The sequence below is a fragment of the Listeria floridensis FSL S10-1187 genome (assembly GCF_000525875.1).
GTDB classification, from domain to species: domain Bacteria; phylum Bacillota; class Bacilli; order Lactobacillales; family Listeriaceae; genus Listeria; species Listeria floridensis.
The window spans coordinates 1-48,207 of the sequence record NZ_AODF01000030.1; the positions used below are offsets into that span (position 1 = coordinate 1).

Annotated in this window: 40 protein-coding genes, 1 tRNA gene and 9 pseudogenes; 12 read left to right on the forward strand and 38 right to left on the reverse strand. The window is 41.4% G+C overall.

Annotation, left to right across the window (positions count from 1 at the left end):
* Window positions 1–105 precede the first annotated feature (105 nt).
* Window positions 106–1,330: pseudogene (locus tag MFLO_RS17045) on the forward strand (CynX/NimT family MFS transporter).
* Between the two features lie 36 nt (window positions 1,331–1,366).
* Here the strand turns inward: MFLO_RS17045 and MFLO_RS11055 are convergent.
* From MFLO_RS11055 to MFLO_RS11070, 4 genes are all read right to left on the reverse strand, one after another.
* A complete protein-coding gene (locus MFLO_RS11055) occupies window positions 1,367–1,597 on the reverse strand; it encodes a DUF3006 domain-containing protein (protein WP_051993618.1) in 231 nt (76 codons plus the stop codon).
* Window positions 1,598–1,605: 8 nt separating this feature from the next.
* Window positions 1,606–2,754 carry an MBL fold metallo-hydrolase gene (locus tag MFLO_RS11060; protein ID WP_149023035.1) on the reverse strand — a complete coding sequence of 383 codons (1,149 nt, stop codon included), beginning with the start codon at window positions 2,752–2,754 and terminating at the stop codon, window positions 1,606–1,608.
* Window positions 2,755–2,859: 105 nt separating this feature from the next.
* Window positions 2,860–3,162 carry a HesB/YadR/YfhF family protein gene (locus MFLO_RS11065; RefSeq protein WP_036098049.1) on the reverse strand — a complete coding sequence of 101 codons (303 nt, stop codon included), beginning with the start codon at window positions 3,160–3,162 and terminating at the stop codon, window positions 2,860–2,862.
* 186 nt (window positions 3,163–3,348) lie between these two features.
* Window positions 3,349–3,822 (reverse strand): Dps family protein, encoded by a 474-nt coding sequence (locus MFLO_RS11070; protein ID WP_036098050.1) that lies wholly within the window; start codon window positions 3,820–3,822, stop codon window positions 3,349–3,351.
* Between the two features lie 185 nt (window positions 3,823–4,007).
* Between MFLO_RS11070 and MFLO_RS11075 the strand changes: the two genes are divergently transcribed.
* From MFLO_RS11075 to MFLO_RS15430, 3 genes are all read left to right on the forward strand, one after another.
* On the forward strand, window positions 4,008–4,730 hold the full coding sequence (locus MFLO_RS11075; RefSeq protein WP_051993619.1) for an SMI1/KNR4 family protein: 723 nt from the start codon (window positions 4,008–4,010) through the stop codon (window positions 4,728–4,730).
* A 17-nt stretch (window positions 4,731–4,747) separates the two neighbouring features.
* Complete coding sequence (locus MFLO_RS11080) at window positions 4,748–5,218, forward strand: low molecular weight protein-tyrosine-phosphatase (RefSeq protein ID WP_036098052.1); 471 nt, start codon at window positions 4,748–4,750, stop codon at window positions 5,216–5,218.
* Between the two features lie 63 nt (window positions 5,219–5,281).
* Window positions 5,282–5,446, forward strand: a complete 165-nt coding sequence (locus MFLO_RS15430) for a lmo0937 family membrane protein (RefSeq protein WP_149023034.1) — start codon at window positions 5,282–5,284, stop codon at window positions 5,444–5,446.
* 45 nt (window positions 5,447–5,491) lie between these two features.
* Here MFLO_RS15430 and nfsA read toward each other — a convergent pair whose 3' ends face one another.
* From nfsA to MFLO_RS11100, 4 genes are all read right to left on the reverse strand, one after another.
* Window positions 5,492–6,229: an oxygen-insensitive NADPH nitroreductase gene (nfsA, locus tag MFLO_RS11085; RefSeq protein ID WP_036098088.1), complete on the reverse strand. Its 738-nt coding sequence runs from the start codon at window positions 6,227–6,229 to the stop codon at window positions 5,492–5,494.
* Window positions 6,230–6,244: 15 nt separating this feature from the next.
* Window positions 6,245–6,754 carry a tRNA (uridine(34)/cytosine(34)/5-carboxymethylaminomethyluridine(34)-2'-O)-methyltransferase TrmL gene (gene trmL, locus MFLO_RS11090; protein WP_036098053.1) on the reverse strand — a complete coding sequence of 170 codons (510 nt, stop codon included), beginning with the start codon at window positions 6,752–6,754 and terminating at the stop codon, window positions 6,245–6,247.
* A 9-nt stretch (window positions 6,755–6,763) separates the two neighbouring features.
* Window positions 6,764–7,900 carry a tRNA epoxyqueuosine(34) reductase QueG gene (gene queG / locus MFLO_RS11095; RefSeq protein WP_036098055.1) on the reverse strand — a complete coding sequence of 379 codons (1,137 nt, stop codon included), beginning with the start codon at window positions 7,898–7,900 and terminating at the stop codon, window positions 6,764–6,766.
* Window positions 7,901–8,005: 105 nt separating this feature from the next.
* Window positions 8,006–8,076: transfer RNA gene (locus MFLO_RS11100), tRNA-Gly, on the reverse strand.
* 229 nt (window positions 8,077–8,305) lie between these two features.
* Between MFLO_RS11100 and MFLO_RS11105 the strand changes: the two are divergent.
* Together MFLO_RS11105 and MFLO_RS11110 are read left to right on the forward strand one after the other, a co-directional pair.
* A pseudogene (locus tag MFLO_RS11105) lies at window positions 8,306–10,467 on the forward strand (glycosyltransferase family 39 protein).
* A gap of 15 nt (window positions 10,468–10,482) precedes the next feature.
* On the forward strand, window positions 10,483–11,460 hold the full coding sequence (locus MFLO_RS11110; RefSeq protein WP_036098056.1) for a glycosyltransferase family 2 protein: 978 nt from the start codon (window positions 10,483–10,485) through the stop codon (window positions 11,458–11,460).
* A 57-nt stretch (window positions 11,461–11,517) separates the two neighbouring features.
* On the opposite strand, the gene MFLO_RS11115 is transcribed toward MFLO_RS11110, so the two are convergent.
* The 4 genes and pseudogenes from MFLO_RS11115 to MFLO_RS11130 form a co-directional block, all read right to left on the reverse strand.
* A complete protein-coding gene (locus tag MFLO_RS11115; RefSeq protein ID WP_036098057.1) occupies window positions 11,518–12,513 on the reverse strand; it encodes a lipoate--protein ligase in 996 nt (331 codons plus the stop codon).
* A 17-nt stretch (window positions 12,514–12,530) separates the two neighbouring features.
* Window positions 12,531–13,263, reverse strand: a pseudogene (locus MFLO_RS11120) (MBL fold metallo-hydrolase).
* A 116-nt stretch (window positions 13,264–13,379) separates the two neighbouring features.
* The gene (locus MFLO_RS11125; protein WP_036098058.1) at window positions 13,380–14,045 is read right to left on the reverse strand and encodes a class A sortase; all 666 of its coding nucleotides are present in this window, start codon (window positions 14,043–14,045) and stop codon (window positions 13,380–13,382) included.
* Window positions 14,046–14,099: 54 nt separating this feature from the next.
* Window positions 14,100–14,711: a DNA-3-methyladenine glycosylase gene (locus MFLO_RS11130; protein WP_036098060.1), complete on the reverse strand. Its 612-nt coding sequence runs from the start codon at window positions 14,709–14,711 to the stop codon at window positions 14,100–14,102.
* 200 nt (window positions 14,712–14,911) lie between these two features.
* On the opposite strand from MFLO_RS11130, the gene ltaS reads away from it, so the two are divergent.
* The 4 genes from ltaS (at window position 14,912) to kdpDN (ending at window position 20,486) form a co-directional block, all read left to right on the forward strand.
* Entirely contained in the window at window positions 14,912–16,903 is a 1,992-nt protein-coding gene (ltaS, locus tag MFLO_RS11135) for a lipoteichoic acid synthase (protein WP_036098061.1), read from the forward strand.
* A gap of 120 nt (window positions 16,904–17,023) precedes the next feature.
* Window positions 17,024–18,265, forward strand: coding sequence for a dicarboxylate/amino acid:cation symporter (locus MFLO_RS11140; protein WP_036098062.1), 1,242 nt, complete (start codon window positions 17,024–17,026; stop codon window positions 18,263–18,265).
* 104 nt (window positions 18,266–18,369) lie between these two features.
* Complete coding sequence (locus MFLO_RS11145; RefSeq protein ID WP_036098063.1) at window positions 18,370–19,119, forward strand: SDR family NAD(P)-dependent oxidoreductase; 750 nt, start codon at window positions 18,370–18,372, stop codon at window positions 19,117–19,119.
* Between the two features lie 161 nt (window positions 19,120–19,280).
* Entirely contained in the window at window positions 19,281–20,486 is a 1,206-nt protein-coding gene (gene kdpDN / locus MFLO_RS11150) for a KdpD-like non-kinase potassium sensor (RefSeq protein ID WP_051993620.1), read from the forward strand.
* Here kdpDN and MFLO_RS11155 read toward each other — a convergent pair.
* From MFLO_RS11155 to MFLO_RS11220, 14 genes and pseudogenes are all read right to left on the reverse strand, one after another.
* Window positions 20,475–21,138 (reverse strand): annotated as a pseudogene (locus MFLO_RS11155) (TetR/AcrR family transcriptional regulator). The gene kdpDN and the pseudogene MFLO_RS11155 sit on opposite strands and share 12 nt — an antisense overlap.
* Window positions 21,139–21,155: 17 nt before the next feature.
* Window positions 21,156–22,283: an ABC transporter permease gene (locus tag MFLO_RS11160; RefSeq protein ID WP_036098064.1), complete on the reverse strand. Its 1,128-nt coding sequence runs from the start codon at window positions 22,281–22,283 to the stop codon at window positions 21,156–21,158.
* On the reverse strand, window positions 22,280–22,993 hold the full coding sequence (locus MFLO_RS11165; RefSeq protein ID WP_173400582.1) for an ABC transporter ATP-binding protein: 714 nt from the start codon (window positions 22,991–22,993) through the stop codon (window positions 22,280–22,282). Before MFLO_RS11165 ends, MFLO_RS11160 begins: the two co-directional genes overlap by 4 nt.
* Window positions 22,994–23,102: 109 nt before the next feature.
* Complete coding sequence (gene coaA / locus MFLO_RS11170) at window positions 23,103–24,023, reverse strand: type I pantothenate kinase (RefSeq protein WP_036098066.1); 921 nt, start codon at window positions 24,021–24,023, stop codon at window positions 23,103–23,105.
* Between the two features lie 90 nt (window positions 24,024–24,113).
* Window positions 24,114–24,953: a TIGR03943 family putative permease subunit gene (locus tag MFLO_RS11175; protein WP_036098067.1), complete on the reverse strand. Its 840-nt coding sequence runs from the start codon at window positions 24,951–24,953 to the stop codon at window positions 24,114–24,116.
* A gap of 17 nt (window positions 24,954–24,970) precedes the next feature.
* A pseudogene (locus MFLO_RS17255) lies at window positions 24,971–26,058 on the reverse strand (permease).
* A 109-nt stretch (window positions 26,059–26,167) separates the two neighbouring features.
* A pseudogene (locus MFLO_RS11190) lies at window positions 26,168–27,386 on the reverse strand (GNAT family N-acetyltransferase).
* A gap of 60 nt (window positions 27,387–27,446) precedes the next feature.
* A pseudogene (gene abc-f / locus MFLO_RS11195) lies at window positions 27,447–29,044 on the reverse strand (ribosomal protection-like ABC-F family protein).
* 283 nt (window positions 29,045–29,327) lie between these two features.
* On the reverse strand, window positions 29,328–30,797 hold the full coding sequence (locus MFLO_RS11200; RefSeq protein WP_051993624.1) for an NAD-dependent succinate-semialdehyde dehydrogenase: 1,470 nt from the start codon (window positions 30,795–30,797) through the stop codon (window positions 29,328–29,330).
* Window positions 30,798–31,444: 647 nt separating this feature from the next.
* Window positions 31,445–32,260 carry a formate/nitrite transporter family protein gene (locus tag MFLO_RS11205; RefSeq protein ID WP_036098069.1) on the reverse strand — a complete coding sequence of 272 codons (816 nt, stop codon included), beginning with the start codon at window positions 32,258–32,260 and terminating at the stop codon, window positions 31,445–31,447.
* 107 nt (window positions 32,261–32,367) lie between these two features.
* Window positions 32,368–32,871, reverse strand: coding sequence for a hypothetical protein (locus MFLO_RS16520; protein WP_051993621.1), 504 nt, complete (start codon window positions 32,869–32,871; stop codon window positions 32,368–32,370).
* Window positions 32,840–33,127 carry a flavodoxin family protein gene (locus MFLO_RS14770; protein WP_051993622.1) on the reverse strand — a complete coding sequence of 96 codons (288 nt, stop codon included), beginning with the start codon at window positions 33,125–33,127 and terminating at the stop codon, window positions 32,840–32,842. The genes MFLO_RS16520 and MFLO_RS14770 overlap by 32 nt, the downstream gene beginning before the upstream one ends.
* A 76-nt stretch (window positions 33,128–33,203) precedes the next feature.
* Complete coding sequence (locus MFLO_RS11215) at window positions 33,204–34,292, reverse strand: DUF1648 domain-containing protein (RefSeq protein WP_036098070.1); 1,089 nt, start codon at window positions 34,290–34,292, stop codon at window positions 33,204–33,206.
* Complete coding sequence (locus MFLO_RS11220) at window positions 34,289–34,690, reverse strand: GntR family transcriptional regulator (protein WP_036098072.1); 402 nt, start codon at window positions 34,688–34,690, stop codon at window positions 34,289–34,291. Before MFLO_RS11220 ends, MFLO_RS11215 begins: the two co-directional genes overlap by 4 nt.
* A 121-nt stretch (window positions 34,691–34,811) precedes the next feature.
* On the opposite strand from MFLO_RS11220, the gene MFLO_RS11225 reads away from it, so the two are divergent.
* Window positions 34,812–36,008, forward strand: a complete 1,197-nt coding sequence (locus MFLO_RS11225; protein ID WP_051993623.1) for an AI-2E family transporter — start codon at window positions 34,812–34,814, stop codon at window positions 36,006–36,008.
* A 63-nt stretch (window positions 36,009–36,071) separates the two neighbouring features.
* Here MFLO_RS11225 and MFLO_RS11230 read toward each other — a convergent pair whose 3' ends face one another.
* The 3 genes from MFLO_RS11230 to yjeM form a co-directional block, all read right to left on the reverse strand.
* Entirely contained in the window at window positions 36,072–36,746 is a 675-nt protein-coding gene (locus MFLO_RS11230; protein WP_036098073.1) for a histidine phosphatase family protein, read from the reverse strand.
* 70 nt (window positions 36,747–36,816) lie between these two features.
* Entirely contained in the window at window positions 36,817–38,166 is a 1,350-nt protein-coding gene (gene gorA, locus MFLO_RS11235; RefSeq protein ID WP_036098074.1) for a glutathione-disulfide reductase, read from the reverse strand.
* Between the two features lie 108 nt (window positions 38,167–38,274).
* Entirely contained in the window at window positions 38,275–39,777 is a 1,503-nt protein-coding gene (gene yjeM / locus MFLO_RS11240) for a glutamate/gamma-aminobutyrate family transporter YjeM (protein WP_036098076.1), read from the reverse strand.
* Between the two features lie 290 nt (window positions 39,778–40,067).
* On the opposite strand from yjeM, the gene MFLO_RS11245 reads away from it, so the two are divergent.
* On the forward strand, window positions 40,068–40,838 hold the full coding sequence (locus tag MFLO_RS11245) for an alpha/beta fold hydrolase (RefSeq protein WP_077913228.1): 771 nt from the start codon (window positions 40,068–40,070) through the stop codon (window positions 40,836–40,838).
* On the opposite strand, the gene MFLO_RS11250 is transcribed toward MFLO_RS11245, so the two are convergent.
* The 9 genes and pseudogenes from MFLO_RS11250 to MFLO_RS11290 all read right to left on the reverse strand — a co-directional run bounded on the left by MFLO_RS11250 (window position 40,772) and on the right by MFLO_RS11290 (window position 47,742).
* The gene (locus tag MFLO_RS11250) at window positions 40,772–41,281 is read right to left on the reverse strand and encodes a dual specificity protein phosphatase family protein (protein ID WP_036098078.1); all 510 of its coding nucleotides are present in this window, start codon (window positions 41,279–41,281) and stop codon (window positions 40,772–40,774) included. The genes MFLO_RS11245 and MFLO_RS11250 overlap by 67 nt on opposite strands.
* Before the next feature lie 47 nt (window positions 41,282–41,328).
* A pseudogene (locus MFLO_RS11255) lies at window positions 41,329–42,425 on the reverse strand (FtsW/RodA/SpoVE family cell cycle protein).
* A 163-nt stretch (window positions 42,426–42,588) separates the two neighbouring features.
* Window positions 42,589–43,664 (reverse strand): annotated as a pseudogene (locus tag MFLO_RS11260) (Glu/Leu/Phe/Val dehydrogenase dimerization domain-containing protein).
* A 277-nt stretch (window positions 43,665–43,941) separates the two neighbouring features.
* Window positions 43,942–44,328, reverse strand: coding sequence for an OsmC family protein (locus MFLO_RS11265; RefSeq protein ID WP_036098079.1), 387 nt, complete (start codon window positions 44,326–44,328; stop codon window positions 43,942–43,944).
* An 86-nt stretch (window positions 44,329–44,414) separates the two neighbouring features.
* Window positions 44,415–45,203 carry a DUF2653 family protein gene (locus MFLO_RS11270; RefSeq protein ID WP_036098080.1) on the reverse strand — a complete coding sequence of 263 codons (789 nt, stop codon included), beginning with the start codon at window positions 45,201–45,203 and terminating at the stop codon, window positions 44,415–44,417.
* Between the two features lie 200 nt (window positions 45,204–45,403).
* On the reverse strand, window positions 45,404–45,880 hold the full coding sequence (locus tag MFLO_RS11275) for a hypothetical protein (RefSeq protein WP_036098082.1): 477 nt from the start codon (window positions 45,878–45,880) through the stop codon (window positions 45,404–45,406).
* Window positions 45,881–45,900: 20 nt separating this feature from the next.
* Window positions 45,901–46,869, reverse strand: coding sequence for a flotillin-like protein FloA (gene floA / locus MFLO_RS11280; protein WP_036098084.1), 969 nt, complete (start codon window positions 46,867–46,869; stop codon window positions 45,901–45,903).
* Window positions 46,870–47,166: an NfeD family protein gene (locus MFLO_RS11285; RefSeq protein WP_036098096.1), complete on the reverse strand. Its 297-nt coding sequence runs from the start codon at window positions 47,164–47,166 to the stop codon at window positions 46,870–46,872.
* A gap of 300 nt (window positions 47,167–47,466) precedes the next feature.
* Entirely contained in the window at window positions 47,467–47,742 is a 276-nt protein-coding gene (locus MFLO_RS11290; RefSeq protein ID WP_007472015.1) for an HU family DNA-binding protein, read from the reverse strand.
* Window positions 47,743–48,207: the final 465 nt, after the last annotated feature.

The window sequence follows — 48,207 nt, forward strand, 5'->3', positions numbered from 1 at the left end:
AAAACACTGATCGACGCCATTCAAAAATCGGGATGCTCGTCTTGCCAAGAAGGAAGTCAGTGCCTACATCACGACGTACAAAACAAGATTAAAGATAGAGGAGTCATACAATTGAAAGACCAAACAAATTTACGAACACCTGAGTTTGAGGGAGCCAGGGAAAAACAGTTTTTTCTCATTTTCGGGATCATTCTTGTCGCAATTAATTTGCGTATGCCAATTACATCCGTCAGTCCGCTGCTTGAGCTGATTCGGCTGGACTTGCCGATGTCAAACACACTCGCCGGATTTCTAACCACATTGCCTCTTATTGCCTTCGCTATTATTTCACCGTTCGTCTCCAAACTGAGCCGCCGAATCGGTACTGAGAAACTCGTTTTTTATACATTGATTTTTCTTGCTGCCGGAAGCTTCGTCCGCCCACTTGGAAACCTCGCTCTACTCCTTGCCGGAACTCTTTTAATCGGGATTGGCATTGCAGTTGGAAATGTTATCTTGCCAAGTATCATCAAAAAAGAATTCCCATTCCGCCTTGGCCTTTTAACCGGTATTTATTCTATTTCAATGAATCTTTTTGCCGCAATCGCATCTGGACTTAGCTTCCCGCTTGCAAATGCAGGACTAGGCTGGCATGGAACGCTTTATCTCTTTGCCGGATTTACAATTTTAGCCTTACTACTATGGCTACCTCAGCTTTTGAAAAAACAAGAGACTCCCGTGAAAGAATCTGTGAAACCTCTTCACGCCGAGAGAAACGTTTGGAAATCGAAAATGGCCTGGCAAATTGCTGCTGTAATGGGCATTCAATCTGCCGTATTTTATATTTCTGTTGCATGGCTTCCAGTCATTATCCAAGATCGAGCTTTTCTGCCGGAGATGGCGGTTTGATGCTTTCTTTGATGCAGTTTGCCATCATGCCAATCACATTCATTATCCCGATTATCGCTGGAAAAATGCGTGATCAGCGTTTACTTACAACCCTCTCAAGTTTATTTCTCATTGGCGGTGTAATTGGATTAATGCTACCAGTTCATCATTTATTCTTTATTGCTGTATCTGCCATTTTACTAGGTCTCGGCGGCGGAATGGCTTTTAGTCTCGTAATGATGTTTTTCAGTTTGCGAACCAGTACGCCAGAAGAGGCTGCAGATATGTCAGGGATGGCTCAATCGATTGGATACCTGTTAGCCGCGTCAGGCCCCGTTTTATTTGGATCATGCATGATATGTTCGGCAATTTTAAGATTCCGCTTATCATTTTGCTGATCGCTTGTTGCTTGATGCTTTTCGCTGGGCTCGGAGCAGCAAAAAACAAGAAGATTTTTGAATAAAAAAGCCGTACCAAGTTTTCACTTGGTACAGCTTTTTTATTCACCATTTTGTTCGCGCAGCCGCTTTAATTTGTCAGCGATACGTTCCTTGCGTTCCTCGCCTCGTTCGGCATCTTTTTTTACCTCAAGCGATAAAAGAACAGCATCCCCTTCAGCCAAATCGTCAGCAAGCAGTTCCACTGGGAATTCAAGTGTGCGTTCATCTGTTTCGGTTATGAAAACAGCAATTCCGTCTTCGATCCGATCAATCGTTGCTTTTATTTCCATTTTTCCACCTACTTCGTCACAGCGAGACCTTGCTCTTTGATTTGTCGAACGATTCCTTTTCCAATCCCATCGATTCGCTTTAAATCATCAATTGATGAATACGGACGGTTTGCAATGATTTTCTCAGCAAGCTCCGGTCCGATTAAAGGAAGAAATTGCAAATCTTGAGCGCTCGCAGTATTTAAATTAATCGATGTCGGCATTTCTTCATTTTTAGCTTCTTCTGTAGTTGATTTTTGTTTCGTTTCGCGACTCATTCGGTAGCTGCTGCCAGACTTCGGTTCACCTTCTTTTTCTGTCGCAACATGAAGTTTTGTGCCGTCAGTCGTAATCTCAACTGTACCATTTACATCCGTTCCATAAGTATCAATATTGCGTTCTTTCAGCCAAGCGAGCACCTCAACATGCGGGTGTCCATAACTATTCCCTTTTTCAGCGGAATAAACCGCCACTTGCGGCTTTACCTTATCCAGAAATGCCGGCTGATTCGATGTTGAAGAACCGTGATGTCCCAAATCTAAAATATCAGCATCGAGTGCCAAACCGCTGTCGATCATTTCTTTCTCGCGTCCTTTTTCAGCATCGCCCGTGAATACTGCCGCAATATCTTTATACGTCAGCCGTACTGCAATCGAATCATTATTTGCATCATTGCTTAACTTATCAGGACTTAAAACCGTTAAATGAAATGGACCGAATTGAGCTTTGTCTCCTCGTCTCGGTTCTTTATACTTTGCCTTTGAAGCAAGTGCTGCATCAATGACTTTTTCATACGTTGAACTATTAAATTCAAGACCATCCATCCAAATTTCTTTTGGTTTGAAATTTTGAATGACTTTATCTGCATTCCCAATGTGATCGGCATGCGGATGAGTTAAAAGCAGCAAATCAATTTGTTTTACCCCTTTTTCCCGCAGTAAATCGAGAATCCGGAAATCATCTTGCCGCCCCGTATCAATCAAAATCGTCGTCCCGTCGTCCGCTTGAATCAGCGTACTGTCTCCCTGACCAATATCAAAAAAAGTAAAACTTGCTCCCTTTAGAGCATCACTTGACAGCTCTTTTTGAGTAGAGTCGGATGAACCGGCGATATTACCGCAACTCGCTAGAACTGCAAGCGCTCCAAGCATTATTACTACTAACCATTTTTTCACTATGTATGCCCTCCTCAACTAGCTAAGTATATCAGAACGAACGTTCCCAGTAAAGATACTATGGACATAAAAAAAAGCGCGAACCGGAAAGGCTCGCTCTTTTTCCATTTATTTTACCGTTTCGTAAAACGCAAACTCGACTTCTTCCGTTTTTGGATCGTAGTCAATTTTCCAGTCGTGATCTTTGAAATACCAAATATCATGTTCTTCGATGAAAAACAAGATGCCGTCTTCTTGATCTGTTACCGCCGCTTCTGTTGGACTTTCAGCAGCTACACCAATGGAAAACCCAGGATGCAAGGAACTGTTGGAGCCGCCGTATTTCGCGAATAACCGAATGCCATTGCCGTTTGATACATCAAACTCGTCTTTAAACCAATCACGTGCTTGTTCCGTCACTTTGATTTCCATTTTCTCACTCCTCTTTCCATCTGAATTACAGTTAAGATTAGCAGATTTTAACGCAAAAAGCACATCATCTGCTTCTTTTATGTTGATTAATTTTACCACGAAGCGAGAACTTTTAAACCTTTGGCATAAAAAAGAGCCTGACGCAACTTCTTGCCGCCAGACTCTTCCTTACAAACTTATATCCTTCTATTTTTCAAGCGGTGCTTTTCCGAGGAAAGCTTTAAACATCCAGATATGTTTATCAATGCTTGTCTTGAAACCGATCAGCATATCATTGGATACATCGTCGCCTTCTTTTTCTGTAAGCTCAATTCCTTGTTTATATTCGTCACGCAAGAGCTCAAGCGTTGCAACCAAATCTTCAATCAATTCTTCCATTGTTTTAGGTTTTGCATAAGGTGTTTCTTCTACACTCGCATTTGCAAGAAATTCTTTTAATGTACTAAATGGGCTGCCGCCGATTGCAAGTAGACGTTCTGCCATTTCATCCATTTGTTCGCCGAATTCGCTGTAAAGCTCATCCATTTTTTCATGCATGGTGAAGAAGTTACGTCCGCGCATATACCAATGGATTTGATGGATTTTCACCGTAAAGACATTTAGATTAGCTACTTGATGGTTCAAGAATTCTTTTGTGTCAACTGAATTAATGGTTTTCATTTGTTTTTAGCTCCTTTAAATTAAAATAATTATTAATTAATAATGATTATAATATAGAAAAACACAGATGTCCATCTTGTTGCTCACTCTTTCATAATACCACAATTCAGACTTGCTAAACGTCAATTGGGATTGCAACTTGAGCCGAAGTTCGGCATAATGAAGTGTGGAGGTGAGTACGCACAATGTGGCCTAACAAATTGATCCCCGGAGCTCATCTTGATGCGATTCGGGTTTTTGAAAAAGAGCATCATGTTGCGCTTCCCGCTCGTTACAAGGAATGGATTAGCCGGCAAGATGGCGGTTTGCTGAAGAAGAACCGACTAAAAACGACAGAGCCGACTTCATATGATCTTGATGGGATTGAGATTTACCGCTTGCTCGGCCTTAATGAACTCATTACGGAAAAGCCCGCCAGCAATCAAAATCCTTTGTCCGGCAAGAAAATTTATTTTTCGCAAGATGAAACCCGCTATCTTGGATTTGATTATAAAAGAACAGAACCGGAAATTATTTATGTAGACTTTGAAACTTTGCAAGTTCTATCTGTTGCACCGAATTTTGATGCTTTTTTGGATGCACTTTATTTTGAACCGTTTCCAATCGAAAACGCGGAACGTTTCAGTCATGATAAATTAGAGCAGATTTCGGCGGGACTTACAGCTTCTGAATGCGAAGAGCTACTCTTGACAATAGAAGATGAGGCGGATAAAGATTGGTATTTTAGCCAGCTTAATTTGTTAGCTGATCGCGGCGCCGCGGAGGCGGCCGCTCGTTTATTCGAAAACCAAATCCTTTATTTCAAACGAAAATTGCCTGCTCGGCTGGTTACAGAAATGTTTGAAAGCCTTAAAGCCAAGTCGGTTTCACTTGATGGTTTGAAAAAGGAATGGAACAGTACGGACTGAAATAAGGAGGAATTGGAATGGTAAAAGTAGTTTTTGTATGTTTAGGCAATATTTGCCGCTCACCGATGGCGGAAGGTTTTTTCAAGAAGCTCGTGACGGATGAAGGACTTGCTACTTCATTTGAAATCGACTCGGCGGCAACAGGTTCGTGGAATCTAGGCAAACCGCCGCACCGAGGTACGCAACAGATTTTAAAAAAACACGGGATTGATTACAGTGAAATGCGAGCGCGCAAAATTAGCAAAGAAGATTTTCTTTCAGCAGATTATATCATCGGGATGGACGACGCCAACATTACAGATATTGAAGCACTGCGTGACCCAGAATCACAGGCAGAGATTCGGAAGCTGATGGATTACGTATCGAACCCGGAAAAGCCAAATATTCCCGATCCTTATTATACGGGAGATTTTTTGGAGACGGAGCGCCTTATTTCTGCAGGCGTAAAAGGTTTGCTTGATACAATTCGTGCCGCTCATAAGCTCTGATGTTTCAAAACCTTACTTTACGGTAATAATAAACAGGACAATCAAAAAAAGTGAGGTTTTACCATGATTGGAATTATTTGGGGAATTATTGTGATTTTATTTGTATTCTGGTTGCTTGGCATTATTTTCCACATTGCAGGCGGTTTGATTAATATTTTATTAGTCATTGTGCTTGTCTTGATTATCTGGAATTTAATTGCGTCCATCCGGAATAAGCGAAACAATTGATTCACATGAAAAAAAGAGGCGTGTCCTGCGGGCACGCCTCTTTTTTTATTTTAATCCAAGTTTTTTACTCTCGATAAAGTCTTTCATATCGAGCCGTGTTGCATGTTCCATTCCTTTTGCTATTTGCTCGGTCCATGTTTCGCTACGTACTCCGCCAGTGCGGTCTGTATAATACTTGCTGATCGTTTCATCGTAGGCTTGGTAAAGCCCTTCTTCTTTTTGCTGATAGCGATTTTCATGGTAAACAAGTTCGTATGGCATGCGCGGTTTTGGCGCGGAATTTTGTTCGGGATAGCCGATGGTTAAGCCGAAAAGTGGCATTGCATGGTCAGGAATTTCAAGTAGGTCGGATACTTGTTTGATGTTGTTGCGGATTCCGCCGATGTAGCAGATCCCAAGTCCTAGTGACTCAGCTGCGATGGCCATGTTTTGAGCCGCAAGGGCTGCATCAATGACGGCTACAAGCCATTTTTCTGTTGTATCCAGTGAAGCTGGATTAGCGCCCTTTGATTCGGCGATCGATTTGTTACGGTTGAGATCGGCTGTGAAAACAAAGAATTGGCCCGTTGTTTCTACGTAATCCATTCCTCCAGCGATTTGTGCCAACTCGCGCCGGATTTTTTTATCGCTCACGCCGATGATCGAATAGGCCTGTACAAAATTTGAAGTTGAAGCGGCCTGTGCACTTTCAACAAGCAGCCGAATTTCACTTTCCGTTAAAGCCTTATCTTTGAAAGCACGGACAGAATAGTGGCTTAAAAGCTGTTCAATGGTTTGGTTTATCATTTTGTTTCCCCCTTAGTCTTCAAACACTTGGCGATCGTAGTGCGGCATTTGGTCAAGATCTTGGAACGCTTGCTGACGCAGTGCCTCATATACCAATATTGCCGCAGTATTCGACAGGTTAAGCGAGCGGATTTTATCTGTCATCGGAATTCGAAGTGCCGTTTCCTCGTGAGCACGCAGTAGTTCGTCTGGCAGACCAGTTGTTTCCTTTCCAAAGATGAAATAATGATTTTCATCAGAGTTGCTGTAATCCACATCGCTATAAAGATGATGTCCGAATTTTGTAATCATATAATAATGCCCATCCGGGTTTTTTTCAAAAAATTCATCTATGGAATCATAGTAGGTTAAATTTACATGCTCCCAGTAATCAAGTCCGGCACGTTTCAGCATTTTATCGTCAGTACTGAATCCGAGCGGTCGAATTAAGTGGAGATGGGTATTTGTTCCAGCACAAGTTCGCGATATGTTTCCGGTATTGGCTGGAATTTCTGGTTGATAAAGGACAACATGGTTTGGCATAGTTACTATTCACCTTGTTTCTATAATATTTTTTGCATGGTCAAGCTCGGCAAGGACTTCCAAATCTGTTTCGGTTTGCAGCGCCTCGTTCAGGGCTTGTTCGGCGGCTTCGCCGCCTATCTTGGCAAGCGCCCACGCAGATGTGCCACGAATGACAGGTCGCGGGTCATTTGTTAAACAATCAATCAAAAGACTAACAGCCGTCTTATCTTTGTAGCGAGCAAGTACAATGATTGCATTACGCTGAATCGGCTTTTTGCCGCGCCATGATCCGGCCATGTCACCGAATTTTTCTTTAAAGTCACGATTCGAAATCGTAAGAAGCGGTTTAAGTTCTGGGCGGACAAGTTCTGGATCTGGTTCCATTTCAGGATGAAGATGGAAATCTTTGCCGCGGTTATACGGACATACGACCTGGCAAGTATCACAGCCATAAAGCCGGTTATGTAAGACTTCGCGATACTCTTCTTCAAGAAAGCCCTTTGTTTGTGTTAAATAGCTTAGGCAGATTTTAGGGTTCATTTTCCCTTCACCTAAAAGCGAACCAGTTGGGCAAGCTTTGACACATTGATTGCAATCCCCACATAAGTCTCCTATCGGCTTGTCTGGCGGAAATGCTAAATTTGTAATCATTTCCCCAAGGTAAACAAAGGAACCATAGTCTTCTGTGAGAAGCAAAGTATTTTTACCGCGCGCCCCGATTCCTGAACGTTCAGCTACCGCTACATCAGAAAGTTCGCCGGTATCAACCATTGATTTCATTTTAGCATCTGGAACGCGCTCTGTAATAAATTTTTCAAGAAGGACTAATTTTTCCCGCAAAATTGTGTGATAATCTGTTCCCCACGAAGCACGTGCGAAAACACCGCGCCGAGAACCTCTCTTGCTGACCGGAGGTTCTTTCAGCTTCGACGGATAGCTAAGCGCAATGGCGATGATTGAACGTGGTTCATGAAAAATTTGATCGGGATAGACTCGTTCATCAATGACGGGGTGCTCAAAACCGGTCAAAATGCCTTCTTTTTCAGCGATGAGCAGGCGCTCTTTCAAAAAAAGAAAAGGATCAGCTGTCGTAAAACCGATTTTTTGGATGCCAACTTGAGCCGCGTAATCAATGATTTCTTGTTTAAGCTCTTCTAAGTTCATCTGAAATAGTCTCCCTTCTGCTCGGAAAAATCTCATGAAATAAAAATAAAACGCAATGCTTCGCTTAAAAAGGTCGAAACACTGCGTTAGTAACAGTTTTATAAAAGCGGGTGAGGAGAATCGAACTCCCGACAACAGCTTGGAAGGCTGTGGTTTTACCACTAAACTACACCCGCATAATGACTAGGTTCTAACAGTTGTTCGTAACAACTTTTATATCATATCATCGAAATTTCATTTTGACAAGACCTTTTCGATAATTTTATTGCTTTTTTGTTAAAAAAGCAGATTTGAAGGGTTATCACAAACTCGTCTTATTACTTTCCCATTTCTTTCTAAAAAGATTCATAGTCTGTTCATATTTAAATTTTACACTGAATTTATCAAAAAGAACGAGGTGATTCGATGAAGAAAAAAATAGATCCTTACTTAGTTGGCATTATTCTGATTGCCGCGTTTTTTAACTTCTATGGAATTTGGAACGATGAAACGGTTAATCCATATTATACAGCAGCAGTCACAAGTATGGTACAGAATTTTCATAATTTCTTTTATGCAGCTTTTGATCCTGCTGGTTTCATCACGGTGGATAAACCGCCTGTAGCCTTTTGGTTCCAAGCAATTAGTGCCAAGATTTTTGGTGTTCATGGCTGGAGCGTAATCTTACCACAAGCGCTTGCTGGTATTGGTTCAGTGATTATTTTATATTTCCTAATTAAACCACGCTTTGGCAAATGGGCAGCACGGGCTTCTGCACTCATTCTAGCATTAACGCCTATTGCGGTAGCGGTTTCACGAACAAATAACGTAGACGCGGTGCTCGTATTCTTCTTGCTTCTCGGTGCACTATTTCTCTTTAAAGCGGTTAATCGCGGCAAATTTGGTTGGCTTTTACTAGCCTTTGTTATGGTTGGAATTGGTTTTAATGTAAAAATGCTTCAAGCTTATATGGTGCTTCCAGCTTTTGTTATTTTTTATTTACTTGCTACTCGCCGCCTCTCATGGAAGAAAAAAAATCATTCAGCTAGGTATCGCACTTGTGCTGATGCTCGGTGTATCTGTTTCTTGGGCGGTGGCGGTCGATCAGACTAGCGCTTCCAGCAGACCTTATGTCGGTAGCAGTCAAACGAACTCTGTTCTGGAACTTGCATTCGGTTATAACGGGATGGAACGCCTTCTCGGTCAAGAAACTGGGATGGGAACAAGTGGAGGAATGGGAAGTTCTGAGGGAATGCCTAGCGGCGGAACTAATGGACAAACGGATGGAAGCAGTAGCGGTACAACAGATGGTAACAGCGGTGCTTCGCAGTCTGACGGGAGTGGCAGTCAATCAAACGGCACTCCACAAGCTCCTCCATCAAATAATGGTCAAGGTAGCAGCGGAACACAAGGTACTCCTCCAAGTGGTCAAGATGGAAACGAACCGGGCGGAACTCCTCCGAGCGGTGGCGGTGGACCAGGCGGAAACGGTGGCAGTCAAGGCGGCGGTTCTAAAATGACAGGATCAGGCGGTATGTTCGGAACGGGAGAACAAGGTCCGCTTCGTCTCTTCCAAACAGCGCTTGGTGATCAAATTAGCTGGTTCTTACCTCTTGCTTTGTTCGGTATGTTGGCTATTTTCCTTGCATATCGTAACGAACAGAAAAAATGGTTCTACTTAACTGAAACGCAAAAAGAAATGGTCTTCTGGGCAGCATGGCTGGTTCCTGTTGCAGGATTCTTCAGTGTAGCAAGTTTCTTCCATCATTACTATTTGATCATGCTTGCTCCAGCAATTGCAGCACTCGCAGGGACAGGACTTGTTTCACTTTATACATTGTTCCGCGGGAATGTTTCTTGGAAAACCTATCTATTACCTGCTTCGATCTTACTCACTGGCGCACTTCAAGCATTTTATGTCGCACAATACAGCATGGCGCTTGGTATCTGCCTCGCAGTAGTTGTAATTCTTGCAGCCGTTCTGCTCGTTGCTTACCGCAAAAAAGCCATTAAATTAACGGCGAAATTGACGGCAGCTACACTTGCGATACTCTTGATTGCCCCAACGTACTGGTCACTCACTCCACTCATTTATGGCGGAAACAGTTCTCTTCCTGAAACAGGACCACAACTAGCAACATCAAGCGGCGGCGGATTTGCAGATGCTTCTGTTGACACTGGGTTAATCAACTATTTAGAAGAAAATAGTGATGGCGAAACCTATCTATTTGGAACAACCGATGCAACTACTGCCGGACCATATATTATTAAAACGAAAAAAAGCTGTACTTGCAATGGGTGGTTTTAATGGAACTGATCCAACGCTTACGGTGAGCGAACTGAAGAAAATGATTAAAAACGGCGAAATTAAATACTTCTATGTTCCAAGCAACAGCAAAGCTTCTGATTCCGCTGTGATCGAATGGATTGAAGAAAACGGAACAGCTATCGATTCATCAGAATATGGTTCCACGGTAAGCACAAATACAGATGCTAATTCTTCCGCTACGCAAACTACGAATGGTGGAGGCGGCGGTGCTGCTGGTATGAATGGAACTGGAAACGGAACACTTTATCTACTCAAATAGGAAGGATGGTGCAAGATGGCAAATAAAATCACTTACTCGGTTGTCATTCCTGTTTATAATGAAGAAGAAGTTTTGATGGCGAGTTATGAACGACTTACTGATGTGATGGAGACTCTTGGCGCAAGTTACGAGCTGCTGTTTGTGAATGACGGCAGCCGTGATGGTTCGCGTGACCAGCTGGATGCGATTCAAGCGCTTGACCCAAATGTGAGGGTGCTCCACTTTTCGCGAAATTTCGGACATCAAATTGCAATCACGGCTGGAGTAGATTATGCAAGCGGCGAAGCGGTCATTGTGATTGATGCGGATCTGCAAGATCCGCCGGAGCTGATTCCAGAAATGGTGAGGAAATGGCAGGAAGGCTATCAAGTTGTTTATGCGAAACGCGCCGCCAGAAAAGGTGAATCATTTTTCAAAAAAGCTAGCGCCTCCATCTTCTACCGAGTGCTTGCCAAACTTTCCGATACGCCCATTCCGGTTGACACTGGCGACTTTCGGTTGATGGATAAAAAGATTTGTGCGGAACTGCGAAGGCTTCATGAAAAAAATCCGTTTGTGCGCGGGCAAGTTAGTTGGATTGGTTTTAAGCAAACCGCGGTTGAATACTCACGTGATGAACGGCTATACGGGGAAACGAAATACCCGCTTAAAAAAATGATTAAGCTTTCAATTGATGGTATTACTTCTTTCTCCTATCTACCGCTTAAGCTTGCTAGCTATCTTGGAGTTGCGGCTTCAGGAATCGGACTTCTTTATATGCTGACTATTTTATTCCAAAAACTATTTACATCGGTTACGGTCCCCGGTTGGGCATCCATTGTAATCATCCAACTAGTCTTTTTCGGAATCATCTTATTCGTACTTGGCATGATCGGCGAATATCTTGGGCGGATGTATGAAGAAGCAAAAGATCGACCTCGCTATATTATTGATGAAGCAAATGGATTTGATGCACATTACCTTTACTTCGCTCGTCAGCAAGGTACAAAATAAGGCATAAAAAAAAGTCGAACCATTCATGAATGGTTCGACTTTTTTTATGCCAAGAGATTAATACAGTAGCTCGAGAAAATCTTCTTGTGTGATATTCCCGAAGTATTTTTTCACATCAATGCCTTGAAGTGATTCTTTCAAGCTTTCTGGTTGATATTTTGTACCACGCAAACGATCCTCTACTTCTTTTACATCACCAACTCCAAAGAAATCGCCAAAAATTTTAATATCTGTGATCATTCCTTTTTGGACGTTTAAACGGATGTCAATCGAACCAACAGGAAAGCGTTTTGTCCGCTCTAAATCAAATTTTGGCGACTTGCCGTAATTCCAATCCCAGTTAGCATAACGTGCTTTTGAAATTTCGTGGATTCGCTCCCAATCTGCATCAGTTAATTTGTATTCTTTTACATCTGCAACACTTTCAACATTAAAAATATAAAGCAACAACAAATCACGAAATTCTTCGGTTGTCATTTTTTCATCCATAAAGTCTGCGATATTCGCTACACGACTGCGAACTGATTTTACACCTTTTGATTCTAGCTTATCTTTACGCGGCTTAAGCGAAGCTACAACATGATCGAGGTTAAGGTTATACATCAATGTTCCGTGGGAAAACATCTTGCCTTTTGTTGCAAACTGGGCATTGCCTGATACTTTGAAGCCGTCAATCAACAAATCATTACGGCCTTTCAGTTCGGCATTCACACCAAGTTTTTTCAAGGCTTCAACAATCGGCTGTGTAAATTTGGCGAAATTATGGAATGAATCTCCATCATCTTCTGTAATAAAACTGAAATTGAGGTTGCCCTCATCATGATAGACTGCTCCGCCGCCTGATAGACGCCGCACAACGATTACTCCATTTTTTTCCACATAGTCTGTATTGATTTCTTCAATCGTATTTTGATTGCGCCCAATGATAATCGACGGTTTATTAATATAAAACAGCAAAACAGGCTCATCCAAATTGAGTTCAGTCAAAATAAATTCTTCCACAGCTAAATTAATTCGCGGATCTTTTTCATTATTATTGTCGATAAAATACACGTGTTTCTACCCCTTTTTTAAACAGTTTTTGTAAAACCTTTTTCTGCTAGCTCAATCGGCCCAGAATAGACCTCTGCGGCTTGTTTTTTTTAATTCGTTCAAATCCCCAACTTCAGGTAAATGGCTAAGAAGCAATGATTTCACATTAGCTTTTGTAGCAATCTCACCAACTTCAACACTCGCCATATGTACTTTCGACTTCCCTGCCATTTCTTTGTAGAAATTGGTATCGGCAACAAGTAAATCAGCATTTTGCGCAAATGAAACGAAACTTTCTTGGTACGCACTGTCAGCTGTATACACAAAAACGGTTCCGCCTGCTTCAATACGCATTGCGTAGCAAGGCACAGGGTGGACTGTCTTTAAAAAGGTAATGCTGAACGGTCCAATTTGGAGCTCGTCATTTGCATGATATTCATATGCTTTGGTTACACCTTCCATTTCTAGATATGAGAATCCGCGTTCATCTTCTTTATGCCCATAAACTGGGAGTACAGGAGGCTTATTTTCTTTCATCGAAAGCAGTCGAATATGCTGCAAAATCCCAAGGTCAGCAACATGATCTGGATGGTAATGAGAAATAATCGCTGCATCAATCTCATCAGGATCGATATAGTTTTGCATGATTGAAACTGCGCTTGCACCGACATCTATTAAAAGCTTAAACCCTTTTTCTTCAAGCAAGTAGCTTGAGGTTCCGTCGTTCGCTTTTGGATAGCCGCCCCAGTGTCCGAAAACTGTTAATTTCATTTGTTTTGTCACCCTCTCTTCACAACTTTTATGATACAACACTTCCCGCTTAAACCAAAGCAACAAGTTTCGAACACATGAAAAACCCATCCAGTGTGCTGGATGGGTTTCGTAAGTTATTTTGCGAAGTATTTTTGCTCTAATTCTTTGGTAAGTTTTTGCGTGTTCGATAGCTCACCGACCGCAACAAAACGTTTACTCGTCTCAGTAGGCTTATCACAAGTGATTAGCGTAATTCTATTATCACCTGCATCATCTAGGACACCCACTTCTGTCTCGCTCACAATTTTTGTTTCCGTTACTTTATATTCGTACAAATTTTTAAGGTCAGTTGTATAAATCTTAGCACCTTTTTTAACGGTCATTAGCGGTCCAAATAACACAGATTCGTTTCGCATATGATGTCCCGCAAGCGGATAGTTTCCTTTACCCATCGATTGGTTGGGAAGCATGGTTGTTGCACCTGCAATTAGGTTTGCTGTATTGGTTCCCTTCAAAATCAAAAGATTAATATCTACTGATGGGATCGCGATTGAACCGACAACCGCATTTTTATCGTAATTTGCAGCTCCCTCTACCACGCTTTTCATAGAAGGAAGTTCAACACTATCATAGTCAAAAGTTGCTTTCTTACTGTTGTTGTCTTCAACTGCTTTCGCCGAATAGTTCGTGATATCGTCGCGTCCGCTCATAAACTTCACAATACCCGTTTTAATGAACGGCGAAAAAATGAGTAAAAGTCCAATAATCAAAATGACAACGGCTATTATTTTTTTGGCCATAGTTTTCCTCCTTACTGCTTTTCTATTATATAGCAGAAGAAAAACAACTTCAAATTAAAATCCATGATTCTTAAGGACAAGCCCTTTTTTCCCTGAAAGATACGGATTGCCATGAACCGTAAATCTGAGGGGAAAATGCGACGCCAAGCCTTTTCCAGATACCCCAATCCGCTCAGTCGCATCAATTTTGCGAGGCGTTTTTCCGGTCTCAATCCAGATATCACTTGTAAACAGTGTTTTCCCGTAATCAGAAATCTTCATTTCAAGCGCTTGCGTCAATTTACCGGGGCCATTTGTCAGCTCGATTCCAGAACGACCGGAGCGGTTTTCCTGCATGGCGTTAAGTTCAGTAAGCGGTTCGAGTGCGCGAATCAAAACTCCTTCCGGAACGCCTTCTTTCATCGTGATGATATTGAGGAGGACTTGTCTATGCATTTGATACATATAAATTCCGCCTGGTTTCCCAAACATAATCTCTGTTCGTTTTGTTCTTCGCCCCGAATAGCTATGCGCCGTTTGATCGTTCCCGCCAAGGTAAGCTTCTGTTTCGACAATCCATCCCGAATACTTTCTTTCTCCTGTATCATGAACCAGCTTCATGCCTAAAAGATCGCGAGCAACTTCAATGGTTGTTTTATGTTCAAAAAAAGATGCGCTTAGCTTCATTGTGTAAAACCTCTTTTATTGTTTTTCTTTATTCTAGCAAAATTTCGCGAATGATTTCCAACCTAAGCCGTATGTGTAATGATTTCCCTTTTGTTAAAATTGTGTTAAAATGGTGTAAGTGCAGGTTCATCATTTACCTGCTTTTTTTCATCATTTGGATAAAAGGCAACATATTAAATAGAGTGTAGGAGAGGTGTAACATGAAGGATGGAAAGGGAAAAATCCAAACATTCTTGAGTAAGAATTACGGATTTTTTATTCTAGCCGTCATTTTATTCTGGCTAAAATCAGTAATTGCATATGAAACACAATTCAAACTTGGTATTGAAAATGCGATGCAGCAATTTTTACTTATTATCAATCCGCTAAGTACAGCAGTATTCTTTATTGGATTGGCATTGTTCGCGAAAGGACGGCGTTCGTTCATTTGGATTATCGTCATTGATTTCCTTTTAACGTTCATTTTATACGCGAACATGGTTTACTACCGATTCTTCTCGGATTTTATTACACTTCCGAATTTGAATCCAAAACAAATGCAAAATATGGGTGATATGGGCGGAAGTGTCCTTGCACTCATGAGCTGGACAGATATTTTATTCTTCGTCGATATCCTACTTCTAATCGGTTTGCTCGTTTTCCGCTTTGCAAGACCGGATAAGACGGCTCGGATTCGCGCAAGAAAAGTTGTCGGCGTGCTGACGCTTGGCGTCGCGATGTTCCTTGCAAACCTCGGTATGGCAGAAATTGACCGACCGCAGCTTTTGACAAGAACATTTGACCGCAACTATATTGTAAAATATCTTGGAATGACGAACTACCAAATTTATGATGCTGTGAAAAGCACAGAGTCGCAAACACAGCGTGCCCTTGCTGACAGCAGTGATGTCAATGAAGTATTAAATTATACGAAGTCGAAATATGCAGCTCCAAATATCGAATACTTCGGCAAAGCAAAAGGCAAAAACGTGATTTACATTCACTTGGAAAGCTTCCAGCAGTTCTTGATCAATTACAAGCTGAATGGACAAGAAGTCACACCGTTCATCAATTCGTTCTTTAAAGACAAAAACACGCTTAGCTTTACAAACTTTTTCCATCAAACCGGCCAAGGTAAAACTGCCGATGCTGAAATGATGCTTGAAAACTCATTATACGGATTGCCACAAGGTTCAGCATTTACAACAAAAGGCTCGAATACGTATCAATCCGCTCCAGCTATCCTAGGACAGCTTGGTTATGATTCAGCTGTGTTCCACGGCAACTATAAGAGCTTCTGGAATCGCGATGAAGTTTACAAACACTTTGGTTATAAAAACTTCTTTGACGCTAGCTACTATGACATGAACGATACTGACGTTTCAAACTACGGGTTGAAAGATAAGCCGTTCTTTGCAGAATCTGAGCAGTATATTGAATCGCTGAAACAGCCGTTTTATGCAAAATTCATTACACTGACAAACCACTTCCCTTATCCGATTAGCGATGAGGATGCAACGATTGAACCGGCAAACACTGGCGATTCTTCCGTAGATACGTACTTCCAAACAGCACGCTATCTTGATGAATCGGTTAAATCATTTGTTACGTACTTGAAGGAAAAAGGTCTCTATGACAACTCCGTCATTATCATGTACGGCGATCATTACGGAATTTCTGATAATCACGCTTCAGCGATGACAAAAATTCTTGGTAAAGAATATAACAGTTTTGAAAATGCCCAAGCGCAGCGCGTACCATTCATGGTTCACGTACCTGGCGTAAAAGGCGGTATCCAAACTCAATACGGCGGCGAAATCGATATCTTACCGACTGTGCTTCACTTACTTGGTGTTGATACAAAAGATTACTTGCAAATGGGAACCGATTTGTTATCGAAAGATCACAAACAGTTAGTACCATTTAGAAATGGCGATTTCATCGGCAATAATTACTCGCTGATCGGCGGCAAGTATTACAATCAAAATACCGGTGAGTTAATCGAAACTGAAACACCGGAAATGAAGCAAACAAAAGAAACGGTAGCAAAAGAACTACAGCTTTCCGATTCAGTCTTGCAAGGCGACTTGCTTCGCTTCTATACACCGGAAGGATTTAAGAAAATCGATCCGACCGATTACAACTACAACAAGAAAAAATCAGACAGCAAAACATCTGCTGATGAATCGACAGATAAGACATCTGCCAAATGATCAAAAGCTCCCTAAACGAATGTTTAGGGAGCTTTTTCTGTCTATTTATTTACTTCCATTCCCCTGCTTTCTCTGCTATTCTTATAAAGGGTCTTCATTACATAGAAAGGAAAGGTTAACATGAAAATTTTACGAAATTACGCATTTACGATCTGCCTGTTACTTGGCATTATTCTAGGCGGACTTGCTGGGGTTATCTTCGGTGCCAAGACAGAAATCGTCAAACCAATTGGTGATATTTTCCTCAATTTGATGTTTGTCGTTATCGTTCCGCTCGTTTTTCTAAGCGTCAGTTCAGCAATCGCCAACATGAAACAAATGGCGCGGCTCGGCAAAATTATCGGCACTACTTTTATCGTTTTCTTTATTACGGCCATGCTTGCAGCTATTATTGCCTTCATTGGCGTTAAAATCTTCAACCCGCTTCACAATGTGGACACTTCAGCTCTGCTTTCTAATTTACCAAAGATCGAAACCGATACGGGTAAGAGTATAGGTGAAATTCTAGTCAGCACATTTACAGTTTCTGACTTCCTCGATTTATTTACTAAATCGAACTTGCTTCCACTTATCATCTTCTCGATTCTCTTTGGTGTTGCCACCACAATGGCTGGCGAAAAAGGACGAGCAGTTGCGGATCTGCTTAGTTCTGCTACCGAAGTCATCTTAAAAATCGTGAAGCTCATCATGTATGCCGCCCCAATCGGACTCGGCTGCTATTTCGCAGTTACAGTAGGTCAGCTCGGCCCGCAAATCATCAGCGGCTATCTCAATGCCTTCTTGCTCTACTTGGTCCTAACCGTTATTTATTTTTTCGGCATGAATACACTCTACGCCTTCACAGCTGGCGGCAAAACAGGAATTCGGACATTCTGGAAAAACGTATTTACACCTGCCATAACAGCCGTCGCAACATCATCGAGCGCCGCTTGTATCCCAGTGAACCTTGTGGCAACGAAAAAAATGGGTGTTCCAGATGACATCGCAGAAACAGTGATTCCGCTTGGAGCAAACACCCATAAAGACGGTTCCGTTATCGGCGGTATTCTCAAAATTACATTCTTATTCACATTGTTCGGCAAGGACATGTCGAGTATCGGTAGCATCGCAGCGATCCTAGGCGTAGCATTTTTGGTTGGTGCCGTAATGGGTGCTATCCCAAGCGGCGGTATGACAGGGGAATTGCTTATCTGCGCAGTATTCGGTTTTCCGCCAGAACTTGTTGCCACCATCATGATTATCAGTACCATTATTGATGTTCCTGCAACCTTGCTGAACTCAACCGGAAACACAGTCTGTGCAATGCTTGTTGCACGTTTTGTCGAAGGAAAAGACTGGCTGAGGAAAAAAATAACAGCCTAACTAAATTTATCTACTCAAATTTGAGCAGTTTTCTGGAACTGCTCTTTTTTGCGGTTTATAATAAAAATGTAAGCGCTATATCAATCGAAAGGGGATTTATCAAGATGAGATTAAAAGACAAAGTTGCGATCATCACAGGAGCTGCTGGAGGACAAGGAAAAGCTGAAGCACTTTTATTTGCTAAAGAAGGTGCCATTGTTATTGCGACCGACATGCAAAAAGAACTACTTGATAAAACTGGGGAAGAAATTAAAGCTATCAGTCCAAAGTCAGAAGTCTTAACACACAATGTGGCAAGCGATGAAGATTGGAAGAAAGTTATTGATCTAGCCCTAGAAAAATTCGGCCGTGTTGATATCTTAGTTAATAATGCGGGAATCAGTACAGAACTTAATATCGTGAATACAAGCATTGAAAAGTGGGATCAAGTGCTTGATGTAAACTTAAAAGGAACATTTCTCGGTATGCGTCACGTTATTCCGCTCATGGAAAAAAATGGCGGCGGTTCAATCGTCAATATTTCTTCGATTGCTGGCTTAACGGGCGGCTCCGGCGCAAGTGCCTATACAGCTTCAAAAGGCGCTGTTCGTTTACTTACCAAAGCAGTAGCAGTTGACTATGCAAAACAAAACATTCGCTGCAACTCCGTTCACCCAGGCTATATTGAAACACCAATGACTAAGCAGTTATTTGAGAACGAAGATACTCGCGGCTGGTTCCAATCACTCACACCGCTACCAAGACTTGGTCAATCTATTGATATCGCTTATGGCGTTCTTTATCTCGCAAGTGATGAATCTAGTTTTGTTACAGGTATTGAGCTACCAGTTGATGGCGGCTATTACGCACAATAAACGTTTCTATTCAAGAGAAGGAGAAAATTCTCCTTCTCTTTTTTTGTTCCTCCCCTTCTTTCTAAAATCAGTTTGTGCTACAATGAGTAAAGCGTGAAAAGATGGAACTTTAAGTAAGTTTTAAAACATCTTCGAGCTGATTAAATTTGGAGGTGTACCAAATGAGCAGCCACAATCTTTCCTTCCACAGAAAAAGTCCGGAAGAGTTGCTGAAACAAATTGAAAAACTGAAACGGGGAAAACTGAAAATATATGTCGGGTCGGCTCCTGGCGTCGGCAAAACTTACCGCATGCTAACGGAAGCCCATGAACTTCAAAATGAGCAGATTGATATCGTGATCGGGCTTATCGAAACACATGGCAGAGCTGAAACTGCGGCTCTAATACCTGGATTGGAACAGTTGCCGCTGAAAGAAGTCGAATATGGCGGAAAAACCTATACGGATCTTGATGTAGATGCCATTATTGAACGCAATCCTGAGGTTGTTATTATTGATGAATTGGCGCATTCAAACGTACCTGGTTCATTGAATAAAAAACGTTATGAAGACGTTCAAAGAATACTCGATCATCGGATTAATGTCATTACCGCTGTCAATATTCAGCATTTAGAAAGCCTGCGTACGGTTATCCATGACATCACAGGAGTCTCAGTACGCGAACGCATCCCTGACAGTATTCTCGATGCGGCCGATGAAGTGATCTTGATTGACACCACTGCTGAAACTTTACAAAAGCGCTTAAAAGAAGGAAAAATTTACAAAAAAGAAAAGATCGAGCAATCACTTGAAAACTTTTTTACTACTAAAAATTTATCAGCATTACGTGAAATTGCCCTTCGTGAAGTAGCAGACGATGTTGATGATAAAGCGGACAAAAAAGCCGCTCGTCTTCGCGCCGCAATGATGAATGAAAAAATTCTTGTTTGCATCAAAAACGATGCCAATGCAGAAAAATTAATTCGCCGCGGCTTCCGTATCGCAGATCGTCTCAGAAGCGAGTTGTACATCTTAACCGCCATTGACCGAGAGCTTTCCGAGCTTCCAGAAAAAGTTCAGCAAGAATATAAAGAATGGCAGGAGCTGGCCGAACAATTCCATGCCCGCTTTTTAATCGAACCAATTCAAGAACGTAAAATTTCACAAGTGATTACCGATGTCGCCAATCAAAAACACATTACTCAAATCATTTTAGGACAATCCGTGAAGTCTCGCGTGGAAGAGCTGGCAAAGGGCTCGATCGTAAATGCGATTATGCGGCAGACAGATGGTGTTGATATTCATATCGTTGCAAACTCCAGAAAAAAATTAAAAAACAAGGCAAGAAAATCCATCAATAGATTTTCTTGCCTTGTTTTATTTGGCTAGTCCGTTCAAAATATATTCAACAGTATCTTTCACCTCTTGCTCATCTTCCCAAGCTGCGTCCGGCATGACAACGAAACGAGTTAATAAAAAACCGACAACATTCGTAATCAACGCGCGCATAATCGTGCTGTTTGGCATGTCATTAAGCTCCCCTTTTTCCTTATAATAATTAATCAGTTGATCAAAATGGCCTTTAACATGCGTCATAAAAATATCGGCAAATTGGAGCCGTAACTCATCGTGATACATCAGCTCCATGAAATAAATCTTCAGCACTTTGCCATTGTCCTGAGCGAACTCAAAGCGATTACGAATCATCGCTTCAAGAAATGCTCGAAAGCTCGGGTATTCCTGTTCCAAAACTTCATTTGCAAAATCCTGTGCCAAAAACGGGATAACCCCTTCAACCAGTGTTGGCATTGTGATCGCCATTAATAAATCTTTTTTTGTTTTATAATGCCTGAAAATTGTCCCTTCTGCAACCCCAGCACGCCTTGCAATTTCGCTTGTGCTTGTAGCTGAAAACCCTTTTTCAGCAAAAAGTTCAATTGCTGCATGCAAGATATTTTTTTTGTTTCTCGCTCATACGTTGATCTTTCTCTGTCACATCTAAAATCTGCCTTAATAAATCAGGCTGTTTCTTATTCTCCATTTAGACCTTCTCCTCTATTAAATTTTTCGATATTTTTTTAATGCAAAAATATTAAGCAGCAAGAATACCGCTACAAATCCAAGTAGCACATAGAAATCGCCGGCGAACCCGCTAAATCCTTCACCGCGAATCATGATAGCTTTAAGCGCTTCAGCCCCGTAATACATCGGCATAATATGACCTAACCACTGTAACCAGTCCGCCATTCCTTCAAGCGGAAAAATCCCGCAGAATAGAATTTGAGGAACGATCACAATTGGAATAAACTGGATAATTTGAAATTCATTATTCGCAAATGTAGAAAGTAGCATTCCAAGTGCGAGCGATACCATCGCGAGCGTGAGCGTAATCAAAAAGACATACCAAATGGAACCGTTTTGAATCATTCCGAGCACGTGAATTGAGTAAATCGCAACAAGAATCGACTGTAGCAGAGCAAAAATTCCAAATCCAATCATATAGCCCAGTTCAATTTCGTATCGCTTAATCGGCGTTACAAGAAGCCGCTCGAGCGTTCCTGTAGTTCGTTCTCGCAAGAAGGAAATCCCTGCAATCAAAAAGACAAAGAAGAAAACGAAGAAGCCAATAAAAATCGGGCCGATCGTATCAAAATAAGTCGTATCCTGATCGCCATATAAATAACTGACTTCGATCTTCAATTTTGATCCAGTGTTAGGCATAGCCGCCTGAGCCTTAAAAGCTGTTCCTGTTTGCGCTTCTAATTGCTTCATAGCTTGTTTCAGTGAAGCACCAGCCGTTTTTAGTTCAGCCGCCTGCTGCTCCATCAACGCACCTTGAAGCTTTGCAGCGATTTGGCTACTAACAGAAGGATCGCTATTTTTATACGTCACTTTCAGTTTTCCATCATCTAGACGTAAAAAGGCATCGAGTTTGTCCTCTTTGATCTTGGCCTCTGGATCAGCATTCTTGCCGTATTTTTTCACAGTCAGCTCTTTATCTTTAAGGGCTTTCGAAAACGACGCATCAAACCCGTAAGTCCCAATTTTTGGCTCCACTGACGTGCTGTTAAACATGTAGTTGAGGAGTGTAATTAGCAGAATTGGGGCAAGAAACATCAGAGCGAGCGTTCGTTTATCGTGCCGAAACTGATTAACAATTCGTTTTACAATCGCTAGAACTCTCATTTTTCTTCCCTCCCAAATGCAAGAAAGACATCCTCAAGATTCGCGCTTCCCGTCTCCATCTTAAGTTCCTCTGGAGTTCCGGCAGCAATCAGATGCCCATCCCGAATCATTGCCAGTCGGTCACATTTTTCCGCTTCATCCATCACATGTGTTGTAACCAAGATCGCCTTCCCCGCGTTTTTCAGTGTCGTCAGTTCCGCCCAAATCGAGCGCCGAAGCTCAGGATCAATCCCAACCGTCGGCTCGTCCAAGATTAATACAGCGGGGTCAGATAAGACAGCTATTGCCAAGGAAAGCCGCCGTTTCATGCCACCAGAAAAATCACCGACTTTTTTCCCGAGCTCATTCGTTAAATTGACAAGCCCGGCTGCATATTGAATCCGATTTTGTTTTTCTTTTCCTTTCAAATGATAAAGCGAAGCGAAGAAATCCAGGTTTTCAAGGGCTGTTAAATCCGTGTAAAGCGCATCTGATTGTGCCATATAGCCAATCCGCTCGATCACATCCAAATTCGGCATCGCATGATCAAGTACTGTAACACTTCCGCTCTTTGGTTTTTCCATCCCGATAATCGCTTTCACAAGAGTTGTCTTCCCGGCACCAGATGGCCCGATTAAACCGAAAATTTCTCCCTTCTTTACTTGCATGGTTAAATCAACTAACACTTGTTTTTTCTTAAAACTGATTACAAGAGACTGTGCTTCTATCATCGTTTCCACTTTTTTCACTCCTTGTTCATTTAATGAGTGAGTACTCACTTTTATTATCGCAAGTATCTGTATTTTTGTAAAGAAAAAACCATTCTGCTTGTGAGAATGGTTATTTTCGCAAGTACACATTGCTGATTAAATGGTTGCTGCCTTTGCGCAAAATTAAATCCGCCCGGTACTTAGTTCGTTCAATATTCTCTTTTAAATTGGGGCCATTGATGGTATCCCAAATCTCGCTTGCATACGCAGCTGCTTTCGCCTCGCTGTAGTCCGTATATTTATGGAAATAAGAACTTTCATCTTGAAAAGCTGTTTCACGCAACATAAAAAAGCGCTCTAGATACCAGCGTTCAATGTTTTCTTCTTCTGCATCAAGATAGATAGAAAAGTCGAAGAAATCGCTAGGGAAGAAAAGTTCATCCGGATCAGATTGCAGAACATTGATACCTTCTACGATGACGATATCTGGATTTGAAAGTTTGCGGGTTTCTGGTAAAACATCGTAAGTTAGATGGGAATAGAGCGGGACTTCCACGCTCTTTTTATTGTTTTTCAGTTCGACAAGAAAATCCATGAACCGTTTTTTATCATAACTTTCTGGGAATCCTTTTTTATCCATGAGGTGAAGCCGCTCAAGTTCCTTATTCGGGTACAAAAAGCCATCTGTTGTAACCAGCTCCACTTCGCGGGTTTTAGAGAACCAACGATCAAGCATCAGCTTTAATACACGTGCGGTTGTACTTTTTCCAACGGCAACACTTCCGGCCAGCGCAATGATAAACGGTGGACGTTCTTCTTTTTTCTTCAAGTATTCCATCTTTTCGCCATGAATAAAAATAGCTTCATGGTACTGGATTGCGATCAATTTGATCAGTGGCAAATAGATTTCCGATATATCGGAGAGCGAAATTCGATCATTTAATCCGCGAATCTGCTCGAGTTCTTCCTGTGTCAAAATTTGATCTTTACTTACTTCCAGTTCCCGCCATTTTTCACGCGGAAAGTGATAGTAATGCGTGTATTCATTCATGGTCAAAAGCCACCCTTTGTTCATTTCGTGAAAACGTAAACAGTTTACTGAATTAGCATACCTTATGCGGCACAATTCCGCAAGATTTAATTAATATTTTCGGTAAACATACACATCTTTTGGTTTAGCTATTTGATTGTATTTGGTTACATCGAGTGCTGGGATTTTCATTTTGAACGGCGCATAATACTCTTCTGTAATGGTTCCTGTGACGGAAAGCCACGCATCATTTTCAAACTTAGCTTGTTCAGGCATGTTAGCAAGCATTCCAAAAACACCAGAATCAGCAACACAGTGGATAATTCCAAAACGGAATAAGAACAAATGAGCATCTTTTAAAACGGGGTCATTATAAACAAAGCCAGTGAAACTGATCGTTCGACCAGTAAATTCGCCTGGATAGTTATACAGAATTTCCATCGTCATTAAATAGTTGCTGTCTGTTACGATAATCGGATCTTGTTTCAAGATTTGTTCTTTCTCGCGCTCAATCATTTTTTGGTAATCGGATTTCCCGAAATAGCCGCTCGTATCGGGACGCAAAAATTGGTTTTGAGCGTAAGGATCATCACCAGCCGCATTATTTTTCGGAAAGTGAAAGCCTTTCGCACTGACAATTGTAGAATCAAGGGTTGCAATCGGAAATAAGAAACCAGCAACAAGCGGATACCCGAGCAGACCATAAACGATTATTTTTTTAAGAACAGTATTTTCGCCGCTGTGGGAATGCCCCAGATGATCATGTTTTTTAGGTTGATCTTCATCACGGAACACCATAATCAACTGAATCACGGCGAGCAAGAAGGCCGCGATCATTGCTGAGAACGACAGATAGGCATATTTCATGTTGATATATTTACTGATCTCACCAGAAATGTGTAAAAACATCAAGTAAAAGCCGAAACCGAACAGTATAAAGGCTCGCAACATAGCTAGTCAGCTCCTTTCTATATGATTAGTGCGTAAACGAACACGATGATCGTCACAGCCGCAACGAGGAACAGCACAAATTTTGCTTTAAAAGATGCAAGCATCATCATCAGGTTTTTAATGTCGAGCATCGGGCCGAAAACAAGAAAAGCAACGATAGATTGGGTCGAAAACAAACTTCTAAATGAAGCGCCGATAAAGGCATCTGCTTCTGAACAAAGCGATAAAATAAAAGCCAAAACCATCATCAGCAATATCGACAATACTGGACCATGTCCGATTGACATTAGGGTCGATGTTTTAATGTATGTTTGCATCGCAGAAGCCAGTAAAGCGCCAAATACCAAATACTTGCCGACTGAAAAGAATTCATCGACGGCGTGAGTTGCTGTATGCCAGATTTTTGCACCGAAAGACAGCTCAGTATGATCATGTGGATTCGGGTCATGCGCATGCACTGCTACTTCTTTGCCTTGAAGCGCGCTTGTTCCGGCAGCAAAATCATGTTCAGACTGCTGCTCGAAGGATACAATTTTAGAAGCTTGAGCGGGTTCTGATTTTTGCATACGGAGGCCAGGTGTAGTTTCAGAGACTAATGCTAGTTCTGTTGACAGTGCCGGAGCAGGGTGGCTATGCGGCTGAGTTAGCAGTTTTTTCTTTTTAAACCCTCTCCTTTATAGAAAAAGGCGATTAGATTGCCGACAATGAGAGCAACAACAAGGCTACCGATCACACGCAAAATGGGAATTTCCCAGTTGCTCCCGAAGGCGACATAGGTCGAGAACAAGACAACCGGATTAATAATCGGCGCGGTTAACATAAAGGCAATACCTGCATGGAGCGGAACGCCTTTTTGTAGCAAATTGCGAACAATTGGAACGATGCCACATTCGCAGGAGGGAAAGAAAACCCCGATGACAGAGCCGACAACCACCGCGAGAAAGCGGTTTTTCGGAATGACACGGGCGATCAATTTTTCGGAGATATACATTTGGATGAAGCTTGCAATGAACACCCCGATAAGGACAAACGGCAAAGCTTCAATTAAAATAGAGATGAATATGGTATTCATCTGCAGAAAAGAATCAGGTAAACGGCTGAACAAATCTAGAACCTTCTTTCTCTTGCAAATCTTTGTTTATTTTATGCTTCTTTCCATCAGAAATCAAGTCTCGGCTGCAAACAAAAAAGCGGAGGCGCGCCTCCGCTTTTTTTTAAAAGTAATCTGAAAAATAAGGAGTTTCGGTTGGAATAAGCTGCTCAAGTTGTTCAATCACAGCTTGTGATGCTTCAATCCGACCGATTTTTGCTAAATAAGACGGACGTCTATAACTAAACAGCATCGTCGTAAGCGTCTGGATATCAAGCTTCACTTCCGGCCCTATAGTTCCCGTTTCAACTGAAAAGCCGTCGCTTTGAAACTGAATCTCAAAGTTCCCTTGATTCCATTCAAGTAAAGGGTCTCGAATTGTTAGATGAAAACTTGGTTCGCCTAAGCGGAACCTGAACGGATATTTTTCCAAAAATGCTTTAACGTCCACAATTCGTGCCATGTAGTACGGCTGAATCGTTTCGACAATTTCGCTGTCTTCGAGTAAGAAGGCGATCGGCTCATTTGTGTAAGTCCGCCCCTTCACGTCAGTGACCATCGAAAAATGAGCACTGATGAAGTTCCAAAGCCCTTGACGTGCTTCTTCATTCAAGTACACCATTTCTTTTAAATGGAATACATCCTCAGCAATCCAATAAAACAAAAAGCCGGTCGGTTCATGATTGTCGTTATAATAAACGCCGGCAGTCAGCTCATCTTTTTCCCAGCGAAAATATTCTTCCCAGCCGAGTTCATCACGTAGCATCGCTGCATGTTTTTGCTTAGCAAACGCCAAGTAAGTCGTTCGTAAATCGGGATGATCAAGCTCGACGCGCTCCACCATGCCGGAAACCTGCGTAAGGTTAGGAAGCTGGGTATCTTTTATCGAAAACGTCATCATATCAGAAATAATTTCCCAGCCTTTGCGACGATAATAGGGAATCGAATAGGGATATAGATAGGATACTGTCTGCTTGCGATCGCGCATATCCTTCAAACTTTGGCGCATCAATTTCTGCATTAAGCCGAGATTGGCATATTCTGGATAGGTGCCGACACCCGTAAGGCCGCCCGTATCGTAAGTTTCGCCGTGAATATTTACCTGCATTGGATACACTGCGAGTTGCGAAATGAGTTTATCGCCATCAAACCAACCAAGTACATCCGCTTTTTTTTAAAACAGGTCGTTTGGCTTGTTCAATTTCCTCCTCCTCATATCCGACTTCCTGCAAATCTTGGCTAGTTACTTGGAAAACATAGCGCAACAAATCATTGAATTGCGCCAAATGTTCCATGGTGACTGGTTTCATTTTTAATCGGTCTTGGACATCTTTCTGTCCCATGCTATTACCTCACTTTAATTCTCTTTCTTTCATTTTAGCGAAAATAAGACCGATTTCCAACTAGTTTCTTTTTATTTCTCTTAAAAGACGGCTATTTTCGATATAAGCCCGGTCAAGTTCTGCTTTTTCTGCTTGACTGACACGTGGATCACTTAATTTGGCTGCAATTTCAGTCAGCCTAAGTTCAATGACAAGTTTGTCCTCGGCAACCGTTACTTTCTTGTCCGTTTTCTCTTGTTCCAGTTCCTGCATGGTTTTTCTAGTCAACTTCATTTTACCGTCTTCAATCGCAAGAACCTGTTCAGCGGTATGACGAACAAAAGCGCTATCGTGGGAAACAAAAAGAACTGCCCCAGCAAACGACTGAATCAAACTTTCAAGTGCTTCAAGAGCCGCAATATCCAAATAATTGGTCGGTTCATCGAGAACTAAAAAGTTGGCATCGCTTAGAAGAATCATCGCCAAGTAAAGTTTGACACGCTCGCCGCCCGACAACACCTTCACTTCTTTACTCAAATCGCTCGCTTTAAAATGCAAACTCCCCAGTACATCCATCGCCATTTTTTTTATCGTGTGCATTCACGCGTTCCACATTTCGAAGCATTGTCTCTTCAAGCGACAGCCCGCGCAGCTCTTGGTCGAAATAGGCAATTTTCGCACCGGGAAGCAGTTTAAACGGCTCCTCTTGCTTCAAAAGCCGCCGCAAAAAGGTCGTTTTCCCTGAAGCGTTTTTACCGACGAGCGCCGCCTTATCTCCAATTTTTATGGAAAAAGGCTCCGTTCGAAATAATATCTTGTTGGCAAAACCAATCTCGCTTGCCCCAACTTGAAGCACAGTCGTTCCCGGCTTCAAGCGGCTCATTTCAGGAAGTGCAATTTTAACCGCCTTAAATTCAAACGGCTTTTCTACATCTTCCATTCGTTCAAGTCGTTTCTCTGTTGCCTTAATCGTCTTATGCTGGCTTTTTTTGCTGTTGCCCTTTGTACATATTGCCGTATGCAATTTCCTTGCGCGTCATTCCTTTTTTCATCAGCTTGGCTTGACTTGATTCCATACTGCCAGCAATTTGTTTTCTGTGGCTGATTGCCGATTGAAGCTTTCTTTTTTCAGCCACATTTTCTGCATAGGCCTTTTGTTTTTCTGCAAGCTGTTTTTTCTTTTCAGCCGAATAAGCGCTGTAATTCCCTTTAAAAACCGTAATCGTTTCATTTTCTAGTTCCCAAATTTCATTACAAACCGCATCAAGAAAATCACGATCATGCGAAATCATCACAAGCGTTCCCGAAAAATGTTTGAAATCGCGGATCACGTGTTTGGCACTCGCGGTGTCAAGATTCGATGTCGGCTCATCTGCAAACAAGATTGCCGGTCGTTTGCGTAAAACCGTTTGAATCAGCTTGCGAGTTTTTTCTCCACCACTAAGCCGGTCATCTTCCGGCTGAATTTGTTTAATGAAACCTGTGCTACCAGAAAGCTGCACCGATCCCGTTTCCGGGTCCGTCTCGCCAGCCAAAATTTCAAGCAGCGTCGTTTTACCGACGCCATTTTGTCCGACTATGCCGATTCTCGCACCTTGTTTCACCCGAAGTTCCTTTATTTCAAACAGCGTACGTGCACCGATTTCTTTGGTTAAATTTTGAATTTCAATACTAAACATAAAAAAGCCCCCTTATCCTTTTTCCGGATAGGAGCGCACAAATAGACTGTTAAGTCGCCACGTAAGGCATTAACAAGCAAAATGAACATACCGATCCTGTCCGAAAAAAATGGTTTTTCCATTCATTTTTTCTGGGTAAACAGGATTAGAATTTCATTGGCTTAAAATAACACCTCTTTCAATTAATACAATCAGTATAACAAAAGTTAGCACGTTCTTGCAAGTCCAATCATGAAAAAGAGACAGACCTTAAGAAAAGTCTGTCCCCTTCAATTTGTTGAGGTTACTCGCGATATTTAATCGCGACAAACTTAATGTTAAGATATTCTTCTATTCCAAAATGACCATTTTCTCGACCAAAACCAGAATGCTTCACTCCACCAAATGGTGTTTCTGGATTCGAGATGCTGATCTCATTCACACCAACCATACCATATTCAAGAGCATTACTGATTTCTTCAACACGTGCTAAGTTTTGTGTATAAAAGTAAGAAGCAAGACCAAACTCGCTGTCGTTTGCAAGTTTCACAACTTCATCGTCAGAAACAAATGAAATAATCGGAATTACAGGTCCAAACGTTTCTTGATGGAAAATTTTCATTTCCCGTGTGACACCATTTAAAACTGTTGGCTGATAAAAGAAGCCTTGGTCAAAATCCTGTCCACTAAGTCGTTTACCACCGACTAGAAGTTCTGCACCTTTTGCTAAAGCATCTTCAAGCTGCTGATCAATTTTCCCGATTGCATCTTCACGAATCAGTGGTCCCGCATCTACACCGTCTTTCAAACCATTTCCAACCTGAAGCTGCTTCACTTTTTTAACCACTAAATCCGTAAATTCTTGTTCGATTTCTTTCGCAACAAAAATTCGATTTGGTGAGACACAAACTTGTCCATTGTTACGAAACTTTGCTGCTACAAGTCCTGTAGCGGCAGCTTCAACATCTGCATCCGAAAATACAATAAAGGGTGCGTGCCCGCCTAGTTCAAGTGAAATTTTCTTAAGTGTCTCTCCTGATTCCTGATAAAGCGCTTGTCCCACTGCGGTTGATCCAGTAAAGGTTAGCTTACGAACCTTATCACTTTTTGTCAATACATCTCCGATTTCAGACGATTTCCCCATTACAAGGTTCACAACTCCGTTTGGAAACCCTGCTTCCTCAAAAATTTCAAATAAAGCGAGTGCCGAAAGCGGCGTCTCACCAGAAGGCTTCAAAATCACCGTATTTCCCGCTGCAAGTGCTGGAGCTAGCTTGCGAGTTGCCATGCCCATCGGAAAATTCCAAGGAGTAATCGCTGCAACAACACCGATTGGTTCCTTTTTTACTAAAAAAATCCGCTTATTCGGTGCTGGAATAGTTTCTCCATAAACTCGTCGTGCTTCTTCTGCGTTAAAACGAAAATTCGCTGCTCCTGTTAGAATTTCAGCTTTTGCTTCTTTCAGTGGTTTTCCTTGTTCAATGGTCATAATGCGCGCAAGTCTATCCGCTTTTTCTTCAAGCAAACTAGCCACGCGTTCTAAAAGATCAACTCGTGTTTTGAGTTCAATCCCTCGCCAATCCGGAAAAGCTTTATTCGCAGCTTCAATAGCTGCTGTAACATCACTTTCAGAAGCTTGAGCAATCTCTGCGACTATCTCCCCCGTTGCTGGATTTTTCACAGCCTTCGTTTCTTTATTTGCCCCGTCCTGCCAGCTACCGTTAATGAATAACTGTGTTTTTACCGTTGGTAGTTCGCTATTCACAAAAATCACTCCTAAAAAAGATTTAACAGTAGTATTTTCCACAAAATTTCTATTCTAATCATAACTTTCTATGCAAGAATAGCGTAAAACTCCTTCTTGCGTGCAGTCCGTAAACATTCCAATACTTTCAAAACTATTTTTATAAAAAATGGAGCCACGTGACTCAGTGTCTTAAGGTGCAAAAACGTGCAAAAATTTTGTTTTGTCATCTGTTCCATGTGTGTAAGAAAAAAAGTTCCAACTCTTTATATCAAGTATCATTACAAAGACTGAGATAGCAACTAATTTCTCTCCTAACGATTCTACTCGTATATAGAATTTATTTTCAGATAAAAGAGTCCATCTTCTGCTTGTTGAGCCGCGTTCACTTCAAAAACGAAAGTACATGTACTTGATTTTGCTCGATATAAATTCACCGAATATCCATTAAAATCTTTTTTCATCAGTCATTTCTTTATTCCATAATTAACAAGCAACTTTATTAGATATGATTCTCCCCTTCAAAAGTACTTTCTTAAGATAGATAGTAAAATTCTGATTAGTAGATTTATATTAAAAATGATCATAAATAATGAACTTTCAAGATGATGAAAAAACTTAATCACCCATAAAAAAAAAGCGAATCCGACGAAATTTCATCAGCTTCGCTTTTACCTCTATTCCCCAAAAGTTGCCGGTTCTTTAAACTCTTCTTCCTTCGTTTTTGCTGCCGATTTCTTATAAGCCAGATAATAAAACAGACTGACAAAAACAGCGCCGCCAACCGTGTTTCCAAGATAAACCGGTATCACGTTCATCAGGAAATCCATCCACGAATACGATCCTGCAAAAATTGCAGCCGGAATAATAAACATATTGGCAACAACGTGCTGAAAACCAATGGCAACAAATGCCATCACAGGAAACCAAATCCCGAGAATCTTACCACTAAAATCCTTGGCAGCATAAGAAAGCCAAACCGCTATCCCAACAAACCAGTTGCATCCGATTCCAGAAACAAAAGCAACCCAAAACGGATCTTTAATTTTTGCTCCCGCTGTCGCAATCGTCTTTTCAAGAAAATCGCCTTCCGTAAGACCGACAAAATGTCCAAAAAAGTACGCGACAAATAAAGCACCAATCAGGTTTGCTACAGTTACAATTGCAAAATTACGCAAAAGCTGGCCGAAAGAAATCTTCCGGTCAAACCAAGCAAGCGATACAGCCATCATGTTCCCTGTAATCAGCTCGCCGCCGCCAAGCAAAATACAAACCAATCCTACTGGAAAAACCGAAGCTCCGATAAACGTTGCAATGCTTCCCCATTCATGCGGTGCCGTTCCAACAACACGAATATAAAGCAAATAGCCAAGCGAGATAAACGCTCCGCCAAGAAATCCTAAAACAAGGAGCGTGAGTGTATTTGAGCCTGCTTTTTGAACGCCTTTTTCGATCGTCACATCTGTAACTTCCTGAGGGGTGTAATAGCCCATTTTTTTTCCCTTCTTTCCTTTTATTGTTACGTTCCTCACAATTAGCGCTTACATTATAGCATATTGAAGGGCGATTCTCAAATCTATCTTAGACAAGAAATACTTCCTCAGCGCCTCTTATGATTGTGAATTGTAACGAGCCGGAGCATACCAGCTAAGAATAAGAAAAAGATTACAACGAATACAACATAATTGATCCAAAAACCTTGTTCCGGAATCCAGCCCAAGACCTGCAAACCTTTCTGAATGCCCATCACGATCAGCGTTGAAACAGCAAGCATTCCAAAAAGCTGAAGATAACGTTTCACAGTAAAACCTCCTCGTTCCACTTTTTCTGCTAATTTTGCACCGAGATGAAACGCCTCTTGCTTTTTCTTTTCAGGCACAGCTTCCATCCGAAAAGTTCCCGTGAGAACCAGTTCACCTGCACGATGCATTCCCGCTTGCGACATCACCGTATCAATTTGATTAAACGTCGCATCCGTAACTCCAGCCAAACCATTTTCAAGCGCTCCCTTGTAGCAAGAAGTAATCGAAACATAGCTTTTCCCTTTCAAAAAATGCGGGATATTTTCACCTTTACTCGTCGTGTGAACAAAGTAATCGCGCATCGTGTCGAAAAAAACTTTTCATGCTGCCGCTTGTTGTTCCAAAATAAGTAGGGGTAGCAAAAACAAAACAGTCGGCTTCTTTCAGCCGTTTTCCAACTTGACGAATTTCGTCTTGCTTTGGCGCCAGAAACTCCTCTTCGAGCACGATCATGCTTACCTCGGCACCAGAAGCCTTCGCCCCATCAAGCATTTGCCTTAAAAGCTGAGCCGTAAAGCCATCTGGGTTTTGCGCCCCAAGAATTCCAAGAACTTTCATTCTTTCTCCTCCCTGTCTAACTCATCTTCCCCATTGTAACGCTTATGCGACCTAATTCACAATAGCTATTCTTTCTTCAAAATAAAAATCGCTCTAACAGCCCGAACAAAATCAGCAGCAAAGCCCCCATCCAAACGATCGGCCGCGCTAAATTTACCGTCCAACCAATTCCAAAGCGCTTTTCAATAAAAATGACCGGATCATATTTATTCACATAAAAGATGCCGAGCTTCCAGTAGCGGTCATCCTTTTGAATACTACGTCTTTCCTGCCGAATTCCCATTACATGAAGTTTACTGCCTGCTTGCCCGACAAATAGCGTAATCCAAACCAGTATCCCAAACATCGAGACAAAAACAGCAATCGTCATCATTCGAATAAAATCCGAACCGAGTTCGAATAAAAAGGCAACTTGCAAAAGTGCAAAAAAACCGGTTGCAATAAACGAAGAATAAAGCATGGCTTTGCTATAGATCAATCGGGAACGTTTCGCCCGTTCAAGTGAAATGAGCGGGTCATCCTGATCAATAATCTGTTTGCTTCTGCCAATCAAAAAATGAAGCACAAGAAACAACAAAATAACTTGAACTTGTGAAAAAAGTAGTAAAGAAGCATTTAGCGGTGTTTTTAACCGCGCCTCATGAACCGTACCATTAAAATCTAAGTAAGCCGGTATCAAGTTCGGGGCTTTCTCGTAAAATAAAACCGTCAAAATCCCGCTTATTCCTAACAAAACGCATGGTGTTAAAAACCATTTCCATGACAGCGTTGAAGTGTCGCGCGAGCGCGACACTTCAACGAGCACAACCGACGTTTCCATAAGTCTCCCTGAGGCAATTTGTTCGCTTTTCCATTGTTTTGTTTTCATGTGGTAAATCAAATAAATTCCAAAAGCAAACACAAGAAAAGAAAGTACTCCCGCCGAAAGAACGTGACTCACCCAGTAATCCCTCACGTAGAGAAAAAACGTAACGCAAAAGATAAAGAGGCCGATAGCTCCAACCCAAACCGCGTAGCTTCGTTTCCAAACCAAAAGCGTAGCCGATTGATTTAGCTTCGTCCCGACATTAATACCAAAACATTCCGATTTTCTTGTTACGAAAGGCATTGCCGCAAGAAGCAGCACCAAGATCAGCATAGATACCACAAAAATCGGTAGTGTCATTTTGCCGACCTCTCCTGTTCCTGCTCGATTTCGCTATAAATAGATTCACAATCTTTTAGAAAAACATCGCGCGGAACAGACCTCGCTGCTGCTTCTGAGATAAGCGTGCGCAAGCTCTGATGTAGCTTCTCAAAATAAGCCCCATCTGCCTTTTCAATCCCCTCCGGTCGCACCGTTACTCCTTTTTTATTATGAATCAAAATAAAACCTTCCCGTTCAAGTAGCTGATAGGCCTTATTAACCGTATGAAAATTCACACCAATATCCGCTGCCAAACTTCTGACTGACGGCAGCTTTTCACCATATTCAAGTTCACCCTTGGCAATCCCCTCAACAATTTGATTACGAATTTGCACATAAATTGCTTCTTCCGCATCAGGACTAATCCTAAGCAGCATTTCATCACCCTCTTCTTTGTTATAACTAACATATAACAGTTAGAAAAAGAAGTCAATTTCAAATAGCTATTTCAATTAAATGATGATACACTAAAATCAACAGAAAAAAAGGGGGAACAAAATGAAAAATTCTAAGTTTCGCGAGAGTAAATTATTTTTTTGGACGATTGAAATTTTAGCAGTAGTTGCAATCGTATTCCTTCTCTTGCAAATGAAATACATATTTTCACCAATTGGCGTGATCATTTCGACATTATTCTTGCCAATTTTGGTTTCAGGCTTTTTATTTTACATGTTTAATCCGCTGGTCGAATTTCTCGAAAAAAGAAAAATTCCACGTGTGCTTGGTATTATCTTGATTTTCCTTGTGTTTATCATTTTACTCACGCTTGCAGTCATTCAAATCGGACCAGCATTAGCTGACCAAGTTGCCGAGCTTGCTAAAGCACTTCCAGGCTACTGGTCAGATTTTGAAAAATGGATAAACTCGGTTATCAAAGATTCGCCGCTTAAAGGAATCGACATACAAGGTGAGCTTGAAAAAGCCAATATTTCTATTCCTAAAATCATGAATATCGTACTTGACGGTGTTTCAACCGGTATTGGCGCCGTTGCTGGTTTTGTTACCAACTTCGTAATGATGCTTGCGACCGTTCCATTTATCTTATTTTATATGTTTAAAGACGGACATCGCTTTATGAGTTCGGTTGAAAAGTTTTTCCCGAAATTTATTCGTCCAGATGCTAAAAAAATCATCCAAGAAATGAATAAAACGCTATCGACTTATATTAGTTCACAAGCGCTTGACTGCTTATTTGTCGGGATATTTACCTTTATCGGTTATCTCATTATCGGTCAGCCATATGCGCTCTTATTCGGATTTATCGCCGGTGCAACAAACATTATTCCCTACCTTGGTCCATTTATCGGCGCTGCGCCTGCCGTGCTTGTTGCGCTGTTTACTTCACCACTTCAAGCCTTACTTGTTATCATCGTTGTAGTAATCGTTCAGCAAATCGACGGAAACGTGCTCCAACCGCTGATTATGGGGCGCTCTCTTAAAATTCACCCGCTGACCATTATTGTGATTTTACTGGTGGCTGGAAATCTTGCCGGCCTGCTTGGTATGATACTCGGCGTACCGCTTTACGCGGTTGTGAAAACGATCATTGTCAACGTCGCCAAACTTATTCGGCTGCGTCGTTCTGGGAAAAAACATCTTACCGATGAAGAAGACGGCGAAACTTCTGACAAAGAAGATTCGGCTTCAAAATCAGAATCAAAAGCTGAGCCTCCTTCAGAAACAGAATCCAAATAAAAAAATCCAGCAATTGCCAGATTTATAACTGGAAATTGCTGGATTTTTCTTTTCAGCTTATTCTTATTCCGCTTGGAAGTGCGAAATATCATTTAAACGTTCAACTTTAAACAAGCCATTCTCATAAGCGAGCACCGTTACACTTGCGTTGTCGAGCACAAAACTTTCTGTAATCGACGGTTCAAGTTCATGGACGATGTTGCGAATCGTATTGCCATGAGCAACAATCAAAATATTGCCGCCCGTTTCTCGGTGGCGGTTAATCACATGTAAAAAACCTGCCTCAACTCGCGTCCAAAACGTCATAAAATCTTCCGCATCCCCTGCTGGATCTGCTTTTTTCGTAGCATTCATCATGCCTCGAACGTCTACTTTTTCAAAAAACTCTTCTTGAGACGCATAGCCGTTCGCCTTCGCAATCTCATTCCAAGCAACGTCTCCTTTTTCACCCTCAAACGAACCGAAGAACGTTTCGCGAAACTCAGGAAGCGGTTCAAGTCGTAAACCAAACCCGTGTTTATTTTCATGCAGTAAAATTTCGGCCGTTGAAATCGTCCGGTGCAAATCACTGCTGTACGCCGCTACAAATTCTGTATCCGCTAAACCACGACCGCTTGCTTGAACAATTTTTTCCCCTTCCGGAGTCAGCGGCGTATCTGCCCAACCTTGCATCCTCAAATTTTTATTCAAATACGTTTGACCATGTCGTACAAAATAAAGCGCTAATTTTTTCGGCATTCAAAATTCCTCCTCTAACAGGCTTCACCTCTAGTGTAAAACTTCTGCCGCTAAAATGCGAGAGTAAACCTTATCGCATCGTCACAAACTCTTCCGCACTCGTTGGGTGGATCGCAACCGTGTTATCAAAGTCCGCCTTCGTAGCTCCCATCTTGATGGCAACTGCGAATCCTTGTAGTAGCTCGTCCATACCCGTTCCAATGCCATGCATGCCAACAATTTTTTCATTCTTTCCTTGGCAGATCAGTTTCATTCGCGACTGCTCCCGGTGCTCCGAAATCACAGAGTACATCGAGGTAAACTTCGATGCATATACTTTAATTTCCTTTTCGCCGTATTTTTCAATTGCTTCCGGTTCTGTAAGCCCGATCGTTCCAATTGGCGGGTGACTGAAAACAACCGTAGGAATCAAGTCATAATCCAGATGCTCATCGTGTTTGCCATTAAAGAGCCGCTCAGATAGCCGTCTTCCAGCAGCAATTGCAACCGGTGTGAGTTCCACATGGCCGGTCACATCTCCAACCGCATAAATGCCATCCACATTTGTATTTTGATACTTGTCGACCTTAACATAACCAAATTCGTCAAGCTCAACCCCACTTTTTTCAATATCCAAGGTTTCCGTAACGGGTTTGCGCCCAATCGCCCAGATCAGCTTATCTACTGTCGTTTTGCGTCCATCTTCTAAGACAAGCGTCAAACTGCCATCTTGGTTTTTAATAACTTCCTGCGGCACTGCATTCGTGTGAAGCGTCGGCCCACTTTTTTCCATCAGTTCAACAAGTGTTTCCGAAATCATCGGATCAAATGAGCGCAGTGGTGCATGTTTTCTTACAAACAAATGCGTTTCAGCGCCGAGAGCCTCTAATACACCGGCCAGTTCAACAGCAATGTATCCTGCACCAACAACTGCGACACGTTTTGGCAGTTCCTTAAGTGCAAAAAAGCCGTTTGAATCAATTCCATACTCTGCACCTTTGATTGTCGGAATATCCGGTTTTCCGCCTGTTGCAATCAAAATATGATCAGCTGTATAAATTTCGCCGTCCACATCAATTGTTTTAGCATCAATGAAACGTGCATAGCCGCGGAGAACATCCACATGGTTGCTGTCAAGACCATTTTGATACAAACCATGTAGCCGGTCGATATATTTTTCACGGTTCAAAACAAGCGTAGCAAAATCAAAGTTTACTTTGCCCGTTAAACCGTAAGCAGGTCCAAATTTCTCCATGCCTTCCTTAATTTCCGCTCCGTACCACATCACTTTTTTCGGTACACAGCCGACATTCACACAAGTTCCGCCAAGGTGCACTGGCTCGACTAGAGCCACCTTTTTCCCATACATGCCGGCACGGTTTGACGAAGCGATTCCTCCGCTCCCACCACCGATTGAAATATAGTCATAGTGCTTGCTCATCTTACATCCTCCATTCAAAGCCTTGATGCTTTTAAGTGTACTAAATATTACGGAAAACGAGAAGAAAAATGCCTCCTTGGCGCAACAGCCGAGGAGACACTTAAAAATTTATTTTACTTTGCGCCGCATCCGAATATCGTAGTTTTCATAAATGATGATCGCTAGGATCGAGAAGACTACAGGTCCTGCAACCATCCAAATTGTATCACTCCAGTTTCCAGATACAATAACCGGCTGAATAATCGTGAAGACATTGGCAAATCCAACAACAATCGTGATAATTCCCGTTACAAGATACGTGCTGATTTTATTTTTATACACCACAAACGGGCGTTCCAACTCTTTGCGGTTCTTAAAGAACGGAAAGGCAAATGCTAGGAACAAGTACGGCAATGTCATTGAAACGTTTGCCATCAACGTCAGTTTGTTGTAAAACGCCGAGGCATTGCTTCCGCCGAATGAAGCGATCAAAACAATGACCACAACGATCAAGCACTGAATCCACATAGCGAATTCCGGCATGCCTGCTTTGTTGATTTTTGTCATTCGTTTTGGCCACAGTTCCTTAGGTGTTCCTTGAATAATTGATTTAAGCGGTGAATAAATGAGTGTGAAAAACGCACCGGTGTAGGCAAGGAACATCGAAAGTCCTGTTACACGTGCGAAAACCGATGCCATTGTTGTTGCTGCTGATGCTGAGAGACTCATTGCATTTCCCAGTTCAAGACCAAGATTATACATTAAAACATATGTGATGTTTCCAAGGTTTGTTGTTTCACCGGCAAGAACTTTCATCCAGTTCGTGCTGACACCCCACATGAGGATACCTACTGCATAGCCGATTGAAATAACTACTGCTGCAATCATAATTCCCTTCGGAAATGTTTTCTTCGGATTTTTCGTTTGGTCAACAAGCCCTGCAACGGCCTCTGTTCCGCCGTAAGCAAAAATGGCGAATACACAGAAACTCAAGATTGAAATCGGGCTTAGGTAATTAGGATTGGGCGAAACCATGAAGGCTTTCACTCCATCAATATTTTGTTGGAACTCGCCGCCGTTTAAAACAAGAATAATAGCACTAACGAGAATTAAAACGACGTTCAGTCCCATTACGGCAAATCCGCCGACGGTCGTCACTTTCGTAATTTGCCTCAAACCTTTCGATGCAAAAAAGGTCACGACTACCATCCATAATACGCCCAAAATGCCAATTGTTTGTGTGGGAGTTAATGACAGGATCGTCCATTCCTGTGTTTTGTCGGTTCCAAAGATAAATGTCGAGAACGGAATCCAAACTTTTGATGCAATTCCAACCATCCAAATAATATAGGATGTAAACCACATAAAAGTAACGATGAAAGCGTATCGAGGACCGACGCTGTCATTCATCCATGAATAGATTCCTCCCTGTTCATTTCGGTAAGCTGATCCATATTCGGCCATCATCAGCGCGAACGGGATAAAGAACAGCACTGCTGCTGCGATGTACCACGGGATTGCACTGTAACCCATCAAGTAAAAGCCGACAGGACCATTGGCAAAACCAAAAACGGAGGTGAAGATCATTAAAATTAAACTGAACAACCCCATTTTTTTCACTTCGTTTGTCATAATTTCATTCCTCTTTTCAATAGTCAGTAGTTGAATTCTATCTAATCAATTGGCGGTTTTGGACCATTTCCCCTTCGCCATTATAACACCAAAAACCAAAAATCCTTTTTAAAAGAAGAGTTTTAATTAAACATCTAATCTGACATGTTAGACTTGTCAAAAAACAGTAATTTATTTTACTTTAGACCGCTTAGGATACTAGATAGTTCAAACGAATAGATTTCCAAGAAGAAACTTCTTTTCTGTTACAATAGAGGTATGGAAAAGGTTTTTAAGGAGGTTCTTTTGATTTGAAAATTACAGTTAATCAGATTGAACTATTTTACCAAAAAAGCGGTAATGCACCTCAGTCAGTCCTTTTACTGCATGGAAATGGCGAAGATCATCATATTTTTGACCCGCTGAGCGAAAAACTTGCTGCCGATTTTACCGTATATGCACTCGACAGCCGCGGGCACGGGGCAAGTGAGAGGACAAGTGACTTTAGCTACGAGGCAATGGCTCAGGACATTTCGCAATTTATCGCCAAACTCGGTCTTGCACCTTGCTCTCTTATCGGGTTCAGTGATGGAGGGATTACAGCTCTTCTACTGGCAGCACGTCATCCGGAACTCGTTACTAAAATAGCAGTTTTAGGTGCAAATTTATCTCCTGCTGATTTTAAAAAGAAAGAGCTTGAACAGCTTAAAGAAGACTATCAAAAAACACATGATCCTCTGATTCATTTGATGCTTACGGAGCCAAACCTTAAGAAAACGGATTTACAACAAATCAAAGCTGAAGCACTTATTCTAGCTGGAGAAAAAGACGTTTTTTATCGAAAAACTTTCTACACGATTGCTAAGACAATTAAACAATCAAAACTACATATTCTAGCCGGTCATAATCACGATTCGTATATCGTGCAAAACGCCATGCTTTACCCTGAGTTAAAAGCTTTTTTCCGTGAAAAAAAAGACAAAGGAAAGCTGAGTTCAGCTCTCCTTTGTCTTTTTCAAGAATTCGTCGGTAAATATCTTTCACCACGCATCACCGCTCGAACTCGCGGATTCGGCAAATAACGCTTAACTTCACGAAGTTTCGCAAGTGTATCAAAATCGCCGTAGTGTTCCGCTAGTCCCATCGCAACGGCACTACTGCGGCTTATACCAGCATCACAGTGTACAACAATTTGACCATGATCAGGATTTTGATCAATAAAATTAAAAATGATTTCGGCATGCCGCTCGTTGAAGAGTTTCATCTCTTCTTTTTCTTTTTGACTAAGTCCCCAGTAGTCATCAGTTTCGTTAATATCATTAAAATGGATTTCCAAAACAGCCTGATAGTATTCTGGATGTTTTAGCGCCATAAACTCTTTATTCTGATCAGTGATTCGGATGAGGAGCGCATGATCTGTTTTCGGCTGAAAGATAACAGCCATTACTTCTGGAAGTGCAATAATCGGTAAACTGAATGGATCAAAATCAATTTCTCGTTTCTCTTTATTTATATAATTCGCCATCACTCACAAATTCCCTTCCTCGGATCCTACCCCCATTGTACCATAATTTATTCATCATGAAAGCGGTCTCGATAAACCTGATTTTTCTCATGACGGATGATGGCAAGTATTAGGCCGATTGCAATGAAATTTCCGAGAACGGAAGAACCTCCGTAACTGATAAATGGTAGCGGAATACCGGTAAGTGGCATTACTCCGATGGTCATTGCAATGTTTTGAAAAATATTGAAAGCAAAGTAAATCGCAAATCCAGATAAGGCATAACGTGAAAATGAAGTTTCGAGCTCTAGCGCCAACCTGATCAACACTTGGATAAGAAACAGGAATAAAAACAGTAGTATGCTGACGCCAATGAAACCAAAGCGATTTGCCATTGTACTGAAGATCATATCTGTATGACTTTCCGGGATATAGATGTCGCGTGTTTGGCCGGTTAATTGCCCTGAACCAACAGCGAGAAGCGACAAATCCACTTGATAAGAAGCGTTCGGATTGCTTCCTGGATTGAGCCATGCAAAGATACGAGCAAATTGATACTCTCTTAAGCCAAGACGCTCAAGCCAGTTAAAATGATAAACCAATATGTAGAAAAGAAGGGTGGATATGGAAACCGCGAAAGCGGTTAAGCCGATAATCCATTTGTTTGAAGGCATTGCAATCAACAATATCGTGAAGAAAGTGACAAAATATAAGATGGTTGTACCCAGATCTGGTTCGCTGAAAACCAACAATAAAATCGGACACGCCGCACCAAGTAGCGCAAAAAACAATGTGGCTGGTTGTTTATCAAACCGAGCTGCAACACTTGCTAAAGTAAGAATGAAGAACCCTTTGAGCACTTCTGTCGGTTGAAAAGAAAGCCCAGGGAATCTATACCAGCGCTTCGCGCCATTGATCTCAGGAGTGAATTGCAAACCGATCAGCAAAAGTAAAAACAATACATAGCCTAAAATGAAGTATTTGCGCAGTACATCCATATGAATCTTGGAAATAAGTAGACAAATTCCTGCCGAAACAAGTAAAAAAAAAGATTTGCTGTTTTAAAAAAATCACTTTCGTACTGTCCTGTTTGTTGAGCAAAATAAATGGCCGTACAGCTCACAATGCTAAGTAAAAAAAATAATTTGAAGTAAAAGCTTCTCAGATGTTCTCAAGTTGACTATTCCTTTCCAGTATTAAATTCTTTAGTCAAATGTAGCATAACTGTAGGATAAATCATAATAGAATATCAGAATATTTAATTTTTCTTAAACAAAAAAAAGCAAGAGCCGCGAAAGGACTCTTGCTTTTTCGATTTTGTGTGTATTTTATTTCATCATAATAAAGGTACTGCGCACTTGTTTCATGGTTTCAATCCGATTTTCAGCCATATGATCTGCTGCTTCTGCCGGAATAATTCCCTCACGTGCCGAAATATCATATACTTTACCGATTTGATCATAGATTTCATCAATTTTTTTTCTTCGCACGATCTTCATTGTAAGTTAAGAGCTCATCTGCAACATTGATAACACCGCCAGCATTAACAATATAATCCGGTGCATAGAGAATGCCGCGTTCATGAAGCATTTCACCATGACGTTTAATATCAAGCAATTGATTATTTGCACTTCCGCAAACTACCTTGAATTTCAGTTTTGGAATGGTATCATCGTTTAAAATACCGCCAAGTGCGCAAGGAGCAAAGATATCTGCGTCCACTTCATAAATTTCATCCGGTTTCACAGCTGTCGCGCCATATGCCTTTACAGCACGCGCTACAGCTTCTTCGTTAATGTCAGTTACAACAAGTTCGGCACCTTCTTCAGCAAGCATTCCGCAAAGCGCAAACGCCACATTACCAACACCTTGTACAGCTACTTTCTTTCCAGCAAGTACATCGCTCCCAAATGCTTCGCGAGCTGTTCGTTTCATTGCCGCATATACACCGCGTGCCGTCATCGGGCTTGGGTTGCCTGATGAACCGTAACTTTCCGATATTCCAGTCACATATTTTGTTTCTTCATGAATGTAATCCATATCTTGAACCGTTGTCCCGACATCTTCTGCGATGATGTAACGACCATTTAGGCTCTCTACATATCTTCCAAGCGCACGAAATAGCGCTTCACTCTTATCTTTTTTTGGATCTCCGATAATCACTGTTTTTCCGCCGCCAAGGTTAAGCCCAGCAGCCGCATTTTTATAAGTCATTCCGCGTGCTAATCGCAAAACATCTTCAAGTGCTTCTTCTTCCGAATCATATGGCCACATTCTGCAACCGCCAAGTGCCGGTCCAAGAGTCGTATCATGAATTGCAATAATTGCTTTTAGTCCAGAAGCCTCATCATGACAAAAAAACTACTTGCTCATAATCGTATTTCTCCATCTTCTCAAACAACATAAAAATAGCCCCCTTAATTTATGAAAAGCATTATTTCATCACTATCTACCTTCATTATACGTAATTTGAAAACGCTGTAAAAGTTTTTATATTATTTAAGTCATTTTTCATACTTTATAGCTAACACAAAAACTTTAGACCTATAAAAAATGTATGCGTTTTCATATTAAAAAGGACTATTGATTTAGCTACTAGGTCGTGTTTAGAAACAATGTTAGAAAATTTATTGAAAGCAGATTTTACACACAAAATAAAAAATAGTCGCAACTGCGAGCGACTATTCCTCGATAAACTCAACTTGCTCTGTAATTTCAATATCAGGATGAAGGCTCATCGCAACAGGGCAGCCCTGTTTAACAAGATGAACAGCCTTCTCTGCTTGTTCTCGATTTTCAGATGTTGTTTTGATTTTGAAACGAATATCAATCGTTTTAATCGTATGCACCCGTTCTGTCAGGTTTTGTGTGTAATCTACTTCAATTTCAAGAATATCATACAAAACACGCTTCTTACGCAAGATTTTAGCATAGACATATCCGCTACAAGCTGCTGCCGCCGCTGCAGTCATTTGAACAGGAGAAAAACCCATTTCTTTTCTTAGTTTCCAATTTCCAGATTCATGAAACAGTTCAATTGTCCCTTCTTCTTTCATTTCCAAATGCATTTTCTTTCCCCCTACAAAAACTATTTTTGTTGATTTCTAAAAAAGCCGCACGTTTCTTTGAAATGAAACGTACGGCCACAAAATCATTATTCTGTCACAACTGCATAAATGCCATCACGATCTGAATATTCAAGTGTTAATCCCATATTTGGATCCATACCTGCAAAGTGCTCTGCCCAGTAACGAATCGCTTGGATAAGTGAAAAGTGATCCAGAGACTGAATGACGCGATCATTTTCAATCACATCTGCACCAAATCCTGCTTTATCATCGTAGGTTAGTGCAACTTGTACATCATCAAGCGACAAACCTTTTGCATTTGTAAAGAACGCAATGACTGCATTCGAAATATTTCCTTCATCAAGAACTTGTTCACGTGTTTCGGTAGCCGCTTGAATCGTTTCTGGCTCTTTCACCGAATTAAATGAACCGCGTGTCGATTGAACTGCCGGCTCCGCTCCACGATTTCTCCATTTCTGGAAAAAGAAAATGAGCAAGCGAATTACAAGAAAGATAGCAAGCACATTGATAATCAATCCAAAGATATTTCCAAATGCGCCCATATTGCCAAGCAAGCCACCAAAAAGAAGTCCTGCCAGGCCGCCCATCATTAAACCACCCATAAAACCTTTACCGTTAAAGAAACTATTTTTTCCTGATCCCGACATCATATTGTTCGATTGCGATCTGTTTACATTCGAGCGGTTAATGCCGTTGTTATTGGATTTAAAAGAACGAACTGGCGAACGATACCCTCTTGCATCTGCGTCGCTCACTTGTTCATACTTTGCTGGAAGAACGGTGTTCACCACAGTTCCACCTATTGGACTAAAAATCAAACCTGCTGCAAGTAATACTGAAACTAATTTTTTCACACTCTTCCTCCTTTATCTTGGTACAAAAAAAGACCTTACGAAATAAACGTAAGGTCTTGCAAACAATTTTCGAAATTGCTAACTATGCCGGGGAATGCTCCCGTATTGACGACATAGCTATCACAGCTACTCCCCTTAAGTAGGTTCCTAGTTATGAAGTTATATACAACTATACTATAACTCTTTTCCTACTGCAAGAGCTACGGCTTGCGCATTGAAACCGGTTTATCCAAGATTTCTTTTGCAATCATCGCTTGTTTTAAACTCATCCGTCCATGAACTGCCTGACTTGCCACATTGCTCGCATGTTTAGCTGCAGTTCTTTCTGTAACGCTTGATTCGCGTTCCATTTTTTGACGCAAGCGCTCAGCTTCTTTTTCAGCTGTTAAATGCACTGCTGTTTCCTGTTTTGCTTTTGATTTTTGCGCTTTCACGGGCTTCCGTTCTTGCCCAAATGTACCGGAAACAACTGTACGCTTAGCAGCTGTCTTGGTGTTTTGGGTAGTTCTTCCGGCTGGTTTGTTAGAAACAGCGGGTTTTGGCTTATTCGCTGAATTTTGTTTCTTCTTATTTTGATCTTGTTTGGATAAATAAGAAAGCGCTGCACCGCCAATAATGATCAAAACAGGGATTAAACCGGAAAGATTATCAAAAATATCTGCGAGATCAAATGGCATATTGTCCACCTACTTCCTTTTTAATGGAATCCCGGCTTCTCATCACCAGCAATCGAATCACGCATATGCGTATCCGCTTGAACATTTTCCATCTTATAGTAATCCATAACACCGAGCTTACCGCTTTCGAAAGCTTGCGCAATTGCACGCGGCACTTCTGCTTCTGCTGCTACAACTGCCGCACGATTTTCTTGTTCGAGAGCGATCGCTTCTGCTTTCCGTTTCGATGCAGCCGCTTGAGCTACTTCCATGTCGGCATTCGCTTTTTCAATATCCAGCTTCGCTTTAATGTTATCACCAATACGCATTTCAGCAATATCAATGGAAAGTATCGTATAAGCAGTGCCGTCGCCAAGACCTTGTTCTTGAACTTTTTTCGAAATGCTGTTTGGATTTTCAAGAACATCTGTATGTTCTCTCGTTTCCCCGACAGTTGATACAACGGCTTCCCCAACACGAGCGATAACTGTATCTTCACCAGCACCCCCGACAATACGATCAATATTCGATTGCACCGTAATTTGAGTGATAACTTTTACCTCTACCCCATTTTGGGCAACCCCAGTAAATTCAGGTGTGCGAATAACTTTAGGTGTAACAGATGTTTGAACAGCTTCAAGTACATCACGTCCAGCAAGGTCGATTGCAGCAGCACGGCTGAAATCAAGTTCGATGTTCGCACGATGAGCAGCGATTAGCGCATCTACCGTATTATCAACATCTCCACCGGCCAAATAATGGCTTTCAAGCTGATTGACTTCAAGTTCAAGTCCTGCTTTCACAGCTTTAATCAGCGGTTTAACCACACGAGAAGGGACAACTCGGCGCAAGCGCATACCGATCAATGTTCCAATCCCTACTGGTACACGGGCAGATATAGCACTAATCCAAAGCCCTACTGGTACTAATGAAAAGAAAATAATTAAAAAGATAATAACAAGGACTGTAATAATAATAGGTCCTCCAATGAAAAATGATCCGATTGACATTTACTTCGCCTCCGTTTTTAATTCTTTAACTAACAAATAGCCGAAATCAATTCCGACAACTGTTACAGGTGTCCGTACATCTAAGTAACCGTTATCAAGCCGCGCTTCATAAACTTCCCCATCTATTTCAACGCGCCCAATTGGCTTCATGGTTGTTACAGCAACACCATTTTTCCCAAACACTTTATCTCGCAGCGCTTTCATTCGTTCAATTTCTCGATCTTCTAAAACACCGCGGTGAACAAGTCCCCAAGAATCCCCATATACGATTGCGTCTTCAGAAAAGTTATCTTCCATTTTCGTCACCTACTTTCACGAGGGGCAAGCATTTTTTCTCCTAATTTAACCATAACTTAATCGCGTCTGTTTTACAATTCTTTTAGTGAAAAAACACTTTCAATTTCTTGATATACTGTTCTGATTTCAAGAAAACTGAAAATTTTCTTTTATACATTTATTATAACTTACCTAACGGTTAGTTTCCAAGGTCTAGAAACTGAGAACGAATACGTCCCAAGTCGTAGATTTAAACAAAAAAAAAACGCCCGTACATATCCGTACGGGCGAGCAAGATTTTAGCTTAAAGTTATATGTAGATTATTTAACTGCATCTTTAAGCGCTTTACCAGGTTTGAAAGCTGGTACTTTACTTGCTGGAATGTCGATTTCTTCTTTTGTACGCGGGTTGCGTCCTTTACGAGCCGCACGTTCGCGAACTTCAAAGTTACCGAAACCAATAAGTTGAACTTTTTCACCTTTAGAAAGGTTTTCTTGAATAGTTTCAAATAAAGCTTCTACAGCTTTAGCAGCGTCTTTCTTAGAAAGTTCCGCTTTTTCAGCTACACTGTTTACTAAATCAGTTTTGTTTGCCATCTTTATTTCACCTCCCTTAAAAGTAATCCAAAATAATTAGGTCTTAATTATTACTTGATGATTTTTGTTTGGTAAAAGTTGTGCTTATTCTTTAAAAAACGAAGCAGAATTAAGACCGAAATGGCTTAAAATAAGCCTTTGCAGTAATTCTGATAAAAGATTATCATATAATCGTTGATACTGCAAGGGTTTACATCAAATTGACACTAAAAGTTCACATTAAAAACAGTAAAAACTACTTAACAAACGTGATAGTACCAACCTGTTAACCCTAATAGTAACTGGGAAGTCCTATAATAGCAAGCGAAATCATCTTTTCACAAAAAAATGGTTCTTTTTTCATAAAAAATAGTTTAAAATTGAGCTCATTGCCTGAAAAATCTAGGTTTCAGCACCTATTTTATTCTAACAATAACGCTTGCAGCTGCTCTTTCATTTTTGCATCAATGCCGACCCTTTCTTCAA

Coding starts and splice junctions, on each gene's coding strand:
- MFLO_RS11250 (WP_036098078.1), bottom strand. CDS start 41,281: ATGGCGAATTATATAAATAAAGAGAAACGAGAAATTGATTTTGATCCA.
- MFLO_RS11285 (WP_036098096.1), bottom strand. CDS start 47,166: ATGGAAGATAACTTTTCTGAAGACGCAATCGTATATGGGGATTCTTGG.
- MFLO_RS11065 (WP_036098049.1), bottom strand. CDS start 3,162: ATGGAAATCAAAGTGACGGAACAAGCACGTGATTGGTTTAAAGACGAG.
- MFLO_RS11075 (WP_051993619.1), top strand. CDS start 4,008: ATGTGGCCTAACAAATTGATCCCCGGAGCTCATCTTGATGCGATTCGG.
- MFLO_RS11055 (WP_051993618.1), bottom strand. CDS start 1,597: ATGGAAATAAAAGCAACGATTGATCGGATCGAAGACGGAATTGCTGTT.
- MFLO_RS11125 (WP_036098058.1), bottom strand. CDS start 14,045: ATGGCCAAAAAAATAATAGCCGTTGTCATTTTGATTATTGGACTTTTA.
- yjeM (WP_036098076.1), bottom strand. CDS start 39,777: ATGACAAACGAAGTGAAAAAAATGGGGTTGTTCAGTTTAATTTTAATG.
- MFLO_RS16520 (WP_051993621.1), bottom strand. CDS start 32,871: ATGCGCGATTACTTTGTTCACACGACGAGTAAAGGTGAAAATATCCCG.
- MFLO_RS11110 (WP_036098056.1), top strand. CDS start 10,483: ATGGCAAATAAAATCACTTACTCGGTTGTCATTCCTGTTTATAATGAA.
- ltaS (WP_036098061.1), top strand. CDS start 14,912: ATGAAGGATGGAAAGGGAAAAATCCAAACATTCTTGAGTAAGAATTAC.
- MFLO_RS11225 (WP_051993623.1), top strand. CDS start 34,812: ATGAAAAATTCTAAGTTTCGCGAGAGTAAATTATTTTTTTGGACGATT.
- gorA (WP_036098074.1), bottom strand. CDS start 38,166: ATGAGCAAGCACTATGACTATATTTCAATCGGTGGTGGGAGCGGAGGA.
- trmL (WP_036098053.1), bottom strand. CDS start 6,754: ATGCCAAACCATGTTGTCCTTTATCAACCAGAAATTCCAGCCAATACC.
- MFLO_RS11130 (WP_036098060.1), bottom strand. CDS start 14,711: ATGAAGCTAAGCGCATCTTTTTTTGAACATAAAACAACCATTGAAGTT.
- MFLO_RS11145 (WP_036098063.1), top strand. CDS start 18,370: ATGAGATTAAAAGACAAAGTTGCGATCATCACAGGAGCTGCTGGAGGA.
- MFLO_RS11265 (WP_036098079.1), bottom strand. CDS start 44,328: ATGCATTTGGAAATGAAAGAAGAAGGGACAATTGAACTGTTTCATGAA.
- kdpDN (WP_051993620.1), top strand. CDS start 19,281: ATGAGCAGCCACAATCTTTCCTTCCACAGAAAAAGTCCGGAAGAGTTG.
- MFLO_RS11230 (WP_036098073.1), bottom strand. CDS start 36,746: ATGCCGAAAAAATTAGCGCTTTATTTTGTACGACATGGTCAAACGTAT.
- MFLO_RS11275 (WP_036098082.1), bottom strand. CDS start 45,880: ATGCCATTTGATCTCGCAGATATTTTTGATAATCTTTCCGGTTTAATC.
- MFLO_RS11205 (WP_036098069.1), bottom strand. CDS start 32,260: ATGGGCTATTACACCCCTCAGGAAGTTACAGATGTGACGATCGAAAAA.
- MFLO_RS11220 (WP_036098072.1), bottom strand. CDS start 34,690: ATGCTGCTTAGGATTAGTCCTGATGCGGAAGAAGCAATTTATGTGCAA.
- MFLO_RS14770 (WP_051993622.1), bottom strand. CDS start 33,127: ATGAAAGTTCTTGGAATTCTTGGGGCGCAAAACCCAGATGGCTTTACG.
- MFLO_RS11140 (WP_036098062.1), top strand. CDS start 17,024: ATGAAAATTTTACGAAATTACGCATTTACGATCTGCCTGTTACTTGGC.
- MFLO_RS15430 (WP_149023034.1), top strand. CDS start 5,282: ATGATTGGAATTATTTGGGGAATTATTGTGATTTTATTTGTATTCTGG.
- MFLO_RS11070 (WP_036098050.1), bottom strand. CDS start 3,822: ATGAAAACCATTAATTCAGTTGACACAAAAGAATTCTTGAACCATCAA.
- MFLO_RS11215 (WP_036098070.1), bottom strand. CDS start 34,292: ATGACACTACCGATTTTTGTGGTATCTATGCTGATCTTGGTGCTGCTT.
- queG (WP_036098055.1), bottom strand. CDS start 7,900: ATGAACTTAGAAGAGCTTAAACAAGAAATCATTGATTACGCGGCTCAA.
- MFLO_RS11080 (WP_036098052.1), top strand. CDS start 4,748: ATGGTAAAAGTAGTTTTTGTATGTTTAGGCAATATTTGCCGCTCACCG.
- floA (WP_036098084.1), bottom strand. CDS start 46,869: ATGTCAATCGGATCATTTTTCATTGGAGGACCTATTATTATTACAGTC.
- MFLO_RS11165 (WP_173400582.1), bottom strand. CDS start 22,993: ATGATAGAAGCACAGTCTCTTGTAATCAGTTTTAAGAAAAAACAAGTG.
- MFLO_RS11160 (WP_036098064.1), bottom strand. CDS start 22,283: ATGAGAGTTCTAGCGATTGTAAAACGAATTGTTAATCAGTTTCGGCAC.
- MFLO_RS11175 (WP_036098067.1), bottom strand. CDS start 24,953: ATGTTGCGAGCCTTTATACTGTTCGGTTTCGGCTTTTACTTGATGTTT.
- MFLO_RS11290 (WP_007472015.1), bottom strand. CDS start 47,742: ATGGCAAACAAAACTGATTTAGTAAACAGTGTAGCTGAAAAAGCGGAA.
- coaA (WP_036098066.1), bottom strand. CDS start 24,023: ATGAATGAATACACGCATTACTATCACTTTCCGCGTGAAAAATGGCGG.